Here is a 46,228-nt window from a genome sequence, read left to right on the forward strand (position 1 = left end):
CCTGAAAATCATGAAGGCATGGTTTATGTGGTCATGATTCGGTTGATGCTGAGGCGGTTAACAAACAACCGACGAACGAGGAACTTGAAACCTGCTTAACCAGCATTTACAAACACTTTCTTACGAAGCTGTGAAAATCCTTTCGATCGCGAGGCTGTCCCGACTACCTGGGAAGTAATCAATCAAGCTGTGAAAATAGCTGATTTAGACGATGCATTTAGAAAAGAAATTTACAGGCCATATGTGCAAGCAAGGCAAAGCTTTGTAACTAGGCTGATCGATGAACGATCTAGGATTTACGTTGGCGACACGCTACAGCGACAGGGCAGAAGAAAGAAGAAGAAAGATAAACCTACCTCTGAAACGACTTCTCCATAAGCTTTTCAGAGGAAAAGTCGTTTTCATGTTGCTTAGACAAACAGCTCTTATCGTTGGGGTAGAAAAGACAACTACGTACTCCAATGGTAAATTTCGTGAAAGGTCGGCGATTGTCAGAGTTAACTGGAATTTCTGCTTCAACCTTTAAGCAATACCGTTTAGGAAGCAAGCAGAGAAATACTCAACCCATTTGACAGGAAGGCATTCACTGGCAACGGGTTAATCAACGGCTAACACTATATAACTTGCCCTTAATTCTCGACTGGATCGCCAATCGAGCAAACTCTCTGGAACACCAGCGAGCGATCGAAACTTATTTGACTTCGCTCCCTTCTAATCAAACCCAAAAGCGTGGTCGGAGGGTTAGCTAATGAATTCAAAAAGCGAAAGCGATCGCGGGGTGGACTCTCACGATCGCTCAGTTCATCATGAATCGATTCAATCTCATTGTACTCAACTCTTTGCCAAATCGCTAACACAAGCCCATCGTAAAGAGTTAGAAGCCAGTGGGCTTAGTGAAGAGCAGATCAAAAAAGTAGGTCATTTCTCAGCCGATGCAGCGACTGCCAAAAAGCTAGTGGGAATCGCCCTGCCAGGGTTAATCTTTCCGTACAATGACCCCGCCAATAGACCCTATCTTAAGAAGGATGGCCAACCCTATTACCGACTTAAACCGGACTGGGGAACGCGTAAAACTGAGGAAAGTCCCAAGTATCTGAGTCCTAAACGTGAGGGTTGCCGTCCTTATTTTTCTCCCCTGTATCCCAACTGGACGAAGGTGCTCAAGTCAACCAAAACTGACCTCTGGGAAACCGAGGGAGAGAAAAAAGCAGACTGTGGCAGTGCTAATGGTTTGCCTGTAATCGCCTTTGCCGGCGTTGACGCTTGGGTTGATCGATACGATCGCAAAACAGGTCACAAGCTAGACACCTCTCGTTCATTGCCTGAACTAACAATCATCAAATGGGCAACGCGGCGAGTGAACCAGTGTTTTGATTCAGACATTATCGAGAAAATACCCGTTCAGATGGCTTTAGCGAAACGAGCTGGAGCACTCAAGCAGGATGGAGCTATCCCTTATCTCATTCTGTTACCAAATGAGGTAGATGGGGCCAAAAACGGGTTGGATGATTTTGTCATCAGACATGGCATTGAGGCACTCAAGATTTTAGCAAAAGCGGCAAAGCCCACGCCAGTAAAAATAGAAGAACGCGAGGTTAAGGATGCACGGGGCAACAAGCAAAAGGAATATTCTTGCTCTCTCACTTTAGAAGAACCGCAAAGCCATCTAAAAGCATTGATGGTGTGGGCAGTCCTGAAAGAACGGTGGGCCTACCGCCCGAGTATCGGCTGGTATGAATGGCAGGGTACTCACTGGAAATTGAAGACGCTCGAAGAATTTGAGGCCGACCTGACCCGGTTTATGGACGCTCAAAACTGGCAAAAGCGTAGTTCTGGCTTAATCACGTCGGTTGTGAGAGAACTGAAATCGCGACTTCAGGTGCGTGACCAAGATTGGAGTTCCTCCAGCAAAGTCGCCTTTCAAAATGGGACATTAGAGCTTGGTTTGAAGCAATTTATCCCGACGCACAACCCCTTTGATCGGCTCATCCGCCTACGTCCTTATGCGTTTGATGCCTTAGCGCAATGTCCAACCTGGCTCAGCTTCCTTGCTGAAGCAATGGAGGGTGATGAGGAACGGGTGCAACTTATCCGGGCAATCTTCCGTTATGCCACCTTGCCCAGAGCCCGCGATCGTAAAGCTGAAATTGAGAAGTCCTTTGACTTTTTGGGACAGAAAGGAACAGGTAAGGGGACAACGCTAGAGGTCTTAACGAATCTCGTTGGCTCTGAAAATATTGGTTCTGCCAGTGTTGACACATTCAAAACCGATGTGGGACTTGGGCGGTTACTTGATAAGGATCTAGCCATTGATTATGATGCATCGGGGTTTCTGAGCAACATTGGCAACTACAACAAGGTAGTCAGTAATGAGCCCGTGGAAGTGAAAAAGCTGTTTCAAGACACTTACACAACGCGGTTAGGGGTGGTGGTGATCAGAGCCTACAATGCCTTTATCGGCGTTCCCGATGGCTCCGAGGGGTTGGATCGGCGGCTCACCATTATTCCGTTTCGACAGCAACCCAAGACCATTGATACTGAACTATCCCAAAAGCTGGAGGCAGAATTACCAGGCATCTTTGCTTGGTGTTACTCGATGTCTGCCAGCGAGATGAAACAACGGCTCTTAACGGCAGGTACGATTCAGGCTGTGGCAGCCATGAGTATCGAACGCTTTGAAGCCAATAACCCTGAATTTAGATTTCTGTGCGCCGTCTTCCCGGAAGGTAAAGCAAGCATCAAAGCAGGAGATGTCTACAGCAGCTACACACACTGGTGTAGAGAAAACCAGCATCAACCCAAAAGCTCAGTTAAATTTGCGCCCGCGATTCAGGCATTAGGGTGTAAGCGGTCTGAAGGGAAGCGTCACGGAAATTATTACTACACCATTCCCGCCATGACTACTTTTGATGTTACGGCTCATTTGGGGATAGTTCAGAGACAGTTGGGGGACAGTTATCGAGACAGTTCAAACCCTTGCACAGAGGGGGAAGGGGATAGTTGGGGACAGTTTGAGCCTCAAAGTTTACAGAATCTTGGTGAAGCAAAATTGAAGGCTAATGGGAATAAGTATGAGCAAAAAGCAAGAATCCCCCCTTTCAAGTGTCTCCAGCTATCCCCCAGCCTTGCTCAGAAGGGGTTTCAACTGTCTCCCAACTATCTCAAACTGTCTCTCAACTATCTCAAACTGTCTCAACTGCTCTTCAATTGCTAACTACAAAAGCTATTGAAGAAACCGCAACTGACGAGCCCGTTAACTGTTCTAGGCCCATAGCTGTGGGTGATCAGGTTCGAAAGCGTCATAGGTATGGATGGATTGGAACTGTTCAAGCCATCCAAGATGCTGCGGCGGAAGTGTTGTGGGTTAATGACTCTCAGCCAACTTTAGTGGAATTATCAGAATTGGAGGTCAACAGATGACGCATATCGACAGTATTCACAGCAGCAACAGCCCAGAATGGTTCACTCCTAAAATCTATGTAGAGGCTGTTCGAAAAGTTTTAAGGAGTATTGATCTCGATCCAGCAAGTTGCCAAAAAGCGCAGGCAACAATCAAGGCACGTCGATATATGACTTCAGCTGATAATGGGCTTGAATATCCTTGGGATGGGCGCGTATTCGTCAATCCGCCTTATGGCAAAACTGGGTCACAAAGTAACCAGGCAATTTGGAGCCGTAAGATGGTTCAGGAATATGAGGCAGGCAACCTGAGTGAAGGCATATTACTTGTTAATGCTCAAACGGCTGAGAAATGGTTTCAACCTCTTTGGCATTACGCTATCTGCCTTACTGATCATCGTATTAAGTTTGTAAGCCCAGTCGGGGAGCCGAAGCAGCCAACTCACGGTAATGCCTTTGTCTATTTTGGTCCTCACACTGATCTGTTTGGTGAAATTTTTAGTCAGTTTGGAAGAATTGTGGAGCCGAAGTAGGGTTCAGACTCATAATTAGCTTTTGCAGAATAAATTGTGCCTAAGAGCTATTCAACTGGGTTTGATAGTGTTCACCTGCCCTCATTTCGAGCCAGGTTCACTGGTTCAGAATGCCTTTCTATCAGGGGTTTTAAGCTATTATCGCAACCCCCCGGACTTCTCCAAAAAGGCATTTTTTATAAAGTAGATTCGCAGCCTTGAACTTAGTTGAAAGGCAGTGACGAGCTAAAGTTTACAGTTCTAACAAATTCGGCTCGAGGGTCAAAGTTATGGATAGGCTTGTAAGCATCTAGGGACAGCGGTAGGCTTTCCGTCTGCGGTAGCGTGCTTGCATAAGGGAGAGGGAAGGAACCCATATCGAAGGGCATCAATCTTGGTAATGCTCATAGAGCGATCGCACTTCTTCTCTAAAGCGATCGCGCACTTCTGGCGGCGCTACAATGACACAATTTTTGCCATAGGGTAAAAGCTCTCGGAAAAACCAGAAGGTATTGCTGATGCGCCTTACAACACGACGAACTTGGGGAGCATCTTCCAACCACTCAATCACTTGGTCTTCAGGGCGTGGCTGATAGGCAAAAGCCAATCCGCCGAAGAGGTGAATTTCGACTTCGAGTTCATCTAATTGCTCGCGCCAATTGGCACGAGTGGTACTGATTGCGGCATCGGGAATATGGTCTAAGCGCAAAGTCCAGTTGTGTTGTAAGAACGAAATGTCGCGGTTACTATCCGTTTCTTCGCACCAACATTCTAAATACTGCCGTTTCTCATAAAAGGTGATGCGGGCAAAACTAATATTGAAGGTCAAAAGGCGAGCGGCGGCATCTTGGTAGGTCAGTCGAAAGGGGATCTGGCGACGGATATATTGGTCAATCTCAGTGCGCCAAGGGGCTATGGGCGTGTCCAGAAAACGTTCAATCTCGTTGCGTAACGGCATAGCTAGTTCACTGCGCTCTAAAAGCAAACTAGCCACAAGCTGAGCCGCGTCGGTTTGACCTGTATCAGCCAACGAACGGATGGCTTGCTGCAGGGCGCGTATCCGCATTTCTGACCAGTCGTTGTTGTGACCAATCAATAACTCTCGACGGGCGATCGCTTCCATTAAACGGGAAATATTAGGGCGATCGCCCCACAGCATTCCCTGCTCACGAGCAATTGCTTCTAACTGAGCTTTGTCTTGCTCTGACACCGAAAGCGTCATTGACTGCCCTTTGCGTCCCATCATCACTCCACCTGTACGTACACTTTGTACTTGCCACTCTCTATTGTGACTGCCATCATGAGGATATGGCAATCTTTTGTTTTTTCTTGCGTAAAGGTGGGTTCTCTAAGTTAGAACCAGTCAAACTTTAGAAAAAGCATAAAAGGCTTGTCTTCCCTGTTTGAGACTGAATTTATTGGCGGTCGATTAGCTTGTATAGAGAAACAACATGCCACCAGTGCTACTCGAACCGGGGCAAATTATTCGCGTGCGTTCACGCCAATACCTCGTTGAAGACGTAATCCCTTCTAATTTGTCAGCAGGTGACACCAGAGTTCGTCTAGCCTGTCTTGAGGATGATGCTCAAGGCGCTCCGCTAGAGGTCTTTTGGGAGCGGGAGATTGATGCGCAGGTCTTGGAATCCCCATCCTGGGAAGCGGTTGCCAGTCGCGGCTTTGATAATCCCCGTTACTTTTCGGCTTACCTGCACGCTCTCCGGTGGAATTGTGTTACCGCCACAGACCCGAAGCTGTTTCAGGCTCCCTATCGTGCTGGCATTGAGGTCAAGGCATACCAGCTAGAGCCTTTGCGAAAGGCGCTGAGAATGCCACGAGTGAATCTGTTTATAGCGGATGACGTGGGACTCGGCAAAACAATTGAAGCGGGTCTCATCCTACGCGAAATGTTGCTGCGGCAGAAGATTAAGCGCGTGGTCATTTCCTGTCCACCCTCAGTGGTAAGGCAGTGGAAGGATGAGATGGAAAGTCGCTTTGGTCTCACGTTTATCATTTACGATCGCGACTTTGTTGCAGCCAAGCGGCGAGAGCGGGGGTATGGTATCAATCCCTGGAAAACCCATACACGCTTTATCATTTCCCATTCGCTCCTACGGGACGAAGTCTATGCGGCACCGTTGCGTGACTGGCTGCAAGACTTTTCAGCGGGATCGATGCTGATTTTGGATGAAGCCCATAATGCCGCTCCAGCCGGTGCTTTTCGCTACGCGATCGATTCTCAATTGACCCGTACAATCCGTGATTTGGCACCTCGATTTGAACACAAGCTGTTCCTGTCTGCCACCCCTCACAACGGCCACTCCAACAGCTTTGCTGCCCTTTTGGAAATTTTAGACCCACAACGGTTTTGCCGAGGTGTGCCCGTTCGCAGTAAAAAGCTGCTCGATGCGGTGATGGTGAGACGGCTCAAGCAGGATTTGCGAGAAATTAATAGTGCTGACTTCCCTTTGCGGCAAGTCATTCCTGTCGTTATTCATGGCTTGCCAGATGATGCGCCTGAATTGAAGCTGGCTCGGTTGCTCCAGCAGTACCGTTCCTGCCGCGAAGAGCGGTTGAAGGATGCTCCCAGAGCAACCCAAACAACTGCCATGCTGGTGATGACTTCGCTCCAGAAGCGTCTGTTGTCTTCGATCGAAGCCTTTGCCCGCACGTTGAGAGTGCACCGGAAGGCAACTGAACGGCAAGCAGAGCAGCACCCGCTTAACCAGAGAGGCTTCACACTGCTGCAAGAGTCTCCTGGTGCAGATGACGAGCGGGCAGACCTAGATGAAGACGAAGTGTTGCATGAAGAAGCCTCTCAAATGGAAAAGGCAACGCAAGCTTTTAGTGCGGCCATCTCGCAACAAGAGTTAGACCTGTTGGAGGCAATGACCCAGATTGCTGAGCAAGCGCGTCACCAACCAGATAGCAAAGTTAAAAAGCTGGAGCAATGGCTACGCGAGCATCTTTGTCCTGACCTGGGCACACCGGGGGCAAAGTGGCTGCATCGGCGGGTGCTGATCTTCACTGAGTACACCGATACCAAGCGCTACCTGGAGCAGCAGCTTGGAAGCCTCCTTGCTAACTCGCACCGAGAGCACGACCGCATTGACACGTTCCACGGCGGCATGGGGGAAGAGCGTCGGGAATACATCAAACAGGCTTTTAATACTGACCCTGCTCAACATCCCTTAAGAATTCTGATTGCGACCGATGCGGCACGGGAAGGGGTCAATCTTCAGAATTACTGCGCGGACTTATTCCACTTCGATGTGCCCTGGAACCCTAGCCGGATGGAGCAGCGCAATGGGCGGATTGACCGCAAACTTCAACGGGAAGCAACTGTTCGCTGCCATTACTTCGTGTTGTCACAACGGGTAGAGGATCGGGTGCTCGATGTATTGGTGAAGAAGACTAAGCAGATCCAGGATGACCTGGGAAGTTTGTCACCAGTCGTTGAGAAGCATGTGACCCAGCTACTGGACAAGGGCATCCGGCAGTCTGAGGTACAGAAGCTAACGGAAGCGATTAATGCAGCCGATCAAGCAGATGAGGAGTCCCAAAATAAGGGTGGTGCGATTAAGGAAGAGTTAGAAGCGATTCGACTACGGCAAGACAAATTACGGCAGCAGCAGGTGGAACTGGAAACCATGCTGAGGGATTCCAAACTCTGGCTAGGGCTGGACGATCGCCATTTCCGCGATACCTTATCCGTTTCCTTAGAGCTAATTGGTGCTGAACCACTAAAGCCTTTGCAGGCAGCGGCAGCAGTAGATGATGAGGAGCGCAGCCAGTGGTCTGTTCCAGCCTTAGATCAGCAAGCGGGAGCCGATCCAACCTGGGCAACGACACTGGATACCCTACGGTCGCCGCGACAAAAGTCGCAAAAGCTCTGGGATTGGCGTAAAGAAGCACCGATTCGTCCCGTGGTCTTCCGCGATCCTGGTTCCCTTGACGGCAAGGTTGTTCACTTGCATCTAGAGCATCGCATCGTCCAACGATTGCTGGGGCGGTTTCTCTCTCAAGGGTTTCTGCATGACGAGTTGACCCGTGCCTGTGTTTGCCGCACCGATGACCCCATTCCACGGGTGATTATTTTGGGCAGGCTGTCGCTGTATGGCGATCGCGCAGCTCGACTCCATGACGAAATTATCTCAGTGGCGGCAGACTGGATTGATCCAGAAGCTAGAGGGCGAGGGCGGCTGCGTCCCTTAAGTGAAGGCGAGAAAAAAGATGTGCTGCAAATCCTGGAAGATTCGTTGGCCCATCCCCGGCTAAGGGAAGTGCCACCCGCACTGGTCGAAAAGCTTAAAGTTCATACGGCCCGCGATGTGGAGGATTTGTTGGCTCACTTAGAGCGCCGTGCCACAGAACTGACCGATCGCGCTAAACGCAAGCTGGAGCAACGGGGTGAAAAGGAAGCAGCAGAAATGAAGACGCTGCTGGAGGAGCAACGCGATCGCATTTTGAAACAGGTCAAACAATACGAAACTCAACAGTTATCCCTCTTCAATGCTGATGAAATGCGGCAAATCAATGCCGATCACCAACATTGGGGGAAGCGTTTGGGTGAGCTAGGAACAGAGATTTTACGTGAACCAGAACGCATTCAGCAGACGTATCAAGTCAAGGCTGAACGCATTGAACCAGTGGGAATTGTGTACTTGTGGCCAGTATCAAATTAGGGGAAAGCTATGGAAGACATGCGGCTAAGTGACTATAAGAAAGCGTTGTGTGCCCACTTTGAGGCCAATTCCTCTTTTGAACTGCGACAGAGCGAGAAGTGGCAGCAGTTTGCCCAGGAGAATGAAATCCATGAACTAGGGAGGCTCAATGATTGGAAACGAGCTTACGAAGCAGTTTTTCTGGCAACTTCCAATTCAGAAACAGATACTATCTCTGAAAGTGAAGCCTCATCTGAAGACGTGGCTATAGAAGTTGTCAGCTATCGCCGTTGGGATATTGAAGCCTCCCAAGCCGTCCCAGAGGATTTGGCTTCGTTCACTGAGCTGCAGAACCAGGAAGGCCAGTCGGTGGGTGCCCTTTTGCAGTACTCGCCGATACAAAGCCAGGCTCTTATTGACCATTTCCGAAGCTTGAGCCTGCACTCATCAAAACCTTGGCATCAAGGCCAACTTAGCTCTGCGATCGTGGATCAGCTTGGTGCTACTTCATCTCTAGTAGCGACTGGGTTGCAAGCTGGTCAGCTCATGAGGGTGATAGGGCCACCGGAGCTAGTTGCTGGCCTTGCTAACGGCGCTTACAAGATGGTTCAAACGGCGACGGGTTCTATCGGAACGGTTAGCGCCACAGGGGGTAAGTTCGTTGGCCAGCTCCGGTTTGCTCAAGCTTCTACCTTGCCTATTCTGGCTCCAGTTCTAGCATTCCAAGTCCTGCACATGATTGTGGGCACCCAGCAGCTTAACCAAATCAACCAGCGCCTTGCTAATATGGAGCGCACACTACAGGCACTTCATATCAGGCAAGAAGCTCAGATTCTAGGCGAAATACACTACGCCATCAATGTCCTGGATGATATTTTGGAAGAGCGAGTGCAAACAGGCGTTTTTACCGCCGATGCCAGCAATCGCTTAGCTCTCGTTGAAAAAAGTATTCTTTCCATACTAGAGCGAAATCGGCTGCTGGTAGAAAGTTTTAGGGAAAAGGCCAAGCAAGCCAAATCTCGAAATGGCAAAAAGGGTGCACGTAATGCGGCTGAATTACTGAAGTCTGATGGCTCTCAGGCAATTCACGATATGCAGTGCTTAGTGGGTCTCATCGCCGCTGATCTTAAGCTTGAGCAAGCTCTGATCCTTTTGGCTATGCAGAATAATCCAGCCGATGTTGCCCGTCGGCAGGAGCGCATTGGCAGCAAAATGCAAAGCCACCAGCAAGCGATCGCGAATCTTCCCTCGATCGAGGAGATTAAACGTCATGCGCAAGTTTGTCTGCAGTCAATGAAGTGGTGGGAGAAAATCATTGATTTCGGACAAACCTCTGGAGAAGTTCAAAACCCTGAATTTTTAAAACTGCAAGATGTTAAGCCCCAGTTTGCAGCCCTTCAGCCGAGTTTGAAAGGGTATGTCTTTTGGAAAGACGAGGAAGGTACCCACGTCTTTGCCATGTCTGGTGATGATCTGCAAATCCAGCCGACTGGTGCCAATGGAAAAGCTCAGAAGGCTTTAGAGGCCAAGATTAAGGACTATATCAGTCCCGGTAAGAGTTACAGATTACTACTGCCTGAGTCAGATATCTCAGTTAGGGTCTCGGTTGAGAGAGAAGTAGAACCGGGCTTGTGGTTCGGTCGGCACCCTAGCCAGATAGGAGAGACAAACTTTCTTCTCCGTCATGTGGATTACGCCCCAGTAAATGCCTGAGAGAGCAGAAGTGAAAATGGCAACTGATCTTGATATCCTCCGACACAAAGAATGGCTTGGGCTGCTTCAGCCAGTGGGTCTGGTCGTTTCGCCGCCAGCGCTGATTAAGGCGCAGGCGGTGATCGATCGCGGCAAACTGGTTGATTTACAAGAGCGCTTACAAGCAGTTGTTTCAATAGCTCCGATCGCTCGTCATAAGAATGAACCCATTGCCTGGGTTGAAAACGTTTCAGCGTTTACTCAGAAGGTTTTAGGTTGGCGTGATCGGGACCTGGTGGGTACGTCTGGGCAGGAGGCATTACCAGAGGAGCTAGCGGTCGCGTTGCTCAGCTATGGGGAGACGCTCAGACCGACTTATGCCGTGCGTGACCCTGATAGTGAGCAATGGGTTTTGCTGATTCGGGAACTTGCACCAGGGTTGTCTTTTGATGAGGATGATCCGGCGACCGCTACGGGGCAGGGTTGGCAAGCCAGTTATCAGGCGAAGTTTGAACGGTTGCTGCGGGAAACGGGAGTCTATGCTGGACTGCTGGTGAATGGCACAGAAATTCGGTTGGTCTATGCGCCGAAGGGTGAATCTTCTGGGCATCTGACTTTCCCGGTGCAGGCAATGACGGAAGTGCCAGGTCGCTTGATTTTAGGCGCGCTCGATTTACTGCTGGGTGAAGATCGGCTGTTCAATGTGCCGGAGAATCAACGTCTGAGCCGACTGTTGGAGGATAGTCGCAGCTATCAGGCGGAGGTCTCTACCAAACTTTCGGGGCAGGTCTTAGATGCGCTGTGGGAACTGTTGCGAGGATTCCAAGCGGCTGATGCAGCAGCTAATGGCAGACTGCTCAGTGCGTTAGCTGAAACTGACCCGCAACATATCTACGGTGGGCTGATTGCTACCCTGATGCGCTTGGTGTTTCTGCTGTATGCCGAAGATGAAGGGCTAATGCCTGACGATGAGGTGTATCAGCGCCACTATGCGGTGTCTGGACTTTATGAAAAGCTGCGAGAGGATGCAGGCAACTATCCTGACACAATGGATCAGCGGTACGGTGCCTGGGCAGCACTGTTGAGTTTGTTTCGCCTGGTTTACGACGGCGGCGGTGCTACGGAAGAGTACCTCCCGGCGCGGCACGGGCAATTGTTTGACCCTGATGCCTACCCCTATCTCGAAGGTCGTCCGATCGATTCCGAGTTTGCAACCTACGGCAGACTGGAAGCGCCTCGCATTGCAGATGGGGTAGTTTACCGGATGCTGGACAAGCTGCTGCTCTTGGATGGGGAGCGGCTTTCGTACCGGGCGCTGGATGTGGAGCAGATTGGCTCGGTGTATGAGGCAATCATGGGCTATGAAGTGCAGATTGCCCACGGTCGATCGCTCGCTGTGCGGTCTAAAGATGTGGTGGTGAATGTGGATGCCATTCTGGCAGCGAAGCCAGTCGATCGCGCCACGATACTGAAAAACGCGGAGTGTGACCTGAAAGGGGCAGCACTGAAGGAGTTAAAGGACGCAACCACAGCAGAAGCGATCGTGGCAGCGATCGGTCGTAGGGTGTCACCCAGAACCCCGAATTTGTTGGCAACAGGCAGTTTGTTTTTGCAACCAGGAGAGGAACGGCGGCGATCGGGGTCTCACTACACGCCCCGAAAGCTGACGCAGCCGATCGTGGAGAAGACGTTGGAACCTGTGCTGAAGAATTTAGGTGAGCATCCCACACCAGAGCAGTTGTTGGATCTGAAGGTGTGCGATCTGGCGATGGGTTCGGCGGCGTTTTTAGTGGAAGCCTGTCGGCAGTTGGCAGACAAGCTGGTGGAAGCCTGGAATCATCACGGGAAGCCAGCGGATCTGCCGGAGACGGTGGAAGATGTGGTGGTGGCGCGGCGATTGGTGGCGCAGCGGTGTTTGTATGGAGTAGATAAGAACCCGTTTGCAGTGAACCTGGCGCGGTTGTCGCTGTGGTTGGTGACGCTGGCAAAAGATTTGCCGTTTACGTTTTTGGATCATGCTCTGAAGTGTGGGGATTCGTTGGTGGGGCTGACCAGAGCGGAGATTGGTAGCTTTGGGGCAAGTGCAGCCTATGAGCCAACGTTTTTTGAAGACCACAAACGGTTAATGAAGCAGTCGGCAACGAAGGCACTGGCGTTTCGGCAGCAGATTCAAATATCGGATACGCGATCGGATGGAGATGCAGAAACCAAACAGGCGTTATTGCAAGATGTGGAGCGCGCCTTAGAACCAGCTCGATTAACTGCAAAAATCGCAGTCGCCTCTTTCTTTGTGGGTGACAACGCCAAACAACGGCAGAAATACCGTGAGGAATTTGGCGGTAAGTTGATTGGCTACGAGAAGGGATTGATAGATGAATCAGAGATTCAATCGATCGCTGCCAGATTAACAACGGGAACTAAAGCAATACAGCCGTTCAACTGGGAATTAGAGTTTCCAGAGGTATTTGAGCGAGAGAATCCAGGTTTTGATGCGATCGTAGGTAATCCACCATTCATTGGTGGAAGAAAGATGAAGTCTGCTTTGGGTGAAGAGTATCAGGAATGGATCTTTAACGCTTGCCTAGAAGCTAGCAAGAATGGCGATTTAGTTGCTTACTTCTTCCGTCGAGCTTTCACTCTACTTCGCCAAAATGGCGCATTTGGGTTGATTGCCACCAATACCATTGCTCAAGGAGATACTCGGAGTACTGGTTTGCGGTTTATTTGCCAAAACGGGGGCATGATTTACAACGCACAAAAACGAGTCAAATGGCCTGGACTTGCAGCAGTAGTTGTAAGCGTGGTGAATGTTTTCAAAGGAATTTATGACGGTTTCAAAACTTTAGACAACCAGTTATTGGAGAAGATTACAGCATTTCTGTTTCACGATGGAGGACACGAAAATCCAGCAGTGTTGCTAGCAAATGCTAACAAGAGTTTTCAGGGCAGCATTGTTTTGGGAATGGGTTTTACCTTTGACGACACCAATCCTGAGGCAACACCGATTGCGGAAATGCGCCGTCTGATCGAAAAAGACCCTCGTAACGCAGAACGCATTTTTCCTTACATTGGTGGTGACGAAGTCAATAGCAGCCCGACTCATGCTCATCACCGTTATGCCATTAACTTCTTTGACCTTAACGAAGAGGAAGCGAGGAAATGGCCAGACTTAATGGAAATCGTTGAGCAAAAAGTGAAGCCAGACAGAACTCGCACTAATAGCAAAGGGGAATTTGTTTTACGGAGTCCGTTACCTCAACGTTGGTGGCAATATGCAGACAAACGACCGGCATTAGTTAAAGCGATCTCCCAGTGTGATCGAGTGTTAGCTAGACCTAGAACAAGTAAACATCATGCTTTCACCTTTTTACCCAATCGTATGGTTTACAGCGAAAATCTTGTAATTTTTGCTTTACCAGACAGTGCATTTTCAATTATTCAAGGTCGAGTGCATGAAGTTTGGGTACGTTTTACTTCTTCAACACTTGAGGATCGACAAGGCTATCGTCCTTCCGACTGCTTTGAAACCTTTCCCTTTCCAGTTGACTGGGAAGACAATCCTATCCTCGAAGCCGCAGGCAAAACCTACTACGACTTCCGCGCCAATCTCATGATCCGCCACAACGAAGGACTCACCGCCACCTACAACCGCTTCCACGACCCCGACGAAACCAACCCCGACATCCTCCAACTGCGCGAACTCCATGCCCAAATGGATCGTGCCGTCCTCGATGCCTACGGTTGGACAGACATCCCCACCAACTGCGAATTCCTGCTCGACTACGAAGACGAAGACGACGAAGGCACCAGCAAACGCAAGAAACCCTGGCGCTACCGCTGGCCCGAAGAAGTTCATGATGAAGTTCTCGCCCGCCTACTAAAACTTAACCAGGAACGGGCAGATGAAGAAAAACTAGGTCGCACCCCCCGACGTAAAGTTGCCGCGAACACTAACACAGCCGACCCACAAACACCCCTTAGCCAAAAGCAACTTGACCTGATTCCCCCCGACAAAGAACAACTTGACCTGTTCTAACCTTGTTCTCCCCTTCTACTGCTTCATGTACGTGAACATGCCGAATATGGGACTACTTAATTTTGTCCTGTATACATTTTTCCTATAAAGGGAATTTTAAGTAGGGCATATTGTCTCTCTCAATGTCTAACAGCATCACGACTCCAGCCAAACAGAATTACGAATGATAACCTCTATCACTCCTCAACCGGCTCTGGCAGACCTTGAACGCTACCGATGCCAAGAAAGCAGCGTTACCTACTGGAAAACTATTGATTTCTTTCCCTACGATGAGCAGAATGCTGTTTGGTTCAGTAACTTCTTAGCAGGTGATCAGGAAACGATTGAAAGACGCATTCAAGCTCGTGCGTCAGAAATAGGCATTGCAGCAGAAGCACTCAAACAGCAGTTCGAGAATTATGTCAAAGTCAAGCAAACTCCCTTTTGCATTTGGCAAATCGACCCTGTCTTAGGTGAGCAAAAACCTACCTTTTTTACCTCACTCGACACACTGGTTGCAGAGAATAGCCCAGCGGCAAAACCAATTGGGGCTTTAGGAAAGTTTTTCAGCATTTCTAAGCGCATTGCTCCTTGGATTTGGGCGATAGTCCTAGTCGTCGTGATCATTCCGATGATTGGTCAGTGGTTTATGGTGCAATCACTCCCTAAGAAACCAATTCAACCTGCGATCGTTCAGACCAATGCCACCCCTAACCCCACAATTCAGGCTCCGCAGCCTGTAGCTAACTGGGATCAGTTCGAGCGTCTCACTAAAGACAAGATGCGGAACGCCCATGTTAAAACGGAGGCTTTTGCCCGCAAAGAACTAGATGATTGGGCTAACGGGCTAACTCAACGCTTAGACGAAAGCTTCTTAGACTGGTACTTTGGCTACTTTCATCAAAAGCAACTCCAATACGAAAGCTTCTTTACAGGCATTTCTGGAAAATTCCAACAATGGCTCGACCCCAGCAAGCCTTCCCCTCAAGAAAAGATTGCTGAAGAGATCACCAGAGAATTCCAGGAAGAATTTGCTAAACGAGTTCTCGTTCCTCAAATCTCCGAATTTCAACTGCAAAATATTACCCTAAAAACCGCTAAAGCCTACCTTCGTGAACTGGGACAGGAATTCAACCAAATCCCTATCGAAAGTGATATGTCTGCTGCTGAGTGGGATCGCTACCTGCGCGAAACCTCCATTGCTATACCTGGCATGGAAGGAAAGTCAGTTGCATTACCCCTTAAGCAAATGACAGCAGTCGGAGCTTATGCTGCCCTCAAACCTCTCATCGTGCCCTTACTTCCTAAAGTTGGAAGTGCTGTTGTTGGCAAAATGGCGACCAAGATTGGAGCCAAACTCGCTACCAAAACGGGTGGCACGCTAGCCGCAAAGCTGGGAGGTACTTTGCTAGATGCTACCGTCGGCGTCGGTATCCTTCTCTGGGATGTCTGGGATACCAATCACACTGCCAACATTGAAAAGCCCATTCTTCGCAAAAACTTGATCGACTATATTACTCAAGTTGAAGAATCCGTTCTAGAAAATCCAACCAACGGAATCATGACCGTTACCAGCAAAATTGACGAAGAAATCTTAAGGTCGATTCACATAGTAAAGGATGCCCAAGCATCTTTTGCTGGAGCTAAACCATAGAAGGACATGGCATGAAATTCTTCAATAGTTCAAAACAAGTTGTAGGAGTTCTGCTATTAGCCACCTGGCTCTGGTTAGCTCTACTGCCATCTTCAGTCGCATTAGCAAATGAGAGCTTCCAATTAGCTTCCACACAAGGAGATGTAACCACCGACATAGACTATAACTGGTCAGAAATCGACCAACAGCTTGTCAACTCCTTGAATGATGTGAGTCAAAGCACAGAGGAGTTTGTCAGCAGGGAATTGGATCACTGGACACAGAAACGCATTGACCGAGTTGAGCATCCCTTTCTAGATTGGTACTTCAATTTTCTGCATCAGAAAGCGACTGAATTCGGTGTGCCGTTCGCATGGATGGCTTTCAAATTAGATTCTCAGCTCAAAATCTTCCAAACCAAAGAGGAAAAAGCCGAACAGCTGAATACCAATCAGATTCTTCAAAGACGCATGGAAGAAGACATCAACCGGAAATTTGCCGAAGTCGTGTTGAATCGAGAAGCGATGGCTGACTTAAAAGATGTCATCGATCGCACTGCCGAAAATTATGCTTCAGCAGTTGGTGTAAAGTTTTCCAGCATCAAAAGCCGCTATCAAGTCGCCGATCAAGACTGGGAGCGACACTTGGATAACCTCTCTCAAATTGTTGCAAATACCGGAACTGAAGGGCTAGGGCTGTCGGGCAGTGCTCTGACTGGCAGTCTCACCACTAAAGTTCTTGCTGTAACTGCTGCCAGCGCAGGAACTAAAGTTGTCACTGGTTTAGTTGCCAAATCAAGCTCTAAGCTCTTAGCCAAAGGAGGTGCGGCAATTGCAGCTAAATGGGGATCAACCCTTGTAGATCCCGCGTTAGGCATTGGATTGATTGTCTGGGATGTCTGGAGCTATCGCCGCAACGTTGATCACGATCGCCCCCTATTAAAACAAGACCTGATCCGGTACATCACTGCACTCAGAGATTCCATCCAAGAAAATCAGGAAGGCAACGGCATCATGGATGCGATCGCGTCCCTTCAGATGGATCTGATCAAGGGTCTACACCCTCGCTATGGGTAAAACGAAGCAGAAGAAATGGACTGCTAATAGAGCAAATTTTTCTCGTACATAACGGCTCTAAGTGTAACTGCAAGATGGATTCAAATCATTTAACGCTTCTCCATCTCTCTACTTTTAGGAACTATCTATGCCAACCAGAATCCACAGTGCCGAGTATCCCGTCGAGAAAATCTTCTGCAATGACTTCGTCTTCTTAAATCCGTTATACCAGCGCCCCTACGCCTAGGAAGATAAACCGCCTTCGCACCTCCGCCCACGATCGTTGCCTAGTCGCTGTTGTGCCTCACCTCTTTCAACTGCCCCCAACCCGTATCTGCCCCCAACCCATCACTCATAACTCCTCAATGCAGAAAAGGCAGAACATCCATGGTTGCCAATCCTACCCCTCGCAGCGCTACATTCAAAAGCTATCAGCAAGACTTCCACAAAGCCCTTGAAGACGAAATCAAGGCTTTGCGGAGTGCTGGTGGATCGATGACTCCCATTACCGATGGCCACTATCTTGGCAGGCGCAATAGTGAACACCTCTATTCGTTCACTACTGACACCGAAATTCGCTTCCCTGAAGATGCGCCCATCGACGTGCATTATCAGAAGACCAAGTACCCAGGCACCCTGGTCTCTGTGGAGGGCTTTGACCTGCTTGTGGCCTTAGAAGATGACATCGGCGATGACATCAAAAAAGCCAAGCTCAACACTGAACCCTGGTTTTTGCTCAAAGCCCTGCAAGAACGACTTGCAACCGCTAACGTCAGCACTATAGCGAACCGTCACCTAGCCGAGTCCCTGCTGATTGCCAGCCCCAAGGCTGCCCGCACTAGCAATGAACAGTTCAGTCAGTTTGGCCCCCGCATTCAGTCAGAAACCGGAATAAATCTTCACTACAACGTCCATCAGGCAGCGGCTGTCACCCACATTCTCCAGCATCCAGTGAGCTTTATCTGGGGACCGCCGGGTACAGGTAAAACCAGCACGCTGGGCCTAGCAGTCGCGTCTCTAGTTCACTCGGGTCAGTCCGTTCTCGTCTTGGCCCACAGCAACGCTGCCGTCGATACTGCGATGAAGAGCGTGGCCAAGTATCTATGCCAGTCCAGCTACTATCGAGAAGGGATGGTGCTACGCTTCGGTATCCCTTCCCCTGACATCTATCGGCAATACCCGATGCTGAATGCTCGCGGCATTGTCAGACAGCAGCACCCCCGACTGATTGAGCAAATCGAAACGCTGGAGAAACAGCGCGAACACCTTACGAAAGAATCCCGTGCCTCTGGTTTAAGCACTCTTATCAAAAACCAGCTTAAAGATCAGCTCGCCCAGATTCGCAAGCAGCTGCAGCCTCTCAAAAAGCAGTTACGTGAGTACCAATCGGTTCTCGTTGCGAAGGGCATGGTGGTGGGTTGCACGTTATCGAAAGCAACGATCGCCAAAGAGATCTTCGAGCGCCAGTTTGATGCCGTCATCATTGATGAAGCCAGTATGGCCTACATTCCTCACTGTGCTTACGGCGCGACCCTGGCCAAAAAACGTATTGCTATCTTTGGCGATTTTCGTCAGCTTGCCCCTGTCTCTCAAGCTAAAACCAGCAGTGCCGAAGAGTTTCTCCAGCGCGACATTTTTGACGAAGCGGGCATTATCAATAGCGTTAGCCGTGGTACTCCAGACGACCGTTTGGTACTGCTTAAGACCCAATACCGGATGCATCCTTCCATTTCTGCCATCCCCAATGAACTGTTTTATAAAAATCAGTTAGAGGATGGAGAAGGGGTGAGAGAACGGACTGAGGCGATCGTTCATGCTGCTCCCAACCTGGGTCAATCCATCGTCTTTTATGACCTCAGCCGCGCCTCAGCGTTTTGTTTCAGTGAAGATCACCGCAGCCGCTTCAACCTGATTTCGGCCCTCATCGCCGCCGACATCACCTACCAGGCTCAAGTTGCTGGCACTCAAAGTATTGGCCTTATTACCCCATACAGCGCTCAGGCCCGCCTCATACACCGCATCCTCAGAGAAACTGGTCAAAAAAATGTCAAAGCCGCGACGGTTCACCGTTTCCAGGGTTCTGAGCAGAATGTCATTGTTTTTGACGCCGTTGACAGCCACCAGATGAAAAAAGCGAGCAAGCTGTTGGTCGGTGGTTCCCAGAGTACCGCCGCACGTCTTGCCAACGTAGCTATCAGTCGAGCAGAGGGTAAGTTCATTGGTCTTTTTAATGACGATTTTCTGAAAGTTAAGCTCGACTCATTCAACATCTTCCGCAAATTTATTGACCGACTACGTAGCCGAGCCGAAGTCCGTCCCTTGAGCTTTACGGGCGCTCCCAATACAGAGCTTTGGACTTTTACACTACCAAATGTCAAAGTTTACCCCAATGCTAAGGCAGCCCAAGCAGACATCCATGCCGACCTCAAGGCTGCTGCAAAATCAGTTGCTATTGACTGGCCGATACAGCTCAAGCCCAGCCAACACTTTTACTTAAACGTCGATCTAGGCCTACAAGTATTTGCTCGTGGCCCGGAAGCAGAAGCAATCACAGGGAAAATCTCTAACAGACGGGTATGGCGTAACGACTCTTTTAGCAACATGGGTATCGTTGGTCTTGACGGACAGGTTTTGTGGGTTTACACCAACCCTGGAGCAGAAGCGCCTGTTTTCAAGGTGGCCTTACCCGAAACGGTTACTCTTTTATACGACTTCCTAGAACTTGTTCCAGACGGTGCTGGTCCTGCTCCTAAGCCCATTGAGGACACATTTGGTTCTTGTGAGCTTTGTAACTCGCCTCTATGGCCTCAAATCAATGACTACGGACAGCCTCGTATTATCTGCCCAAAACATCCTCGCCAAGGTAGAAACTTCAATGCTACAGATGCCACTCAATATGCTCAGATGATGAACCGTGTTTGCAACATTTGCCGTTCTGCTTTCAAAGGGGTACGTAGTGCCTCAAACGGCAGCATTTTCCTAGCCTGTAGCGCTGCTGGCTGTAAGGGGAAAGCCAGCCTTAGGGACTTGATTTGATCAGCCCATACCTAAAGCGGTTACTATCCCGTGCCCCTAAACCTTCTAAAACAAACTCATAACTCGATTCGTTAGGGCTATGAAAAGATCACTGTTATTAAGGAAAGCACCCCGTGAACACATCTGCCAAAATTCGCTCTACTCTGGTTGATGCCCTTCAATCCAACCTGATTGAACCCACTGATCAAAACCTTCAGCGTTATCAGCGTGAAACCAATGGCATGAGCTACTGGCACACCGCCGATTTCTTCTATTACGACAAAGCTTTAGAAGTGTGTCTTTCAGATTTATTTGATACCTACACAGATCTGCTCTTTGAATCAGATGATGTCGATGAAGATACGGTGCTTCGTAGAGTCAATTTCCAAATGGGTCGGCTTCTCATTCAAACAGCTAGAGAAAGAGGCATTGCCCCTCAAGCTTTGCGCGACCAGTTGAACAATTTTGCGACTGTCATCTGGACTCCCATTTGCATCTGGCATAAAAACCTATCCGGCGAAATGAGCTATGCCCTTATGAGCAGTCTGCCAACCGCGCAAGCCGCTCTCTGACTTTGCTTGCCATCCCTCTGGCATACAGCGCAAGCCGCTCTCTGACTTTGCTTGCCATCCCTCTGGCATACACTAGACGCAGGTGAACCCTAGCCAGGAGCCAGTTATGACTACCACCACCCAAAAACTCAGCTTCGAGGATTACCTTGCTTACAGCGACGGTACTGACACCCGCTATGAACTCATCGACGGAGCACTCGTCCCCATGAGCTTAGGCACTGGCAAGCATGGAGCCATCATTCACTTCCTGACACGGCAGTTTGAGGACACCATTACCCAAATCGAGCAGCCGTGGGTCGCTTTACCCGCTTTGGTGGGCATTCGCTCCCCACGCGGTAGACGTTGGGATACCTCCCGCATTCCTGACGTGACGGTTCTGCCTTTGGCGCAGTGGGAAGCGATGGAAAACCGAGAAGCCGTGATTGACTTCAATGAGCCGCCACCGCTTCTGGTGGTTGAAGTCATTAGCCCTTCAACCCAAGCCGATGACTATCGCTCCAAACGCTCTGAATATGGACTCTTGGAAATCCCTGAATACTGGATTGTCGATCCGCTGGAAAACAAAGTAGCCATTTGCCTGCTCGATCACGAGTTCTATGACCTGACTGAATTTCATGGCGACACTTTGATTCAGTCTCCTACTTTGCCAGTCTTGAAGCTAACTGCCGCTCAAATTTTGGCAGGCAAACTATAACCGGCACGTCCACTTATCCTCTCTTGCCTCACCTTCAGCTTCGTTTAGACGACATCCTACCGCGTTAACCTGCCCCATACTAAGGTTGCTCCTGTGCCCACAACTGCCGCCGACATTCGCTCCACCCTGGTCGATGCCCTACAAATTGACCTAGTGGGACCCACACCGACTGGCTCAGAGCACGCCGAGGAAGTACTGACCCAGGCTCCCTCCAAGTGGTATCTCACCGGCTTTTTAGCTCCCTTTGGTGCGAAACCAGACGATCGCTCAGATGATGAAGGAGATGTTGAACCACAAGAGCTAGGGGATGGTGCAACCAGCGAAGATAGCCAATCGCCTGAAGCAACCCCCGCACGCAAACCTCTGTTTCCCTCATCAATGGGAATGAGTTTTCTCATCTCTCGACAGACAAAGGAACTGCCAACGACGGTTCATTGGGCAGATTACAAACCGATCGAACTAGAAAGACAAAAGCTCGAAGTTGAGGAACTGGGGGACAAAAAGAAACGCAAACCAGGAGGATGGCAACGCATTCCCCAATCTGCCTCACTCAGCGTTCCGATTCAAGCTGCCAAAGATTCGTTTGAAATTGAAATTCCCGGCGGTAGTGGTCTCACTTTAGTCGTCAACTGCCGCCCAGTGACTGACCATCGCTTTGAGGTAGGGACACTTTCAGTCTCTATCTTTCTGGTGAACTACCGTCAGATGCACTCGAGCGAGAAGGATGCGTCCTTTGCCTTTCAAACTTGTCTAATCGTACAGTGCCCAGAAGGATTTGTGCCCCGCTCAGACCTACGAGGTTTAGATAGCAAAGACCCAGATGAGGCGATCGCTAGCCTCCAATATCGTCACGAGTACGAATTTGCGGTTGGGCACAACGTCTCTGTCATTGCCCATTCTTCCAACCTACATCACTGCACCGAGGTCTGTACCACCTGGATTCCGATTGCCGAAGTCCCCAAGGTCGAAGCGGCTCCCCTGCCGATGGTACAACTTGGCATGGAGGCATTAGCTGCTGCCGAAAATGTAGACGTGATCCGGCAAATGCTAAGTCCCATGGTGACGGAATACCGCGTCTGGATTACAGCTCAATACAACACCCCGATTGATCCACCCCAAGCAAACAGCGTTGCTCAAGCACTGTTGAACGATGCCCGTCGTGCTTGCGATCGTATCGAGACTGGTATCAATGCTCTGGCAGACCCACAGGTGTTAGAAGCCTTTCGGATTGCCAATCAGGTAGTGGCGATTGCCCGCCGCCGTCAGCTCAGCCAAGAATTGAACCAACCTCCAGGGAGTTTCAAACCTCCTGAATGGCGGCCCTTTCAGATTGCCTTTATCCTGCTCAACCTTGTTAGTATTGTCCAACCTGGCTGTTCTGATCGGGACATTGTTGACCTGCTGTTCTTCCCTACAGGTGGTGGTAAAACTGAAGCTTACCTGGGGCTTGCTGCCTTCACCCTGGTGCTTCGCCGCCTCAAGCATCCCGGCATCCATTCAGCGGGGATGAGCGTGCTCATGCGCTATACCCTACGACTGCTTACCCTGGATCAGTTAGAACGAGCTGCTCGTCTAATTTGCGCCCTGGAACTGGAACGACAAAAAGAACCAACCAAGTTAGGTCAATGGCCCTTTGAGATTGGCCTTTGGGTAGGACAGAGCGCAACCCCCAACAAACTCGGTAAGCGAGGTGATAAGGATGAATACTCTGCCCGCGAGCGCACCCTTGCCTTTAAACGAGATAGCAAGAGCAAACCTTCTCCCATCCCCCTAGAACGTTGTCCCTGGTGTGGAGAGAAATTTTCTGCCAACTCCTTTCAGCTACAACCGACCGAAGATACACCCAAAAATCTCACAGTCGTTTGCATTAATCGGGACTGCGATTTTCGTAGCCGCAATCCACTGCCCGTTCTAGCAGTCGATGAAACAATCTACCGACGCTTACCTTGCTTCATGATCGCTACCGTCGATAAGTTTGCCGCACTCCCTTGGGTCGGTCAGACCGGTGCCTTATTTGGGCGTGTCACCCATTATCAAGACGGTGAAGGTTTCTATAGCGCCGCTGATCCAACGATCGCAGGTAAGCCCACCGGAACATACTTACCACCTCCCGATTTAGTTATTCAGGATGAATTGCACCTCATCTCTGGTCCCCTAGGCACCATGGTCGGGCTATATGAAACAGCGATCGACACCCTCTGCTCTCACACCACCGACGATTCCGGCAAACCGATTCGTCCTAAAATCATTGCCTCAACTGCAACGGTGCGCCGAGCCAAGCACCAGATTCAAGCCCTTTTTGGTCGCGGTCATGTTGATATTTTTCCACCACCTAGTCCTAATCGACACGATTCATTCTTCGCCAAAACAGACTTTACGGTTTCTGGACGGCTCTACTTAGGTGTTGCGGCTCAGGGGCGAAGCTTGAAAGTCGTTCTGCTGCGGGTCTACCTAGCATTAATGGCAACTGCCTACAAACACTATGAGGGACAGGGTGGCAAACGTAACAAGGAGAATCCCGCTGATCCCTACATGACCTTGATGGGATATTTCAACTCCCTTCGTGAACTGGGGGGAAGTCGCCGCATTGTTGAGGATGAGGTCGTTGCTCAGCTTGCCAACTATGGCGATCGTCTGCGATACGATGAACTGTCCGGGCCATTTCAGAACCGGAAAATTGAGGGTATTCCAGAGGAACTCACCTCGCGAGTCAGTACAAATCAGGTCGCAAATACAAAGCGTCGATTAGCACTACCTTTTCACGGACAAGAACGAGCAGTTGATATTGCCCTTGCCACCAACATGATTTCTGTTGGTCTGGACATTGTGCGGTTAGGTTTAATGGTTGTTCTAGGGCAGCCCAAAACAGCAGCAGAATATATCCAGGCAACCAGCCGGGTTGGTCGAGATTCCAATCGTCCTGGTTTGGTTGTGACGCTACTTAATGTCCATCGACCACGCGATCGCTCCCACTACGAACGCTTCCAAAGCTGGCATAACAGCTTCTACCGGGCAGTAGAGGCCACCAGTGTCACGCCCTTCTCTCCTCGCGCCTTGGATCGAGGGTTGGCAGGTGTTGTAGTTGCGCTGACTCGCCTGGGTGTCCCAGAAATGACTCCAGCACTGGGAGCCTCAAACATCAATAACCAACCCGATGCGATTGATGCGGTGATTGAGGCGATTGCCTCTCGTGCTGAGAGCCATAGCCCAGATTTAGATGCTGCCGCGGCAGGCAAGCTAAGGCAACAGGTTAGAGCACAGGTACTCGATCTCATTGACACCTGGAAACAAATTGCAAATCGAGATAAGCGACTGCAATACCAGAAGGAAGCAGATTTGGCTCCCCCACTGTTGAGTGATGCCTTAGACTCCAAAGCGGATCAAAACTCGAAGTTTAAGGCCTACCGCAGCCTGCGCGATGTCGAAGCAACCGTCAATCTTTGGGTACGTGATCCCTACGGCATGGATATGGAGGACGAAGGCAAATGAGCGGTAAAAAAAGCAAGTCTAAGCCCAGTGGCGAACTGCGTCAGAGTCAGGTGTTAACAACCTTTGGTCCTGGCTCAATGGTCGATTTACCCACTCGCTCTGTCGTCATTTCTGGATTGACTTACTGGAAGGGCGATCGCCAACCGATTCGGGAAGATAGACTGCGCTACAAAGTTCTGCAAAATTTCAATAACAAGCTCAAGGAATCCGAACAACTCAAAGACATTCAACTCTACACTCCGCCACAACAATCGAGTGACCCTCAAGCAGCAATGTCCGGCATTGATGCTTTCATCTTCCCGACGTGGTTCCTGGCACAAGTAGACAAACCTTTTGAAAAGAATGGCAAGTTTTACCGTACCCGACCTTTAGTAACGTGGAGTGCTGTTAAGGGCGGATTTAAATTTGAAGGAAAATCATATCCGGCAGTCCCTGTGCGCTTTGTCCAAGCTTGCACCAATGGTCATCTCAGCGATCTTGACTGGTATACCTTCGTTCACAATGATTTCGATACTACCTGTAGAAGACAACTTTGGTTAGATGAGGGCGGTTCGGGGAACGACTTTGAAGAAATTTTCGTGCGCTGTGAATGCGAGAAACGCCGTCCTCTCTCGGAAGCAAAGTTAAAAGATTCCAAAGTATTGGGTAAGTGCCAGGGACATAGGCCCTGGTTAGGACCACGCGGTCAGGAGCCTTGCGTTGGGCACAAAGTCAATAGCAATGGTGACATCGTTGAAACAGGGCAACCTGAATATAATCGTTTGCTCGTGCGTTCTGCCAGCAATGCTTACTTCACCCAAATTCTCAGTGTCATTTCCATGCCTGATCAGGCGGCTGAGCTGAAGAAGGCAGTCGATCGCTTCTATGAAGAGGATTTGCAGTTTGCTGAAGACCTGGCTGATATCCAAAAAGAACTCAAAAAGCCGAAGTTTGCTGAACTGGCAAATTTTGGAGCAAATGTCGTCTGGGCAGAGGTGAAGCGGCGTAAAAGTGGATTAACCATCCCAGATAAAAGTATTAAGCAGGTAGAACTGGAGGCCTTACTCTCCTGCCCTGAAGAAATGGGCAAAGAAGTTCCAGCGGCAGACAAGGATTTTCAGGGATATGCTCGTCGTCTGGATACGCTAGATGCGAAATGGCGCTCTTCGATTGACCGGGTTGTGCTTGTGCATCGCCTAAGGGAAGTTACGGCGTTGATTGGCTTTACCCGCTTTGAGGCTGCGATGCCTAACATTGAGGGGGAGATCGATGATCTAGCCATCAACATCCGCCGAGCGAATTTGGATTTCGAGCCAAAATGGGTGCCTGCGATCGAGAACCTGGGTGAAGGCGTTTTCATTAGTATTCAGAAAGAAGCAATCCACCAATGGTTAAAACGCCCAGAGGTCAAAGCTCGGGAACAGCAGCTTGAACAGGGATTTTATAAATGGCTCGACACGAGGGGCATCCCCCGTGATAAAGCAAAGTTTCCAGGGGCCGCTTACATCATGCTGCACTCTCTTTCCCACTTGCTCATTACCGCTGTATCGCTAGATTGCGGCTATGCTTCCAGTGCCATTCGTGAGCGGATTTATGCCTTTGATGATATTGGTTACGGCATTCTTCTCCACACAGGCACTTCAGGTTCGGAAGGCACCCTGGGCGGATTGGTAGAAGTTGGCAGGCGGATTGAAGAACACCTTGGCAGAGCTTTAGAGTACGGACGACTATGCTCTAATGATCCCGTATGCGCCCAGCACCAACCGGATGATCAACAGGAGGACCGACTACTGCACGGAGCCGCCTGCCATGGGTGCTTGCTCATTGCTGAAACCTCCTGCGAACGCCGCAATGAAATGCTAGATCGGGCATTGGTCGTGAACACAGTGGGAGGACTAGGAGCAGCATTCTTCCCCGATACAGTCCAATGATCTCTCCTTTGATGAGCTTGAGCCGTCCTGCTCTGACTGACCTGGCTACCGCCCTGGAAACAGAGCGTTTCAGCTTCCCAATTTACCCTTTTGCCTTGGCAAGCTATGTACCAGAGCAACTGGCAGGAGCGATCGCGGCTGAACTCAACCAGTTACGGCAACAGGGAATGAGTTCAGCTCACATGGCTTACATGCTGAAGTTACTGACACAGGAGCGGGCGATCGCGCAGCAAAAACAAGAGCAGACCGCTTTGGTTTGGACCGGACCGGAAGTACTGGGCGCTGAAAGTAGAGATACGGCTGTTGTAGTCCGAGAGCTGTTTAGTAGTGCTCGTCACAGCGTGCTGCTTTCTAGTTTTGCGATCGATCAGGGTGCAAAGGGGTACGAGCTCTTTCGTCCACTGGCAAACCGCATGGATGCCAATCCAACTTTAAATGTCCGCATGTTTCTCAACGTCAAACGTCAGTACACCACCACCACACCTACTTCTGACTTATTGAGACAGTTTGCAGAAACTTTTCGAAAATATGTTTGGCCAGGACAACGGCTACCAGAAGTTTTTCATGATCCAAGGGCACTTGAACTCTCTACCCATAGCAATGCTTGTTTGCATGCCAAGTGCGTCGTCGTCGATGAGGAGCGAGTCTTCATCACCTCAGCCAATTTTACAGAGGCGGCTCATCAACGCAACATTGAGGCAGGTGTCCTCCTTTCTAATCGAGTGACGGCAAGAGCCATTCGTTCCCAGTTTGAAATGTTGGTCACTCAAAAGATTCTTCAAAGAGTACCAGGGCTTTAAGCTTAAGCTATGTTTCGCAACAGCTTCAACCCAATGGGTAAGTGCTAATTCTGCCGAACAAGGCTGTAGGTCTAACGCTAGATGCTCAACACTGATTGCGTAATGCAGTGACAATTTCTTACGCTAAGTTTTTGCTCCATACCTGTTCAAAGGGACAAGAGACCTGATCGCCTTCTCTCTGAAACCACGCGAGCGCTTCTTCTAGTTCACTTACTGAGTAGGGTTCGTTGATTAGCATCTTGGTAAGCAGTCCTTCGACAACTAGCGCCTGAGCTTCATGCAAAACCAGTACTTGATTTTTTCCTACTGCTGTTGATTGTTTTTGCGAGGCAAAAAATGTAGTGATAACGATTATTTGATTGTCATACCCTAAGAGAGGGAGTAATTTTTGGACTACTGATCGACCACCGATTTCTCTTAATGCAAAGGCAGGTTCAAGAATTAACTTTTGGTTTTCCCCATCAGCGAGTTTTGCAAGCAGAATTGAACTGCATAGCTAGAATAAGCATTGCCCAATAGCTGATGTCCTGATCCGAAGCTGGAACTGTTTGCACGCGAGTCTAGACCAGGCCGGGAGACTTGAGGCAATCAGGTTAACCTCTTTGATCGCGTTCCTACTATTAGTACTTAATCATACCTCTGGTAAAGGTTAAGCTTAGACCGCCAGTTAGCCAAAGAGCGCCACATTTAGCCTTGAAACAGTCTCATTGTCAACGCCCTTGTCGTGATAGGCGGAGCAGAGGCAAACTGGTAGCAACGCAAATTTCTGGAATCAGAGGATTTGCAAATGTAGGCTGGAGAGAAGCTCTCCTTTCACCAATGAAGTGACACTATGCCCGAACAACCCCACCAGCCGATCGGTCTTGCCGAGTTAATTCAACAGGTGAAGCAGGAACTCCTGTCCACAGTGCCTGGAAAAGCGAAAGAGGCTCCCATTCTCTTTGTGAGTGGGGTAGAAGTGGAGGCTCAGGTAACAGTCAAGCGTGAGGGCAAAGCCGGTATCAAGATTGATGTCCTTTCTGTAGGCGGTGGCGAATTGGGCGGTGGTGTCAGTCGGGATGATGTCCATAAGGTGAAAGTCACCTTGTCTCCCTTGTTTGACAAAGAGCGGTTGCTGGAGTTTTATCAGGCTTTACAGCCTGATCAGGTACCTGTAGCAGTGAAGCAGAGTTTGGAGGCACTCCTCAAAGGTGAAGAAGGTGAACTAGCAGACCAGTTTTAACCGTTCTCCATAGACAGAGAGGAACGACATGGAACTGTTGGAACTGTATCTTTCCCCAAGGGACGCACAACGCTTTCAGGCGATCGCTACCCGTTTACCCGTTGGGGTTGGTGATGCTGCAACCGATTGTGTTTTACCATTCTGGGTGGGTGAGCAAGACTGGAGAAAAACCATCATTAAGGTGCTGGAGAGTAGCCAGGGTTTTCGTGCGGAACACTATCCTGAACCTGGTGAGCAGGCTTGGCTGGAGCAGGAGGGGTTGCTGTTACCCGATCGCCAGAGCTTTCATGCTGCCTATCTAGAACGAATTGGACAGTCCCTTTACCGCTCCCTGTTTCCACCAGATAGCGAGATCAAACAAGCTTTCCTAAATTCTTTACGGGTGGCCGAGCAGCACAACACCGATTTACATTTACGCCTGAAGTTTGCAGCGAAGTCTGTTGAGCGATCGCGCATGGCAGACTACCCCTGGGAACTGATCCATGATGGTCAGCGGTTCTTGCAGCATCGTCAGGTTATCGTGTCTCGCTACATTGCCTATGAAGCTTTATCGCCTGCGCTTCTGCCCCAGAAACAGTTACTAGTTTTATTGATCGCACCTCGGGCTGAAGATGCCACTCAGAAGTTGACAAAACTTTCGGATGCTGAACAACAAGCTATTCGTCTTGGTCTGAGCAAGGCAGCAGCAGAGGGTTTAGTTGTGCTGGAGTCTCTACCAAAGGCAACTCTCAAGGCACTGAGTACTGACTTAGCTCAACGGGCTGAAACGCAGATGCCACAGGTGCTGCACTTTGATGGTCATGGATTATTCGGTAAGCGATGTGTTAACCCACAATGTGGTCAAATCCATACTGGTATCAAAGTCGAGCGCTGTCGGAGCTGTAGTCAATTACTTCCAGAACCAACGGGATTTCTCCTTTTTGAGGATGAGCAGGGTGGACCTGATTATGTCAGTGCTGCGTCTCTAGCGGCTTTTCTGCCCAAGGGGATGGCGCTGGTAGTGCTTAGTGCCTGTCAATCAGGGATGGCTGTGGCCGGGGAGTCGATATTTAACGGAACGGCACAACAACTGATTGATGCCAGGGTTCCGGCAGTAGTGGCGATGCAGTATGGCGTGAGAGTGGATGCAGCCAGTCAGTTTGCGGAGCAATTTTACCGCATACTAGGGCAAAAGAAGCCCCTGGTAATAGCTCTCAATGAAGGGCGAAAATGGATGGGGGTGGATGGAAATCAATGGTACCGTCCTGTTCTGTATCTACGCTGGTTGGATAATCAGGGAGGGCAAATGTTTGCGGAGACAGCCATAGCAGAGCCTCGTCAATTGAAGCTGAGTCGTTTTCAACGATTGGAGATGAAGCGGTTGCAAGTGGAATTAGAGGATTTGGAGCAAGACTATGAGAGCGTTAAGGCTCAGTTGCGGGTAGAGTTAGATGCTTCTACACAAAATCGGTTGGAACGTCAAGTTGAGCAGATTGGGCAAGCGATGGATACCAAGGAGCAACAGTTGTTTCGGCTAAAGCAACAGGATGAGTAACGACACTCTGCTTGACTTTTATCAGACTCAACTGGATGACCTGGAGCGAGACTATACGAAAGTCAAGGAGCAGCAACGGGTTGAGCAGGATGGTCCTACGCAAAATAAGCTAGAACGCCAAATCGAGCAAATTGGGCGACAGATGGACGGATGGCAACAGAAAATTGCTCAACATCAAACTGATCGCCAACGTCAGGTAGCCCGGATTGCTCTAGACACATTGATCAGCATTCTTAAAACGGATGAAAGTCAACTTGAGTTAATGATCCAGGCGTACCAACAAACCATCAGCCATTGGTCCGTCCCGGTGCGCTTGGACATAAATACAGTCGAGACTATCATCTATGAGCTGGAAAGAATTGCTCCAGGTCAATCATCCTACACAGCACGGGACGAATTTATCGCGCATGTTGTCCATCAGACCCCAAATCCATCCCTGCCTAATGCCCTTAATCATTGGGGGGTTCAGTACCGAGGCAGCATTGACTGGCTCCAACTCCATACTCAAATTCAGGCTGCTCAAGACAAGCGCTTAGAGACTGCTGAGCCCGCTATCTTAATGTCTATTACCCGCTGTGATGAAGCTTCCACTCAGACCCAAGAGACTGCAACCTATTATCAAATCAATGCCTGGCTGATCGAGGATATTGAGACCTACCGATCGCAAAAAACGGGTTATCACTCGCTGCTGGCTACCGATTCTCCAGAGTCTGCATCCTACCTGTTGGAGGAACTGTTGCCCCAAATAACTCGTTTACTGAATCACTTTTTAGCTGAACAGAGGCGTCTCTTCGATTTCTGTGAAAACTATCCCCAGATCCATGTCTTTCTTCCATTAGAACTGATGCATTTGGGAGTAGATGTCTGGCAACTTAACGCGGAAAACAGTAGACGCCAGGAATATTTAGGACACGACCATATAGTCGTTATTCGCTGCGCCAATCGCTACGATCGCAATTACAAAAAAAGTCCAAGCTGGCTGAAGTTGTGGAAACGACACCAGGGCTTATTGCAAGAGTCTGCCAAGGAGGTTTTTGTACCGGGTCATGATCATGACCTGGATGAACTCATGGATGTTCTGGATGAGGCTGTGCAGCCAGCTAGCAACGTTGTAGGATTGCATGTTACTCAGGTACCCCTGAATACAGAGGAACTGTTTTATGAACTTTTAGACTCGGGCTTACCACTCGCGATCTGGCCGCGCTGTAATTTGAACGACAATGCCCATGAAACCGCAATGGCGGATTTGCTAGCGACTTGTTGTTTAGAGCAGTTGCCCCATACAGTGAAAGATAAACGGTATGAAACTCGTAAACGACATAATGCCCCAGATTGTCACATTGGACATCATCTGTCCCTCTTATGGGATGACCCCTATTTAGTGCCTCCTAAATCCGCCTGAGTTCAGAGCTGCATGAGTAACCTACCCGAAGACTGGAAGCTATTTCAGGGGAATAACCGAGAACCCCATGACGCGATCGACACTTTGCCCGATGCCCCGCCCTGGCGACCCTTTGGCAAAGACCCCAATCCTGGTGTTAGTCGCCGTAAACGCCGAGGTGAAACCTTTCAGTCGCAGCCAGAAGAGGTTGAAATGGTCAATGCAGCGCTGTACCTCCGGCGGCCGCTGTTGATTACGGGCAAACCAGGGACGGGAAAGTCTTCCCTAGCCTATGCAGTGGCTCATGAGCTAAAGCTGGGGGAAGTGCTCTACTGGCCAATTACAACCCGTACGACGCTGAAAGATGGGCTTTATACCTACGACGCCATTGGTCGGTTACAAGAGGTCAAGCAATCGGAAGCGAGAGGGGACTATACCGAGGACCCGCAAAAAATCGCGGATTACATTACTCTGGGGCCGTTGGGGACTGCTCTCTTAGAGTCATCGCGCCCCCGTGCATTGATTATTGATGAGATTGATAAGAGTGATATCGACCTGCCCAACGATCTGCTGACGATTTTTGAAGAAGGGCGGTTTGAAATTCCGGAACTGGCGCGCCTGGAAAAAGAGAGTAACGACCCTGAGCAGAAATCGGCCCCGATCACGGTTAAGGTCCGCACGGCCTATACGGATGAGGCTGAGCCTACCTACGCTGAGAAGAAGGTCACAATTAAGGGAGGTCGGATTACCTGTCAGGAGTTTCCCCTAGTGATTCTGACCAGCAATGGGGAACGGGATTTTCCACCTGCTTTTCTACGTCGGTGTTTGCGCCTGAATATGCGTGACCCTGATCGCGTGCAGTTGGAGCGTATTATCAAAGCCCATCTCCAACATTGCAATTTTTCAGACGAGCAAGTGAACGCCTTGATTGATGGTTTTCTCCAGCGTCGTGATAAGGGTAGAGAACAGCTTTCGACCGATCAACTGCTGAATGCCTTGTTTATGATTATCCGCCAGCGTGATTGGGTGGGTGACGAAAAAGAGAGCTTGCTGGATCATCTGTTAGCACCGCTGGATCGCCCTCTAGAGGTTAGAGCCAAAGAGCGGTTACCTAGGTCTCAAGACCAATGATTAATCGTCTGATCACACTCTTGCAGGAATCAGAGTTGCTGCTGAGCGATCAGGAAATTGCCGCCTTTAGTGAGGCGCAGCCTGTGCTGCACGACGAAGACATTGCCGATGCGCTCTGGTTAGCATCTAAGATTGGCGGTGCCTATGAGGTCAGCGAGCCAGATGTGAGCGACGAGGTCAGCACGTCAGATGATGCGATCCCGATTGAGGTGACTGATGACAACACCGTTGTAGTCACGCCTCCATCCACAGTCTCTGCCTATGTGCCTCCGCTGGCGAAGTCTGACACTGGATCGGTGGAAACGCCAGAATCGGGTTTGCCAATCCAGGTGCAAGCGGCTCCAGCGTTGGCTCATCCCCGTGACATTAGCCGATCTCTGCGTCCTCTAATGCGTAAGGTACCGTCCTTGACGAGATCGGAGCTAGATGAAAGCGCCACTGTGAATCGCATTGCTGAACGGGATATCTGGTTGCCCATTCTCAAGCCCTCGCCAGAGCGCTGGTTTGACCTGGAGCTGGTGATCGAAGCCTCCAAGTCTAGCTTTATTTGGCAAGAGACCCTGGATGAATTTCAACAGTTGCTAGAAGGACAGGGAGCCTTTCGCAATGTGCGTACCTGGACTATCAAAGAGACGGCTACGGGGCAGCCGCAACTGGTAGCCAAGCGACAGCATGGCACAGGTATAGAGCAAGACCAACCGTTCCGGAGTCCTAAAGAACTGGTCGATGCCTCTGGAAGGCGTTTAGTGCTGTTTGTAAGTGATTGTCGTTCTCGCCTCTGGCAGCAGGGGCAAGTTCATGACTGGTTAGCTCTCTGGAGCCAGCATGGACCAGCCGCGATCGTGCAACTATTGCCCGAACGACTATGGAGCCAAAGCGAGTTGGATGTTGGGTTTGCGGTGCAGGTTGGTTCCTTGATGCCGGGTGCCCCAAACCCAAAGTTGCAAATCAGAGAACTGCCTGCTCGTACCGAAATTGCGCCTGCGGATACGCTAACAGTGCCGATCGTCACTCTGACTGCAAAGGCTTTGAAGCAGTGGGCGCTAGTGGTTGCGGCGGCGGGGCGACAGCGATCGCCAGCACGACTATTTGACCTGTCTTGGGTAAAAGATCCGGAGCGCGATCGCTCCCTTGCTGTTATTCAGCCGCAATCGCCTGAAGCACGGGTGGAGCTTTTTATGGCAACGGCCTCTCCCCTCGCTCAGCGTCTAGCCTGCATGATGGCAGCAGTGCCTGTGGAGCTACCCGTGGTGCATCTGATCCAGCAAGAACTCTTGCCAGAGATGCAGTCGGTTCATGTTGCTGAAGTCTATTCCAGTAGTCTGTTAGAAGACGTTCAAGCGAACCCAGTAAAGCCAGATGTCCCAGCGCGATATGACTTTGTCAAAGAGGTGCGGGGGGTATTGAATGAAATTACACCACTCGACGAAACCCTTGGAGTGCTTGAAGCCCTGTCTAGGCGCATTGCCAGAACATTAGGCTTTGAGATTAGGAGCTTTACGGCGTTGCTGTCCCCCAAGTCTGATTGGAGCCAGGAAACCAAGGATGCCATTCTGCCCTTCGCTCAAATTGCGACGGAGGTACTCCATCGCTTAGGGGGTGATTATGCTGAACTTGCTCAGTTGGTTGAACAGGATGCGAAAGGCTATTCTAATTGGATTCAGCCCTTAGAGCCTGAACCCTCCTTTCCAGACTTAGAGGTGCTTGAATTCACCACTGCTCAATTGGTGGAGCCGTCAGCAGAACCCCTATTTCCGCCCTTGCAAATGCAAGACGTGGAGATTGTCACCATTCTGATTGAGGCCCAACCGGATGGATTAGAGCCATTTGAATTTGTAGTGGCAACGCTTGAGCGCGAGATAGAACCGCGCCCCTCTGGCTCATCTTCTGTGTCACCCATGCCACCGTCGCTCCTTGGCTTACCACCGCCGCTCCCTGGCTTGTCATCTTCTGTGCCACCTTCGTCACCCTCTGACTTCCCCCAAAATCTGTCACAACGTAGTGAGTCGGGCAATAAATGGGTTATCCGGCGGCAAACACAGCCGGCTTGGCAGTGGGTGGAACAACTGGATAATCACATCCAACTAGAGATGGTAGCGATTCCAGCAGGGTGCTTCATGATGGGGTCACCAGAGGATGAGCCAGAGCGAAGCGCTGCTGAGGGGCCACAGCATGAGGTCAGGCTTGATTCCTTTATGATGGGCCGCTATCCTGTGACACAAGCGCAATGGAGAGTGGTGGCAGCCATGCCCCAGATTAATCGGGCATTGAAGCCGAATCCGTCTCAGTTCAAAGGAGATAAAAGACCCGTTGAGCAGGTTTCCTGGTATGACGCGGTAGAGTTCTGTGATCGTATCTCTGTCCACATAGGTCAAGACTATCGGCTCCCTATGGAAGCTGAATGGGAATATGCTTGTCGTGCCGGAACCATAACTCCCTTTCACTTTGGCAAAACGATTTCTCCTGAACTGGCAAACTATGATGGCTCTAACGTATATGATGGCGGACCAAACGGTAATTACTGGGAAGAGGCAACCCCTGTAGACCACTTTGGAATCGCCAATACCTTTGGGTTGTGTGACATGCATGGCAATGTGTGGGAGTGGTGCCAGGATCACTGGCAGGGGAACTATGAGGGCGCACCAACGGATGGTAGTGCCTGGGTAAGTAAAAATGAGAAAGCTGCTCGTGTAAGACGCGGTGGTTCCTGGCGCGACGGTCCATGGTATTGCCGTTCTGCCTCTCGCTTCAACGCTAAACCCGACGACCGCTACCTCAATTTCGGTTTTCGAGTTGTTCGTTCTGCCCCGTAACTTGCTTCCCAAAGGGTGGGCTCTGTAGCCCTTTTGCCGTTTGCACTCTTGCCCTTTTTGTGCTTCGCGCGATCCGTACTTCGTACCCGCTACGCGACCGATTTTTTTACTCCAAGATCAACCAAGACAATGGCTGCTGCTCAGAACCAAAAGCCCAAACTCACGTTTCAGCGTCGTCGCGTAACAGTGCCATTCTTTGTCGAACAGCTAACCGACAACATCGGCATTGAGATGATGCAAATTCCTGCAGGCACCTTCCTCATGGGTTCGCCAGAGGATGAACTGGAGCGAAGCAGTTCTGAAGGACCACAGCATGAAGTGAATGTGGCCACGTTCTTTATGGGGAAATATCCCGTGACTCAGGCACAGTGGAGAGCGGTGGCGGCTCTGCCACGATCTAGCCGAGAGCTAAAACCAGATCCATCTAATTTCAAAGGAGATAAACGTCCCGTAGAAAAGGTCTCCTGGTATGACGCAGTAGAGTTCTGTAATCGCCTCTCTGCTCATACAGGTAGGCCGTATCGCTTACCCTCTGAAGCTGAGTGGGAATACGCCTGCCGCGGTGGAACCACGACTCCCTTTCACGTTGGCGAGACTCTGACCACGGAGTTAGCAAACTATAACGGCAACTACATCTACAACAGTGGTCCCAAAGGGAAGAATCGAAGAGAAACCACTCCTGTAGATGAGTTCAGGATTGCTAATGCCTTTGGGTTGTGTGACATGCACGGGAATGTGTGGGAACGGTGTCAGGATCACTGGCATGAGAATTATGAGGGCGCACCAACGGATGGTAGTGCCTGGGTAAGTAAGAATGAGAAAGCTGAGCGTGCAAGACGCGGCGGTTCTTGGCTCTTCGTTCCGTGGCATTGCCGTTCTGCTTCTCGCGACGACGGTACACCCGACGACCGCGACTTCAATATTGGTTTTCGAGTTGTTTGTTCTGCCCCGTAGCCTTTGGCTTCCCGAAGGGTGTACTCTTCAGTGTAAGAACTTGCAGAGGGGCTATCTGTTGGGAGTGTAAGAAGAGTCCAGACTGGTTCCAGTGATGCTCTGATAGCAGCATCCGAAAATCAAACCGGGTCAGGTAGCTTGGTAAGCTCTGCTATAGAGTTGCCTGACTCATCCAATCTAGGGCAGGCTGGCATGACAGAACTCATCCTCCGTAAAGAACGCAAACAAGTCCGCTACTTTACTGAACAGTTACATGGGGCAGTCAAGGAATTAGCCAATTTGACTCCTCAGGAACTTAACTTGGCTCCCCGGGAAAGTGAGGTTTGGAACTTACGCCAAGCTGGGTATACGTATCAGCAGATTGCTGCCGAACTTTACATCACCATCAATACCGTCAAAAAACATCTTAAAAACATCTTTGTCAAGCACTCTCAAATGCTGGAGACAGAGGTTGTCGATTTAGACATGATTCTGGTTCCGGCTGGCACCATCTGGATGGGTTCGCCAGACGATGAGCCAGAATGCAGCGAAGACGAAGAACCGCAACGTGAGGTAAATATCTCCAGCTTTTTCATGGGACGCTATCCTGTGACTCAAGCACAGTGGCGCTTTGTGGCGGGATTGGCTCAAGCAAAGCGAGCGTTAAAACTTGAACCATCGAACTTTAAGGGGAATAATCGCCCCGTTGAACAGGTGTCCTGGTATGACGCAGTAGAGTGCTGCGATCGGCTAACCCAATTTACAGGCAGACCGTATCGCTTACCCTCCGAAGCCGAGTGGGAATATGCGTGTCGATCCGGGACTACAACTCCCTTCTACTTCGGCAAGACGCTGACCGCAAAGATCGCAAACTATAACGGCATCTATACCTATAATGACGGTTCTAAAGGCGAGTATCGAGAGGAAACCACTCCTGTAGACCAGTTTGAAATTGCGAATGCCTTTGGGCTATGTGACATGCACGGCAATGTTTGGGAATGGTGCGAGGATCACTGGCATGAGAATTACGAGGGGGCCCCAAAAGATGGTAGGGCATGGCTCAGTGAAAATGAGGACGCAAAGCGTGTAAGACGCGGCGGTTCCTGGTACGACGCTCCGAGGTATTGCCGTTCTGCCTCTCGTGTCTACTATGCACCCGTCAACCGCTTCAACTCTATCGGTTTTCGAGTTGTTTGTTCTGCCCCAAGGACTCTGTAGCTCTTTCCTCTTTTGCTCTCTTGCCCTTTACCTCCTTCTCTTTTGCCTTCTCGCTCGCGCAAAGCGCGAGCGCACCACCTTCCGGCGAACAACGACGAAAGGGAAACAGGGGACGCGATTTGTGCCAGTATCTCCGGAGTTAAAGCGTCTGCCGGAAAGCTATTGGAGCAATCGCTCCAATAGCTTTCCGGCAGAAGAGTTTGTATCAGAGCCAGACTGATTCAAGCAGTAGGTGTGGCATCAGGTGATGAACTCTGGTTGCGTAATGCTCTCACAATTTCTTGCGCCAAGTTTTTGCTCCAGACCTGTTCAAACGGGCAAGAGAAGCGATCGCCTTCTCTCTGAAACCACGCGATCGCTTCTTCTAGTTCATTTACTGAGTAGGGTTCGTTGATTAGCATCTTGGTGAGTAAGCTTTCAACCACTAATGCTTGCGCCTCATTCAAAACCAGCATGTAACGTTCTCCTACTCCTGTTGATGGTTTTTGTTAAGGATGACGAGAGCCTTATCAATATCTCGCACCTTGATGCCTCTCAGCGCCGTCAGAATGGCTTTGATGAGAGCGGCTTCATCAGGAGAAAGGGTAATCATGTTGAAACTTCCATGAAAGATGTAACTCAGAAACAGTGAAATCTCTGAGTTCATTGGGCTTGAGCTTCATCATACATTATCTGCGCTATTACGCAAATACGCATAAGAGCGTAATTAAAAAACAGCGTTAGGCCTATGCGATGATTGAGCCTTCAAAACGGGTGTCTAGAGGCTGGACAGTGGCGAAGAAAAAGGAATTTCGGGGCTACATTACCCAAGATTTAGATCGGCTGGTACGCGCCTTAGCTGCAATCAAAAATGGCGATCGCGACTGGTCGATCTCTGATGTTTTGCAGGATGCCTTAGAACATTGGGCAAAACTGCCAGAAAACCAAGAGCTCATTAAAAAACACAATTTAAACAAGCTGGATTAAACAATTGCCCGATATCCCTTTATGTTGAAAAGAACGGCTTGAGGGCTTAAAGCGTCCTCCACGTGATTTCTTTTAAGGCTCTCCTGATTAGGCGACTGGAATGCTTTCACCCAGCAATATGGTTAAGGAAATCCACGAAGAGATTGTGGACTTTTTTGAGGATTCCACGCACTAGATATGGGTAAAGCATCTTAATGCAAAATATGTGTTGCTCTACCATGCAACTGAACCCGTTCGCGCAGCGCCTCTGAAAGAGGCTCGCTTCCTTCGTCCTCAGTATACTAAGCAGTAGAGCGCTCGTTCCAGACCTTACAATATCTGTTGCTGATCGCCTTTGTTAAAGTGCTCAATGCAAGAGCCGCGATCGCCTATTACATCAACCCTGCTCCTACTCTTTTGTGATGCTACCGGAGAGGTAACGATCACACTGGCTTTAAATGCTCCCCCAGACATATATTCACCCGTACGGGTAATACTCGTTGCTGGAGTAATTGATAAAATTTTGATGAAAACGTGAGTACCAAGCTAGGTATGGGGTTATAGGATGAACAGGCTTTTCAGCTGGAAAAAGATTATGCTCCTATTTGCTGCTGTAATGTTACTGATCGTCAGTTCTGGAGGAGTTGCTCATGCCCGTGATGGTGGTGGAGATGGCTCTACCGGCAGCCCCAAAGCTAACTAAATAGTGCTCCTAATGATTGTTTTTCACTCTACTTGCTAAGGTTGAGGGCAGAGATTCTTTTCTTCTGGACGGATGGTCTCATTCGTTCTTAGATAGCTATTTAGCCACTGGCAACTTTGCTGAAGTAGGTTATCTAGATTGTTAGACTTTAAGGCATTAAGTTTCTGAAGGTCTAGTTTCCACAACTTTATAGTGATATCATCACTAGCTGACGCAAGTAGCTGACCATCGGGATTAAAACCTACTTCCCAAATGCTGAATGTTCGATCTTCAAATGTTTGGAGTCGTATTCCTTCGCGGCTCCAAATATTAATTACCCCATTAGCATCACCTGATGCAATTAACTGGCTGTCTGGACTGAAGTTAACGCTCCAAACTCGATTTTGGTGACCGAAGAGTACTCTAGCTAGAGAGCCGTCGTAATTCCAGAGCTTAACAGTGTTGTCCAAACCTGCTGAAGCCAAAAATTGTCCGTCTGGGCTAAAACTAACTTTTGTAACCCCTTCTTGATTAGTCGAAATAGTTTTAAGAAGCATACCGTTACGGTTCCAGAGCTTTATCGTGTCATCTTGGCTACCTGAAGCAAGAATCCTACCATTGGGGCTAAAGCTCAAGCCGTTCACATCGTTTTGGTGTCCTTGAAGTGTTTCAAGGAGTTTGCCGTTGCGGCTCCAAAGCTTAATTGTTTTATCTTCACTAGCAGATGCAAGAATTTGGCCGTCTGGACTGAATTTCACTTCTAAAGCTGCTGCATTATGGCTGCGAAGAGTTGTTGTTGAGCCACCGTTAAGCCTCCATAGCTTTACAGTTCCATCACGTTTGGCACCAGCAACAAGCTCATTATTTGGACTAAAGGTAAGGTTTGCAACCCTTTCAGCACTTCCTGCTATTGTCTCCAATAAAGCGCCATCGTAATTCCAAATTTTTATGGTTTTATCCTTACTTGATGAAGCGATTATCTGCCCGTTTGGGCTAAGAGCAACACTTCGAATTTTGTCTTTATGCCCCCGTAGAGATTTAAACAGATCGTTGTGTTTCCAAAGCCTAATTGTTTTGTCTAACCCCGCTGATACGAGCGCTTTTCCATCTGGACTAAAGTTTACACTGCGTACTCCTCCAGAATGCCCTTGAAACATCGTCAGTACTTCACCATCAAGTCGCCAAACAATAATTGTGCTGTCTAAGCTGGCAGAGGCAACTGCTTTCCCATCAGGACTAAAGCCTACGCCAAGGACTCGGTTTGTATGCCGTTGAAAAGTTTTTAGCGGCTTGCCATCGCGGTTCCATAACTTGACTGTGTTGTCATAACTTGCCGAAGCAAGTGTTTGCCCATCTGGGCTAAAGCTCACACTCCATACAACGTCTTTATGACCTGAGAGCGTGTGAAGCAGGGTTCCGTCACGCTTCCAAAGTTTTACTGTATTGTCGTTGCTAGCTGAGGCAATCACTTGTCCGTCCGCGCTAAAGCTGAGGCTATTGATATACTTATGAGCTGGGAACACTCCAATCAATGTACCGTCCTGGTTCCACAACCTGATCTTTTCATCATCACCAGCGGAAGCAAAGATATTGCTCTTGGGAATGAAGCTGATACTAGTCACTCCACCTGTGTGCCCTTTTAACGTTTTGACTAGTGAACCTTCCCGGTTCCATAACCTAATTTTTCCATCACCACTTGCAGAGACAAGAACTTTCCCATCTGGGCTAAATGTTGCAATCCAGACTTGTCCTTTGTGCCCTATCAAAGTTTTAACTAGTGAACCGTCACGTTTCCAAAGTTTTACACTGCCATCAGCACTAGAAGAGACAAGGAGCTTACCATCAGGACTAAAGCTAGTACTAAACACGCGACCCGTATGTCCTTCTAAGCGATTTAGTTCTTGAACATCGGTTATAGCTTTTCGCAATGTATCTACTGTTTTGTTTTTTAGCTCTGATGATGCCATTGTCTGCTTGACCCGCTGCCCCGCTTGAACTCCTGCAACGATTGCCTCAAGCTGATTATGAGCAACGAGCTTAGCTTCAGAGACAGAATTTAATGCATTTATTTCAGCAACTTCCACCTGTTTCCTTCTTCCCTCAGCGCTCAGCCAGAAACTAATCGCAACTGTGGCTAGTACGGCAAACCCTATCCCAGTAGTAATAGAGCTAATCAATGCTCGTTTTAGAAAACGTTTGAGCTTTTCATCGCTAAGTTTGCGTTGGAGCCGTTCTTTTGCTAGTTCTGCCAGTAAATCTTCGCCCTGTTGCTGGCGGATGTAGCGCACGAGATAATCATGCACAAGTTGATAGCGATCAGCGGGGATCTCTGGCAACAGCATTACCAAGCCCGATCGCACCAGGATTTCCAGCACAAAATCCAGCTTGGTAGTTTCCTCACCCATGTCTTCGGCAAGCTCTGCGCGGGTCTTCAGCGGGCGGGTATTGTTTTCGTCCGTCAGCAAGTACAGCACCAGTTCCGCTGCCCGTTGATTGTCGGTGCCGCAGTCAGCAACCACCTCTGCCAGATAGCGCTCGACCAACACTTCCTTAGCGGGTTTTCCAGCTTCCCGCAACTTGCTATACGCCTCCAAGTCACGGATACCGTCGGTCTGTAGCTGTGCCCCTACAATCTGGAGTTCGATCGGACGCACTTCCCCGTTTTCATCCGTCAGGTCTGTTACTAATGCCTCGACTAACTCCAGTTCCAGGTAAAAGCGTGCCTGCTCCGTCAACTCCTGAATAATCACTCTGGCATCGTCGGGCACAAAGTTGCCCAGAGGATAAAGGACATTGCGACTCAGTACATCAATGCCTGTGGTGCTAATTTCAGGGATACGATTGAATTCCAGCAGGTAATACAGATAGTCCTCTCGCAGTGGTAGCACTACTTTTACCAACAGGAGTTGCAAACACTGACCCAGGAACTCAAAAAATGGGCGGCGTTGAGCAGGAGTAGGATAGACGAAGAAAAATTCCTCGAACTGGTCAAAAATGAGAATGGTGCGAAGGTTGCGCTGTTCGTTGTGGCGTAGCTGGGTAATGAGAGCTTGGGGCGTAGGGGATCGGGTATTGGGTGTAGTGGAAGCGGAAGGCACCCCCCCCAGCACTTCTGCCATGCGTCGTTCCAATTCCTCTGCCCAATCAGTGTACTTTCGCACTACTACAGGCAAGTTAACCTGAAGACCGATCGCTTTTTGCTCCAGGGTAGGCACCAGCCCGGCACTAATGAGGGAACTTTTGCCCACACCAGAGTAGCCGTGAATCACAATCAGCTTGCAGTCGTTGCGTCCAATACGTTCTACCAGTTGCTTTACGTCTCGCTGCCGCTGCCAGGAGGCAATTCCAGTGGGTAAGTTTTCTGCTGCTAAAACGGTGCGTTCGGTCGTCCCAATCGTAGTTTGAGATCGCAGCACTTCCTGATCCTGGCGTTGGGCACGCAGGCGTCCAGCTCCCACAAACGCTCGCAATTGATACTGTTGCTCTACTGCCAGGCGTTCTTGCTTGAGTCGAAAGGCTTCCAGATAGTCTTTTTGCTCAATGTAATGGGTTCGCAGTGCTTCCAGAATGGCAATATAGACCTGTGGAATGCCCTGATCACCAAGCGATCGCGCTTCATTTAAGCGAGACAATGAAGCTTCCCGTTGTCCTGTCAGTTTCATTGCCTCTGCCAGGGTCAACAAATACAGCCCACGGTAGCGATGCTCCTCAGACACTTGCTCAATGATCTCCAGAGCCCGTTCAGCATAGCGTTTTGCGTCTGCCCCCTGCCCCCTCTGGATTGCCGTTAGCGCCAGATAGCGATAGTCCACGGCCTGTCGAACAGGCTTGTCGTAAATTTGCTGTAGGGGGAGCGACTTTTGCACCAAAGCTTCTAAAGCTTCCCACGCCTTCAACTTCTCTAACGTCCGCTCCATCTGGGTCATTGACTTGGCAACTAGATCAGGACGATTTGCTTGTTCAAAGACCCTGAGACACTCTTGCAGCGGTTGCTTCGGTGGTTCCCAATTTTCCTGACGATACTTGTTCTCGCTACAAAGGTTATAAAGTGTGCGTCCAACGAAGTAAAGGAGGAGTCCGGCGATAAGGTTGGGTGAAGGGGTGGGAAGGTAAGGTGGTGTGAAGTGGAGGTCAGGGGGTGAAGATTCTGACGTCTGGCTCCTGACGTCTGGCTCCTGACCTCCTATCGCCTTATTGCCTTCGCTGCTTACCCCCTGCCAATATTCCAAACTGCGCTGAAAGTGTTCCAGCGCTTCTTGATTGGTAGAGGCATTCAAACCCCGCAGGAATTCGAGGGTGGCTTGCAAATCGGGGGTGAGGGAGTGCCCAGTTTTTTGTAAGTCTCTGACGGCAGCTTCGACTTCGGCGCGTTGCAGGAAACCTAAGTCAAGATTCTCCAGCAGGCGGCGGAAGGAGCGGTTAGAGTCAGGAGTGAGGAGGGTGGAGAAGAGTCGATCGCTGGCATTTCGTAGAGCATCCAGCAAAGCATTCGGGGGCAGGGTGAAATCAGTGGTGGTGGCCCAGCTTTCGAAGTCGGGTGCCAGTTGCACCAGTTTGCTATGTACCGCATCCGTTATCCAGAATACGATCGGAAACGAGAAGTGCTTGCGAAATTCTTCTCGCACCGAGTTGACTGCTGGCAGCATTTCCTCTAAGGCATCGACAGATTCTAACCCCAGCACCATGAGTGCTTCGACAGGTGTAGCGTCGGTTAATTCTCGTAGTCGTGTGTAAAGCGTTTGGCTAGTCTGTTGCAGAGGGGTAACAAGCAGCTTGACGGTGCAAGCCTTCTGGATCTGGATTACTAACTGCCCACGCAAACTGGCGTAATTGCAGCGTGCCAGCGTTAGAGAAAACTGTCCCTGAGATGCCTCGATCGCCCATGCCAATTCTTCCAGAGCGTCCTGGTTATGAATGAGGATTTCTTCAACGTCAGGGGCAACCATAGACAGCGTTTTGCGACTCAGGTGTTGCTTAGTCTCATGTGATCGCCATCACAAAAGAATGTTGTTCAGAAGTAGGGTTATATTTGACCGTTAAGTGCCGAGGACAATAACTACCAAACCACGCGACCCATATTTGTATATTCGCGTATCTTAGCCTGGAGAATAGACAACTTTACCCTCTTTCTCCATCACTCGCTCCCTTTACCCGTGCCCCTTTAACTCCCTTGCCTCTGCCAGAATGGGATTGACGTCAAACCAGGATTCTCCATGATCGCGGTATTCAAACACCAGACGACTGCGAATCAGCGTTTGATAGCCCTGATCACCACTTACCTTCTTACGTTGCTGCACCTGCCGCAGTAACTCCCACTCATCATCAGTAATAGGCAGAACCATTTCATTCCGACGAGCACGGATAACCTCCTCGAGAGTGGCGACGGTTAGAGGCAACTGTCTGCTTTTTTTGATCCAGTCATTCAGCAACCGCAGCAGATCGCGTACATGACCACCGCTAGCGAAGCAGAGCCGATCTAGAGTGCCTGGTTGGTCAAAGATTTCAGTGATTTTCTCCAGACGTTGAGCCGTCTCTAAATCAGGGAAGGCACGAGCTATCACCATTTGCTGCAATAGCACTAACCCTTCCTCACAAATACTGCCATCCTGAAATTGCACTGGCACCATCGGCAGCACTTTCGGCTCTTCGTAGCGTTGAGTCAGCATCCCGTACTCGTTGGAAAACTTAAGCGCCAGAGGCATTGTGTAGACAACATGGCAGTTCAAACGAGTCAGACATTCGCTCTGATCAATGAACAAATACTCCTGTTGCGGACGACCAAAGGACTTAGCCCGATTATCAACCCGATCGAGATTATCGACGATCGCAACTAACCCCTTTTTACCCTGCTGCTTGAGTTGAGCGATTGCGGGCTCCAATAACTCCTTGTTAATGGCATCCAGCAGCTTGTTTTTCTGTGGACCCAAGTACTGGTTCAAACGTTCCCGCAACCCCTGATCATTTTTTGCTACGACTGTCAGCTCAGCAATTCCGGCTGACAACGAGACCTCACCCTTGCTGCTAATGCCTGCTTCCAGACCAGGCAGTTTAGCTTTCGCCTTCACATCGACTTCCGTCGTTAAGACTTTGATCGTGTTATCCAAAAGGGCACGAAAGCCTTTTGCCTGAGGGGTGACGTTGGCTTGTTCTAGACTTTCGCTGATCCGTTTGGCGATCGCCAGTAAGACATCCCCAATGTCCACATCTGCCATTTCCAGGTCTTCACTCGACTCAAAGTAGACGACATGAAAGCCCTCAGCCTCCAACTCTGCCTTCAACTTCAGCAACTCCGTGGATTTGCCGCAGCCAATGTGTCCTGTAAATAGCACACAGGTCGGTTCATCCGGCGAAAAAAAGGTGATGTTGGTCTTCAATTCCTCAATAATCTTGCCGCCCCGCACAGAGGAAAAGTCAATATAGACTTTCTGATCCTCTGGGTCTCCTGCTACCAGCGTTCGGCTAGGATTCGTCGCCTGAAAAAACTTCCGTACATCTACCGTCATAGTGCTCCCCGGCCCCTTTATGCTTTTCACAGCATAGCTTTAGGAAGAGAATTTTCAAGTGCTCAACTTTCTACTGAATCGGCTGACCACATGTTGGTGTTTGGCTGACGATCGCTCAAGTGGGTTCAGCTTTCAATCAACAGCAGTATTGCCCTTGCTCTATTTCAGCTCGAGACGTGGACTGTTCTGCCACGATCAACTTCAATCACACGTCATTTGAGAAGCGCCACTGAGGCAAACCTAATAGGGTTATAGCTACATCTAGCGTGAGCTTTTGTACCCGCCTATCAGAAACTGTTTGTAAATGTATGTGAAGTAGAAGACAACTACGGTCACAAAGGCGCGATACCAGAAGAGTGACATCTACATGGCTTGAGGATATGAGTCAGCCTTACTACGACAGTGACCTGACCGATGAG

General features: G+C 49.7%; 26 protein-coding genes. 21 read left to right on the forward strand and 5 right to left on the reverse strand.

What is annotated here, in order from left to right:
- The first annotated feature begins 748 nt into the window (after window positions 1-748).
- Both H6F86_RS03840 and H6F86_RS03845 read left to right on the forward strand, forming a co-directional pair.
- Complete coding sequence (locus H6F86_RS03840) at window positions 749-3,214, forward strand: phage/plasmid primase, P4 family (RefSeq protein ID WP_190446791.1); 2,466 nt, start codon at window positions 749-751, stop codon at window positions 3,212-3,214.
- Window positions 3,215-3,416: 202 nt separating this feature from the next.
- Window positions 3,417-3,932, forward strand: a complete 516-nt coding sequence (locus tag H6F86_RS03845) for a DNA N-6-adenine-methyltransferase (protein WP_190446792.1) — start codon at window positions 3,417-3,419, stop codon at window positions 3,930-3,932.
- Window positions 3,933-4,299: 367 nt separating this feature from the next.
- Here H6F86_RS03845 and H6F86_RS03850 read toward each other — a convergent pair whose 3' ends face one another.
- A complete protein-coding gene (locus H6F86_RS03850; protein WP_242033351.1) occupies window positions 4,300-5,226 on the reverse strand; it encodes a WYL domain-containing protein in 927 nt (308 codons plus the stop codon).
- A 136-nt stretch (window positions 5,227-5,362) separates the two neighbouring features.
- On the opposite strand from H6F86_RS03850, the gene drmD reads away from it, so the two are divergent.
- The 18 genes from drmD to H6F86_RS03940 all read left to right on the forward strand — a co-directional run bounded on the left by drmD (window position 5,363) and on the right by H6F86_RS03940 (window position 37,679).
- A complete protein-coding gene (gene drmD, locus H6F86_RS03855; RefSeq protein ID WP_190446793.1) occupies window positions 5,363-8,593 on the forward strand; it encodes a DISARM system SNF2-like helicase DrmD in 3,231 nt (1,076 codons plus the stop codon).
- Window positions 8,594-8,602: 9 nt separating this feature from the next.
- Entirely contained in the window at window positions 8,603-10,285 is a 1,683-nt protein-coding gene (locus H6F86_RS03860; RefSeq protein WP_190446794.1) for a hypothetical protein, read from the forward strand.
- Window positions 10,286-10,301: 16 nt separating this feature from the next.
- On the forward strand, window positions 10,302-14,300 hold the full coding sequence (locus tag H6F86_RS03865) for a DNA methyltransferase (protein WP_190446795.1): 3,999 nt from the start codon (window positions 10,302-10,304) through the stop codon (window positions 14,298-14,300).
- 163 nt (window positions 14,301-14,463) lie between these two features.
- Entirely contained in the window at window positions 14,464-15,933 is a 1,470-nt protein-coding gene (locus H6F86_RS03870; RefSeq protein ID WP_190446796.1) for a hypothetical protein, read from the forward strand.
- 11 nt (window positions 15,934-15,944) lie between these two features.
- Window positions 15,945-16,988, forward strand: a complete 1,044-nt coding sequence (locus tag H6F86_RS03875) for a hypothetical protein (protein WP_190446797.1) — start codon at window positions 15,945-15,947, stop codon at window positions 16,986-16,988.
- A 366-nt stretch (window positions 16,989-17,354) separates the two neighbouring features.
- Window positions 17,355-20,003: an AAA domain-containing protein gene (locus H6F86_RS03880; protein WP_190446798.1), complete on the forward strand. Its 2,649-nt coding sequence runs from the start codon at window positions 17,355-17,357 to the stop codon at window positions 20,001-20,003.
- 113 nt (window positions 20,004-20,116) lie between these two features.
- Complete coding sequence (locus H6F86_RS03885) at window positions 20,117-20,554, forward strand: hypothetical protein (protein WP_190446799.1); 438 nt, start codon at window positions 20,117-20,119, stop codon at window positions 20,552-20,554.
- Window positions 20,555-20,660: 106 nt separating this feature from the next.
- Complete coding sequence (locus H6F86_RS03890) at window positions 20,661-21,248, forward strand: Uma2 family endonuclease (protein WP_190446800.1); 588 nt, start codon at window positions 20,661-20,663, stop codon at window positions 21,246-21,248.
- Window positions 21,249-21,341: 93 nt separating this feature from the next.
- Complete coding sequence (gene drmA / locus H6F86_RS03895) at window positions 21,342-24,737, forward strand: DISARM system helicase DrmA (protein ID WP_190446801.1); 3,396 nt, start codon at window positions 21,342-21,344, stop codon at window positions 24,735-24,737.
- Window positions 24,734-26,647, forward strand: coding sequence for a DUF1998 domain-containing protein (locus H6F86_RS03900; RefSeq protein WP_190446802.1), 1,914 nt, complete (start codon window positions 24,734-24,736; stop codon window positions 26,645-26,647). Before drmA ends, H6F86_RS03900 begins: the two co-directional genes overlap by 4 nt.
- The gene (drmC, locus tag H6F86_RS03905) at window positions 26,644-27,447 is read left to right on the forward strand and encodes a DISARM system phospholipase D-like protein DrmC (RefSeq protein ID WP_190446803.1); all 804 of its coding nucleotides are present in this window, start codon (window positions 26,644-26,646) and stop codon (window positions 27,445-27,447) included. Before H6F86_RS03900 ends, drmC begins: the two co-directional genes overlap by 4 nt.
- Before the next feature lie 832 nt (window positions 27,448-28,279).
- Complete coding sequence (locus tag H6F86_RS03910; RefSeq protein WP_190446804.1) at window positions 28,280-28,669, forward strand: trypco2 family protein; 390 nt, start codon at window positions 28,280-28,282, stop codon at window positions 28,667-28,669.
- A 28-nt stretch (window positions 28,670-28,697) separates the two neighbouring features.
- On the forward strand, window positions 28,698-30,203 hold the full coding sequence (locus H6F86_RS03915; RefSeq protein WP_190446805.1) for a CHAT domain-containing protein: 1,506 nt from the start codon (window positions 28,698-28,700) through the stop codon (window positions 30,201-30,203).
- On the forward strand, window positions 30,196-31,605 hold the full coding sequence (locus H6F86_RS03920) for a hypothetical protein (RefSeq protein ID WP_190446806.1): 1,410 nt from the start codon (window positions 30,196-30,198) through the stop codon (window positions 31,603-31,605). The genes H6F86_RS03915 and H6F86_RS03920 overlap by 8 nt, the downstream gene beginning before the upstream one ends.
- A 12-nt stretch (window positions 31,606-31,617) precedes the next feature.
- The gene (locus H6F86_RS03925) at window positions 31,618-32,715 is read left to right on the forward strand and encodes a MoxR family ATPase (RefSeq protein ID WP_190446807.1); all 1,098 of its coding nucleotides are present in this window, start codon (window positions 31,618-31,620) and stop codon (window positions 32,713-32,715) included.
- Window positions 32,712-35,528: a formylglycine-generating enzyme family protein gene (locus H6F86_RS32050; RefSeq protein ID WP_242033352.1), complete on the forward strand. Its 2,817-nt coding sequence runs from the start codon at window positions 32,712-32,714 to the stop codon at window positions 35,526-35,528. The genes H6F86_RS03925 and H6F86_RS32050 overlap by 4 nt, the downstream gene beginning before the upstream one ends.
- Before the next feature lie 129 nt (window positions 35,529-35,657).
- Window positions 35,658-36,482: a formylglycine-generating enzyme family protein gene (locus H6F86_RS03935; RefSeq protein WP_190446808.1), complete on the forward strand. Its 825-nt coding sequence runs from the start codon at window positions 35,658-35,660 to the stop codon at window positions 36,480-36,482.
- A gap of 192 nt (window positions 36,483-36,674) precedes the next feature.
- Window positions 36,675-37,679: an SUMF1/EgtB/PvdO family nonheme iron enzyme gene (locus H6F86_RS03940; protein WP_190446809.1), complete on the forward strand. Its 1,005-nt coding sequence runs from the start codon at window positions 36,675-36,677 to the stop codon at window positions 37,677-37,679.
- 221 nt (window positions 37,680-37,900) lie between these two features.
- Here H6F86_RS03940 and H6F86_RS03945 read toward each other — a convergent pair whose 3' ends face one another.
- On the reverse strand, window positions 37,901-38,134 hold the full coding sequence (locus tag H6F86_RS03945; RefSeq protein WP_190446810.1) for a hypothetical protein: 234 nt from the start codon (window positions 38,132-38,134) through the stop codon (window positions 37,901-37,903).
- An 11-nt stretch (window positions 38,135-38,145) separates the two neighbouring features.
- Window positions 38,146-38,271 carry a hypothetical protein gene (locus H6F86_RS32700; RefSeq protein WP_277881638.1) on the reverse strand — a complete coding sequence of 42 codons (126 nt, stop codon included), beginning with the start codon at window positions 38,269-38,271 and terminating at the stop codon, window positions 38,146-38,148.
- 140 nt (window positions 38,272-38,411) lie between these two features.
- Here H6F86_RS32700 and H6F86_RS03950 point away from each other — a divergent pair, with 140 nt between their 5' ends.
- Window positions 38,412-38,645 carry a hypothetical protein gene (locus tag H6F86_RS03950; RefSeq protein WP_190446811.1) on the forward strand — a complete coding sequence of 78 codons (234 nt, stop codon included), beginning with the start codon at window positions 38,412-38,414 and terminating at the stop codon, window positions 38,643-38,645.
- A gap of 717 nt (window positions 38,646-39,362) precedes the next feature.
- Here H6F86_RS03950 and H6F86_RS03955 read toward each other — a convergent pair.
- Together H6F86_RS03955 and H6F86_RS03960 are read right to left on the reverse strand one after the other, a co-directional pair.
- Entirely contained in the window at window positions 39,363-44,252 is a 4,890-nt protein-coding gene (locus tag H6F86_RS03955; RefSeq protein ID WP_190446812.1) for a hypothetical protein, read from the reverse strand.
- Between the two features lie 201 nt (window positions 44,253-44,453).
- Window positions 44,454-45,809 (reverse strand): P-loop NTPase fold protein, encoded by a 1,356-nt coding sequence (locus H6F86_RS03960; protein WP_190446813.1) that lies wholly within the window; start codon window positions 45,807-45,809, stop codon window positions 44,454-44,456.
- Window positions 45,810-46,228 lie beyond the last annotated feature (419 nt).

This window comes from Phormidium sp. FACHB-592, from assembly GCF_014695795.1.
Classification (GTDB): Bacteria; Cyanobacteriota; Cyanobacteriia; order Leptolyngbyales; family Leptolyngbyaceae; genus Stenomitos.

Excerpts from the sequence above, each read along its gene's own strand:
- H6F86_RS03840 (WP_190446791.1), top strand. The coding sequence starts at position 749 with ATGAATTCAAAAAGCGAAAGCGATCGCGGGGTGGACTCTCACGATCGC.
- H6F86_RS03845 (WP_190446792.1), top strand. The coding sequence starts at position 3,417 with ATGACGCATATCGACAGTATTCACAGCAGCAACAGCCCAGAATGGTTC.
- drmD (WP_190446793.1), top strand. The coding sequence starts at position 5,363 with ATGCCACCAGTGCTACTCGAACCGGGGCAAATTATTCGCGTGCGTTCA.
- H6F86_RS03860 (WP_190446794.1), top strand. The coding sequence starts at position 8,603 with ATGGAAGACATGCGGCTAAGTGACTATAAGAAAGCGTTGTGTGCCCAC.
- H6F86_RS03865 (WP_190446795.1), top strand. The coding sequence starts at position 10,302 with ATGGCAACTGATCTTGATATCCTCCGACACAAAGAATGGCTTGGGCTG.
- H6F86_RS03870 (WP_190446796.1), top strand. The coding sequence starts at position 14,464 with ATGATAACCTCTATCACTCCTCAACCGGCTCTGGCAGACCTTGAACGC.
- H6F86_RS03875 (WP_190446797.1), top strand. The coding sequence starts at position 15,945 with ATGAAATTCTTCAATAGTTCAAAACAAGTTGTAGGAGTTCTGCTATTA.
- H6F86_RS03880 (WP_190446798.1), top strand. The coding sequence starts at position 17,355 with ATGGTTGCCAATCCTACCCCTCGCAGCGCTACATTCAAAAGCTATCAG.
- H6F86_RS03890 (WP_190446800.1), top strand. The coding sequence starts at position 20,661 with ATGACTACCACCACCCAAAAACTCAGCTTCGAGGATTACCTTGCTTAC.
- H6F86_RS03900 (WP_190446802.1), top strand. The coding sequence starts at position 24,734 with ATGAGCGGTAAAAAAAGCAAGTCTAAGCCCAGTGGCGAACTGCGTCAG.
- drmC (WP_190446803.1), top strand. The coding sequence starts at position 26,644 with ATGATCTCTCCTTTGATGAGCTTGAGCCGTCCTGCTCTGACTGACCTG.
- H6F86_RS03910 (WP_190446804.1), top strand. The coding sequence starts at position 28,280 with ATGCCCGAACAACCCCACCAGCCGATCGGTCTTGCCGAGTTAATTCAA.
- H6F86_RS03915 (WP_190446805.1), top strand. The coding sequence starts at position 28,698 with ATGGAACTGTTGGAACTGTATCTTTCCCCAAGGGACGCACAACGCTTT.
- H6F86_RS03920 (WP_190446806.1), top strand. The coding sequence starts at position 30,196 with ATGAGTAACGACACTCTGCTTGACTTTTATCAGACTCAACTGGATGAC.
- H6F86_RS03925 (WP_190446807.1), top strand. The coding sequence starts at position 31,618 with ATGAGTAACCTACCCGAAGACTGGAAGCTATTTCAGGGGAATAACCGA.
- H6F86_RS32050 (WP_242033352.1), top strand. The coding sequence starts at position 32,712 with ATGATTAATCGTCTGATCACACTCTTGCAGGAATCAGAGTTGCTGCTG.
- H6F86_RS03935 (WP_190446808.1), top strand. The coding sequence starts at position 35,658 with ATGGCTGCTGCTCAGAACCAAAAGCCCAAACTCACGTTTCAGCGTCGT.
- H6F86_RS03940 (WP_190446809.1), top strand. The coding sequence starts at position 36,675 with ATGACAGAACTCATCCTCCGTAAAGAACGCAAACAAGTCCGCTACTTT.
- H6F86_RS03945 (WP_190446810.1), bottom strand. The coding sequence starts at position 38,134 with ATGCTGGTTTTGAATGAGGCGCAAGCATTAGTGGTTGAAAGCTTACTC.
- H6F86_RS32700 (WP_277881638.1), bottom strand. The coding sequence starts at position 38,271 with ATGATTACCCTTTCTCCTGATGAAGCCGCTCTCATCAAAGCCATTCTG.
- H6F86_RS03950 (WP_190446811.1), top strand. The coding sequence starts at position 38,412 with ATGATTGAGCCTTCAAAACGGGTGTCTAGAGGCTGGACAGTGGCGAAG.
- H6F86_RS03955 (WP_190446812.1), bottom strand. The coding sequence starts at position 44,252 with ATGGTTGCCCCTGACGTTGAAGAAATCCTCATTCATAACCAGGACGCT.
- H6F86_RS03960 (WP_190446813.1), bottom strand. The coding sequence starts at position 45,809 with ATGACGGTAGATGTACGGAAGTTTTTTCAGGCGACGAATCCTAGCCGA.